Origin of the sequence: Stenotrophomonas sp. ZAC14A_NAIMI4_1, assembly GCF_003086915.1 — a bacterium.
GTDB lineage: Bacteria > Pseudomonadota > Gammaproteobacteria > Xanthomonadales > Xanthomonadaceae > Stenotrophomonas.
In genome coordinates this window covers 4,583,882-4,634,632 of the sequence record NZ_CP026002.1, presented here as the reverse complement: position 1 = coordinate 4,634,632, position 50,751 = coordinate 4,583,882, and the positions used below count along the sequence as shown (strand labels likewise).

At 68.7% G+C, this 50,751-nt stretch carries 40 protein-coding genes and 1 pseudogene; 17 read left to right on the top strand and 24 right to left on the bottom strand.

What is annotated here, in order from left to right; genetic code table 11:
- The coding region (locus C1926_RS21120; RefSeq protein WP_216822036.1) for a transposase at positions 1-622 on the top strand (622 nt) is incomplete at its 5' end.
- Between the two features lie 107 nt (positions 623-729).
- Here C1926_RS21120 and C1926_RS21115 read toward each other — a convergent pair.
- From C1926_RS21115 to nudE, 4 genes are read right to left on the bottom strand one after another with little or no spacing between them, the layout of a single operon-like run.
- Positions 730-1,056: a YnfA family protein gene (locus tag C1926_RS21115; protein ID WP_079222853.1), complete on the bottom strand. Its 327-nt coding sequence runs from the start codon at positions 1,054-1,056 to the stop codon at positions 730-732.
- On the bottom strand, positions 1,053-1,886 hold the full coding sequence (mazG, locus tag C1926_RS21110) for a nucleoside triphosphate pyrophosphohydrolase (RefSeq protein ID WP_108760553.1): 834 nt from the start codon (positions 1,884-1,886) through the stop codon (positions 1,053-1,055). Before mazG ends, C1926_RS21115 begins: the two co-directional genes overlap by 4 nt.
- 13 nt (positions 1,887-1,899) lie before the next feature.
- A complete protein-coding gene (cysQ, locus tag C1926_RS21105) occupies positions 1,900-2,703 on the bottom strand; it encodes a 3'(2'),5'-bisphosphate nucleotidase CysQ (protein WP_108747213.1) in 804 nt (267 codons plus the stop codon).
- A complete protein-coding gene (gene nudE, locus C1926_RS21100) occupies positions 2,700-3,263 on the bottom strand; it encodes an ADP compounds hydrolase NudE (RefSeq protein ID WP_108760552.1) in 564 nt (187 codons plus the stop codon). Before nudE ends, cysQ begins: the two co-directional genes overlap by 4 nt.
- Positions 3,264-3,340: 77 nt before the next feature.
- Here nudE and bioA point away from each other — a divergent pair, with 77 nt between their 5' ends.
- Positions 3,341-4,732 carry an adenosylmethionine--8-amino-7-oxononanoate transaminase gene (bioA, locus tag C1926_RS21095; protein WP_216822035.1) on the top strand — a complete coding sequence of 464 codons (1,392 nt, stop codon included), beginning with the start codon at positions 3,341-3,343 and terminating at the stop codon, positions 4,730-4,732.
- Positions 4,723-5,460 carry a 16S rRNA (uracil(1498)-N(3))-methyltransferase gene (locus C1926_RS21090; protein WP_079222858.1) on the top strand — a complete coding sequence of 246 codons (738 nt, stop codon included), beginning with the start codon at positions 4,723-4,725 and terminating at the stop codon, positions 5,458-5,460. The genes bioA and C1926_RS21090 overlap by 10 nt, the downstream gene beginning before the upstream one ends.
- A gap of 132 nt (positions 5,461-5,592) precedes the next feature.
- On the opposite strand, the gene C1926_RS21085 is transcribed toward C1926_RS21090, so the two are convergent.
- The 7 genes from C1926_RS21085 to pilG all read right to left on the bottom strand — a co-directional run bounded on the left by C1926_RS21085 (position 5,593) and on the right by pilG (position 17,465).
- Entirely contained in the window at positions 5,593-6,057 is a 465-nt protein-coding gene (locus C1926_RS21085; RefSeq protein WP_079222859.1) for a chemotaxis protein CheW, read from the bottom strand.
- Positions 6,054-7,388 (bottom strand): chemotaxis protein CheB, encoded by a 1,335-nt coding sequence (locus C1926_RS21080; protein ID WP_108760779.1) that lies wholly within the window; start codon positions 7,386-7,388, stop codon positions 6,054-6,056. Before C1926_RS21080 ends, C1926_RS21085 begins: the two co-directional genes overlap by 4 nt.
- Positions 7,375-13,974 carry an Hpt domain-containing protein gene (locus C1926_RS21075; RefSeq protein ID WP_108760550.1) on the bottom strand — a complete coding sequence of 2,200 codons (6,600 nt, stop codon included), beginning with the start codon at positions 13,972-13,974 and terminating at the stop codon, positions 7,375-7,377. Before C1926_RS21075 ends, C1926_RS21080 begins: the two co-directional genes overlap by 14 nt.
- 100 nt (positions 13,975-14,074) lie before the next feature.
- Positions 14,075-16,111, bottom strand: a complete 2,037-nt coding sequence (locus tag C1926_RS21070) for a methyl-accepting chemotaxis protein (protein WP_079222861.1) — start codon at positions 16,109-16,111, stop codon at positions 14,075-14,077.
- Between the two features lie 41 nt (positions 16,112-16,152).
- Positions 16,153-16,683, bottom strand: coding sequence for a chemotaxis protein CheW (locus tag C1926_RS21065; RefSeq protein ID WP_108760549.1), 531 nt, complete (start codon positions 16,681-16,683; stop codon positions 16,153-16,155).
- Complete coding sequence (locus C1926_RS21060; protein WP_079222863.1) at positions 16,683-17,045, bottom strand: response regulator; 363 nt, start codon at positions 17,043-17,045, stop codon at positions 16,683-16,685. The genes C1926_RS21065 and C1926_RS21060 overlap by 1 nt, the downstream gene beginning before the upstream one ends.
- An 18-nt stretch (positions 17,046-17,063) precedes the next feature.
- Positions 17,064-17,465: a twitching motility response regulator PilG gene (gene pilG / locus C1926_RS21055; RefSeq protein WP_005418455.1), complete on the bottom strand. Its 402-nt coding sequence runs from the start codon at positions 17,463-17,465 to the stop codon at positions 17,064-17,066.
- A gap of 240 nt (positions 17,466-17,705) precedes the next feature.
- Here pilG and gshB point away from each other — a divergent pair, with 240 nt between their 5' ends.
- Both gshB and C1926_RS21045 read left to right on the top strand, forming a co-directional pair.
- The gene (gene gshB / locus C1926_RS21050; protein WP_079222864.1) at positions 17,706-18,653 is read left to right on the top strand and encodes a glutathione synthase; all 948 of its coding nucleotides are present in this window, start codon (positions 17,706-17,708) and stop codon (positions 18,651-18,653) included.
- Positions 18,653-19,537 (top strand): energy transducer TonB, encoded by an 885-nt coding sequence (locus C1926_RS21045; protein WP_079222865.1) that lies wholly within the window; start codon positions 18,653-18,655, stop codon positions 19,535-19,537. Before gshB ends, C1926_RS21045 begins: the two co-directional genes overlap by 1 nt.
- Positions 19,538-20,117: 580 nt before the next feature.
- Here the strand turns inward: C1926_RS21045 and tsaB are convergent.
- The 7 genes from tsaB to C1926_RS21010 form a co-directional block, all read right to left on the bottom strand.
- Positions 20,118-20,831 carry a tRNA (adenosine(37)-N6)-threonylcarbamoyltransferase complex dimerization subunit type 1 TsaB gene (tsaB, locus tag C1926_RS21040; protein ID WP_108760548.1) on the bottom strand — a complete coding sequence of 238 codons (714 nt, stop codon included), beginning with the start codon at positions 20,829-20,831 and terminating at the stop codon, positions 20,118-20,120.
- A 24-nt stretch (positions 20,832-20,855) separates the two neighbouring features.
- Positions 20,856-22,910 carry an ATP-dependent DNA helicase gene (locus C1926_RS21035; protein ID WP_108760547.1) on the bottom strand — a complete coding sequence of 685 codons (2,055 nt, stop codon included), beginning with the start codon at positions 22,908-22,910 and terminating at the stop codon, positions 20,856-20,858.
- Positions 22,911-23,520: 610 nt separating this feature from the next.
- The gene (locus C1926_RS21030; protein WP_079222868.1) at positions 23,521-24,054 is read right to left on the bottom strand and encodes a hypothetical protein; all 534 of its coding nucleotides are present in this window, start codon (positions 24,052-24,054) and stop codon (positions 23,521-23,523) included.
- On the bottom strand, positions 24,054-26,489 hold the full coding sequence (gene mrcB, locus C1926_RS21025) for a penicillin-binding protein 1B (protein WP_079222869.1): 2,436 nt from the start codon (positions 26,487-26,489) through the stop codon (positions 24,054-24,056). Before mrcB ends, C1926_RS21030 begins: the two co-directional genes overlap by 1 nt.
- 74 nt (positions 26,490-26,563) lie before the next feature.
- Positions 26,564-27,508 carry a glycosyltransferase family 2 protein gene (locus tag C1926_RS21020; RefSeq protein WP_108760546.1) on the bottom strand — a complete coding sequence of 315 codons (945 nt, stop codon included), beginning with the start codon at positions 27,506-27,508 and terminating at the stop codon, positions 26,564-26,566.
- 125 nt (positions 27,509-27,633) lie between these two features.
- Complete coding sequence (locus C1926_RS21015) at positions 27,634-29,205, bottom strand: hypothetical protein (RefSeq protein WP_108760545.1); 1,572 nt, start codon at positions 29,203-29,205, stop codon at positions 27,634-27,636.
- A 30-nt stretch (positions 29,206-29,235) separates the two neighbouring features.
- Entirely contained in the window at positions 29,236-31,395 is a 2,160-nt protein-coding gene (locus C1926_RS21010; protein WP_174214139.1) for a bifunctional (p)ppGpp synthetase/guanosine-3',5'-bis(diphosphate) 3'-pyrophosphohydrolase, read from the bottom strand.
- 242 nt (positions 31,396-31,637) lie between these two features.
- Between C1926_RS21010 and pgaC the strand changes: the two are divergent.
- From pgaC to C1926_RS20995, 3 genes and pseudogenes are all read left to right on the top strand, one after another.
- Positions 31,638-32,894, top strand: a pseudogene (gene pgaC, locus C1926_RS21005) (poly-beta-1,6-N-acetyl-D-glucosamine synthase).
- On the top strand, positions 32,891-33,343 hold the full coding sequence (pgaD, locus tag C1926_RS21000; RefSeq protein ID WP_108760544.1) for a poly-beta-1,6-N-acetyl-D-glucosamine biosynthesis protein PgaD: 453 nt from the start codon (positions 32,891-32,893) through the stop codon (positions 33,341-33,343). Before pgaC ends, pgaD begins: the two are co-directional and overlap by 4 nt.
- A gap of 58 nt (positions 33,344-33,401) precedes the next feature.
- Positions 33,402-33,926: a hypothetical protein gene (locus C1926_RS20995; protein WP_108760543.1), complete on the top strand. Its 525-nt coding sequence runs from the start codon at positions 33,402-33,404 to the stop codon at positions 33,924-33,926.
- 94 nt (positions 33,927-34,020) lie between these two features.
- On the opposite strand, the gene hrpA is transcribed toward C1926_RS20995, so the two are convergent.
- Positions 34,021-38,103, bottom strand: a complete 4,083-nt coding sequence (gene hrpA, locus C1926_RS20990; RefSeq protein ID WP_108760542.1) for an ATP-dependent RNA helicase HrpA — start codon at positions 38,101-38,103, stop codon at positions 34,021-34,023.
- An 86-nt stretch (positions 38,104-38,189) separates the two neighbouring features.
- Between hrpA and C1926_RS20985 the strand changes: the two genes are divergently transcribed.
- The 6 genes from C1926_RS20985 (at position 38,190) to C1926_RS20960 (ending at position 45,112) form a co-directional block, all read left to right on the top strand.
- Positions 38,190-38,738, top strand: a complete 549-nt coding sequence (locus C1926_RS20985; protein WP_079222875.1) for a Dps family protein — start codon at positions 38,190-38,192, stop codon at positions 38,736-38,738.
- Between the two features lie 556 nt (positions 38,739-39,294).
- Positions 39,295-41,100, top strand: coding sequence for a DNA helicase RecQ (gene recQ / locus C1926_RS20980; RefSeq protein ID WP_079222876.1), 1,806 nt, complete (start codon positions 39,295-39,297; stop codon positions 41,098-41,100).
- 212 nt (positions 41,101-41,312) lie between these two features.
- Positions 41,313-41,693, top strand: a complete 381-nt coding sequence (locus C1926_RS20975) for a CopL family metal-binding regulatory protein (RefSeq protein WP_108760541.1) — start codon at positions 41,313-41,315, stop codon at positions 41,691-41,693.
- A 58-nt stretch (positions 41,694-41,751) separates the two neighbouring features.
- The gene (locus C1926_RS20970; RefSeq protein ID WP_108760540.1) at positions 41,752-43,569 is read left to right on the top strand and encodes a copper resistance system multicopper oxidase; all 1,818 of its coding nucleotides are present in this window, start codon (positions 41,752-41,754) and stop codon (positions 43,567-43,569) included.
- Positions 43,566-44,531, top strand: a complete 966-nt coding sequence (locus C1926_RS20965; protein ID WP_108760539.1) for a copper resistance protein B — start codon at positions 43,566-43,568, stop codon at positions 44,529-44,531. The genes C1926_RS20970 and C1926_RS20965 overlap by 4 nt, the downstream gene beginning before the upstream one ends.
- Before the next feature lie 68 nt (positions 44,532-44,599).
- Positions 44,600-45,112 (top strand): GNAT family N-acetyltransferase, encoded by a 513-nt coding sequence (locus C1926_RS20960; protein ID WP_108760538.1) that lies wholly within the window; start codon positions 44,600-44,602, stop codon positions 45,110-45,112.
- Positions 45,113-45,282: 170 nt separating this feature from the next.
- On the opposite strand, the gene C1926_RS20955 is transcribed toward C1926_RS20960, so the two are convergent.
- Positions 45,283-45,594, bottom strand: a complete 312-nt coding sequence (locus C1926_RS20955) for a zf-TFIIB domain-containing protein (RefSeq protein WP_108760537.1) — start codon at positions 45,592-45,594, stop codon at positions 45,283-45,285.
- Between the two features lie 232 nt (positions 45,595-45,826).
- On the opposite strand from C1926_RS20955, the gene C1926_RS20950 reads away from it, so the two are divergent.
- Positions 45,827-46,249 (top strand): response regulator, encoded by a 423-nt coding sequence (locus C1926_RS20950; RefSeq protein WP_108747225.1) that lies wholly within the window; start codon positions 45,827-45,829, stop codon positions 46,247-46,249.
- 223 nt (positions 46,250-46,472) lie between these two features.
- Here the strand turns inward: C1926_RS20950 and C1926_RS20945 are convergent, their stop codons facing one another.
- From C1926_RS20945 to C1926_RS20930, 4 genes are read right to left on the bottom strand one after another with little or no spacing between them, the layout of a single operon-like run.
- Entirely contained in the window at positions 46,473-46,826 is a 354-nt protein-coding gene (locus C1926_RS20945) for a DUF2750 domain-containing protein (RefSeq protein WP_216822034.1), read from the bottom strand.
- Complete coding sequence (locus C1926_RS20940) at positions 46,823-47,251, bottom strand: SMI1/KNR4 family protein (protein ID WP_108760776.1); 429 nt, start codon at positions 47,249-47,251, stop codon at positions 46,823-46,825. The genes C1926_RS20945 and C1926_RS20940 overlap by 4 nt, the downstream gene beginning before the upstream one ends.
- A 19-nt stretch (positions 47,252-47,270) precedes the next feature.
- Positions 47,271-48,215, bottom strand: coding sequence for an alpha/beta hydrolase-fold protein (locus C1926_RS20935; protein WP_108760536.1), 945 nt, complete (start codon positions 48,213-48,215; stop codon positions 47,271-47,273).
- Positions 48,216-48,244: 29 nt separating this feature from the next.
- Positions 48,245-49,096, bottom strand: a complete 852-nt coding sequence (locus tag C1926_RS20930) for an alpha/beta hydrolase-fold protein (RefSeq protein WP_108760535.1) — start codon at positions 49,094-49,096, stop codon at positions 48,245-48,247.
- A gap of 838 nt (positions 49,097-49,934) precedes the next feature.
- On the opposite strand from C1926_RS20930, the gene C1926_RS20925 reads away from it, so the two are divergent.
- Both C1926_RS20925 and C1926_RS20920 read left to right on the top strand, forming a co-directional pair.
- Positions 49,935-50,303, top strand: a complete 369-nt coding sequence (locus tag C1926_RS20925) for a hypothetical protein (protein WP_108760534.1) — start codon at positions 49,935-49,937, stop codon at positions 50,301-50,303.
- 78 nt (positions 50,304-50,381) lie between these two features.
- Entirely contained in the window at positions 50,382-50,699 is a 318-nt protein-coding gene (locus C1926_RS20920; protein ID WP_108760533.1) for a hypothetical protein, read from the top strand.
- Positions 50,700-50,751 lie beyond the last annotated feature (52 nt).

Below are 50,751 nucleotides of genomic sequence, written 5' to 3'. Positions count from 1 at the left end.
TTTGGCTCACATGGCCGACGCTCTCAAGCTGACCCGCTACGTCCCGCCAGCGGCCTGGCAGCGCCGTCTGGGTGAGCTCTGCCAGCGTCGGCGCCATCTGGTGCAGATGCGGGTGAGCGAGCATCAGCGCATGCGCGCGTTCAGCGAACCCAGCCTGATTTCCATGCTGAATCAGCATCTGCGCGAGATCCAGAGGAGCATCAAGCAGCTCGATTCCATCATCGCAGCGCTCTTGGCCGAGCAGGATGGATGGCGTGATTTTGCCAAGCTCAAAGGCGCTGGCCCGGTGCTGATGGCAACCCTGGCCTGCGAGCTGCCGGAGCTGGGAAGGCTCAGTGGGAAAGCCATCTCGGCGTTGGTAGGGGTTGCCCCCATGAGCCGCGAAAGCGGCACCTGGAAAGGACGACGGAGTATCACCGGTGGCCGTGCCGTTGTACGCGAAGCGCTCTACATGGCAGCGCTGACCGCCAAACGCTATGAGCCCCGGCTCAAGGAATTCTTTGAATCCCTCGTCAACCAAGGCAAGCCAGGCAAGGTGGCCCTGGTCGCGGTGATGCGCAAGATGCTGGTGATCCTCAACGCCCGCAAGCGGGACGCGGAGGCCCAGATGGCCTCCGCCTAACAAGACAGTTGCTACAGAAGATCGAAAGCAGCCGAGCATGGCTCGGCTCTACAGAAGATCGAAAGCAGTCGAGCAAGCTCGACTCTACGGAGAAGCAGGCGCCGCCATCACACCGGCTGGCGCGGCCCGAACATGATCACCGCCATGCCCGCCAGGCACAGTGCGGCGCCCAGCAGGTCCCAGCGGCTGGGGCGGATGCCATCGACCAGCCACAGCCAGAACAGCGCGGTGCCGATGTAGACGCCACCGTAGGCGGCATACACGCGGCCGCTGGCGGTGGGGTGCAGGGTCAGCAGCCAGGCGAACAGGGCCAGGCTGGCCGCGGCCGGCAGCAGCAGCCACACGCTGCCGCCCTTGCGCAGCCACAGCCACGGCAGGTAACAGCCGACGATCTCCGCCAGCGCGGTCAGCAGGAACAGGGCGAGGGTCTTCACGCCTTCTCCGCCGCCTTGGCGTGCTGCCACAACGCTTCCTGTGCATCCAGGTCCATCCCCGCCAACGCACCGCCCTGCACTTCTGCCTGCGCTTCCATTGCCCGGAAGCGCCGCTCGAACTTGTGGTTGGCACCGCGCAGGGCCGCGCCCAGGTCGAGGTCGGCATGGCGGGCCAGGTTGGCGCAGACGAACAGCAGGTCACCCAGCTCTTCCTGCAGCCGCGCCTTGTTGCCGGCGACGTCGCCGCGCTCAAATTCCTCGCGCAGTTCCTGCAGCTCCTCGGCAGCCTTGTCCAGCACCGGCAGCGGACCGGGCCAGTCGAAGCCGACCTTGGCCGCGCGCGACTGCAGCTTCACCGCACGCTGCCACTCGGGCAGCCCGCGCGAGATGCCGGCCAGCGCCGAGGTATCCTGGTCGCCCTTGGCGGCACGCTCGGCGCGCTTGATCGCGTCCCAGTTGCGCATCACGCCATCGGCATCGTCCACGCTGGCATCGGCGAACACGTGCGGATGGCGGCGCTGCATCTTGTCGCTGATCGCGCGCGCCACGTCGGCGAAGGCGAACGCGCCCTGCTCCTCGGCCATGCGCGCATGGAACACCACCTGCAGCAGCAGGTCGCCCAGTTCGTCGCAGAGGTCGTCCAGGTCGCCACGATCGATCGCATCGGCGACCTCGTAGGCTTCCTCGATGGTGTACGGGGCGATGGTGGCGAAGTCCTGCTCCAGGTCCCAGGGGCAACCGCCCTGCGGATCGCGCAGGCGCGCCATGATCGCCAGCAGGCGCTCCAGTTCGGTGCTGGCGGCACTGCCGGCGGTGGGGGTGTCGCTCATGCGGGCTCCAGGGTCAGTCGGACAGCCAGTCCCGCCACGGCAGGCTGGTGTCGCCAAGGGCGATGAAATCGCCGTTCAACAGGGTGCTGCGGCGGTTGTAGCGGAACGGCTTGCCGCTGCTGGCCGAGAGCACCGCACCCCCGGCAGCGTGCAGCACGCACTGGCCGGCGGCGGTGTCCCATTCGGAGGTCGGGCCCAGCCGCGGGTACACGTCCAGGCCGCCCTCGGCGATGCGGCAGAACTTCAGCGACGAGCCCTGCGCCACGGTTTCGATATCGCCCATGCGCTCGAGCAGCGCGATGGTTTCCGGCGAGCGGTGCGAGCGGCTGGCGGCCACCCGCAGCGGCGCGGTGGCCGGCGTGCGGGTGCGCAGCACGCTGTCGTGCAGGCCCTGGCGGCGGTAAGCCAGCTCGCCGCGCATGGCGTGCCAGACGATGCCGGTGACCGGCGCCTGGACCACGCCGAAGGCCGGCGCGCCCTGGTAGATCAGCGCGATGTTGACGCTGAATTCGCCGTTGCGCTTGACGAATTCGCGGGTGCCATCCAGCGGATCGACCAGCCAGTAGGCGCCCCAGTGCTGGCGCTGTTCCCACGGCACCATTGCCGATTCCTCGGACAGGATCGGCAGGTCCGGGGTCAGCTGGCGCAGGCCCTGCTGGATGACCCGGTCGGCGGCGAGATCGGCGGCGGTGACCGGGCTGTCGTCGGCCTTCAGGGTGACATCGAAGCCGTCGCTGTAGACCTGCATGATCGCCTGCCCCGCTTCCTGGGCAATGGCGATCGTGGTTTCGCGCAGCTCGGTGGTCAGCTTGATCATTGGCGCCCCTGCAGCCACTGGCGCGCGATGAACAGCGCGGCCAGCGAGCGCCCTTCGGAGAAGTCCTCGCGCAGCATCAGCTGGTCCAGGTCGGCCAGCTTCCACGGCACCACCTCCAGCTCTTCCGGCTCGTCGCCGGCCAGCTTTTCCGGGTAGAGATCGCGCGCCACCACCAGCCACGACTGGTGGCTCATGTAGGTCGGCGCCAGGGTCATCGCGCGCAGCACGTCGACGCGGCGGGCACCATAGCCGGCCTCTTCCTTCAGTTCGCGGTCGGCGGCCTGCTCGGGCGTTTCGCCGGCATCGATGCGGCCCTTGACCAGGCCCAGCTCGTAGCGGTGCACGCCGGCAGCGTATTCACGCACCAACAGGACGGTCTCCTCATCCAGCATCGGCACCACCACCACCGCGCCATGGCCACGGCTGACCAGGCGCTCGAAACGCCGGTGTTCACCGTTGGAGAACTCCAGGTCCAGGTGCTGGCGCTGGAAGGGGCCGTTCTCCTCGTCGGTGATCCGGTGGATGATCGGCAGGCGACGGCCGCTGCGGTCGTCGTTCATGCGGAATCTCCGCGGCAGCCGGCGCGTGCGCCGGGGCCGATAGAATGTGCAGGCAGCAACATGTTCATGAGCCCGAAATGCTAGCAGACCCAACCCCCTCCCCGCTGGCCCGGCAGTGGCAGCAACGCGACCTGCAGGTGCTGTGGCACCCGTGCACGCAGATGCGCGAGCATCCGGACACGCTGCCGCTGGTGCCGATCGCGCGTGGCCAGGGCGCCTGGCTGATCGACCACGACGGCAACCGCTACCTGGATGCGGTCAGCAGCTGGTGGACGAATCTGTTCGGTCATGCCGAACCGCGCATCGGCGCGGCCATCGCCGCCCAGGCCGGGCAGCTGGAACAGGTGATGCTGGCCGGGTTCAGCCATGAACCGGCGATCACCCTGGCCGAACGCCTGCTGGCGCTGGCGCCGCGCCAGCCCGGCCGCGCGCCGCTGGCCAAGGTCTTCTACGCCGACAACGGCTCGGCCGGGGTGGAAGTGGCGCTGAAGATGGCCTTCCAGTACTTCCAGAACCGCGGCGAGACCCGGCGCACACGCTTCATTGCGCTGGAAAACGGCTACCACGGCGAGACCCTGGGGGCGCTGGCGCTGGGCGACATCCCGCTGTACCGCCGCGTGTATGCGCCGCTGCTGGCCGAAGGCCTGTTCGCGCCCTCCCCCGATGCCTACCTGGCCGAACCGGGCCAGAGCGCGGCCGACCGTGCGCGACAGGCCGCCGACGGCCTGGCCACCCTGTTCGACCAGCACCCCGGCGAGATCTGCGCGGTGATCCTGGAGCCGCGCCTGCAATGCGCCGGCGGCATGCGCATGCACGACCCGGTCTACCTGCAGCGCGTGCGCGAACTGTGTGACGCGCACGGCGCATTCATGATCGCCGACGAGATCGCCACCGGCTTCGGCCGCACCGGCACGCTGTTCGCCTGTGAACAGGCCGGGGTGATGCCCGACCTGATGTGCCTGTCCAAGGGCCTGACCGGCGGCTTCCTGCCCCTGGCCGCGGTGCTGGCCACGCAGGCGCTGTATGACGCTTTCCTGGATGAGTCGCGCGAACGCGCCTTCCTGCATTCGCACAGCTACACCGGCAACCCGCTGGCCTGTGCGGCGGCACTGGCCACGCTGGATATCTTCCGCGACGAGGACGTGATCGCCCGCAACCGTGGCACCGCCGCGGTGATGGCCACGCTGGCCGCGCCCTTCGCCGACCACCCGCACGTGGCCGATGTGCGCCAGGCCGGCATGGTGGTGGCCTTCGAGCTGTCGCGCGACGGCAACCGGCGCACGCCGTTCAACCCGGCGCTGCGGCTTGGCCTGCACGCCTACAAGGCCGCGCTGAAGCGCGGCGTGGTACTGCGCCCGCTGGGCGACGTGCTGTACTGGATGCCACCTTACTGCGTGGATGACGAACAACTGGAGCTGCTGGCACATACCACGCTGGCAGCCATCGACGAGGCGATTGCATGCGCGTGACCCGCTGCCCCATCGACCTGGCGCTGCACAGCGGCCAGACCGTGACCCTGCCGGAAGAGACGGCCAACCACCTGGTGCGGGTGATGCGCCTGCGCGAAGGCGATGCCTGCGTGCTGTTCAACGGCGATGGCCACGATTACAGCGCCACCCTGACCGTGGCCGGCAAGCGCGAGGTGCAGGTACGCATCGACGCGGTGCAGGCCGTGGACAACGAATCGCCGCTGGTGATCACCCTGCTGCAGGGCATCGCCCGTGGCGAGAAAATGGACCTGATCCTGCAGAAGGCCACCGAGCTGGGCGTGGGCGCCATCGTGCCGGTGAATGCCGAGCGCACTGAGGTGAAGCTGGATGCGGCGCGTGCGGAAAAGCGCGTGGCGCACTGGAACAACGTGGTGACCTCGGCGTGCGGCCAGTCCGGGCGTGCGCGCATTCCGCAGGTGGGTCCGCCGCTGTCGCTGGCCCAGGCAGCGGCGGCGCTGCCGGCCGATACGCTGCGGCTGACGCTGGACCCGCAGGGCGCGCACCGGCTGTCGACGCTGCAGGCCGCGCCGTCCGGTGGCATCGTCATTGCGATCGGTCCGGAAGGTGGCTGGTCGCCGCGTGATCGCGACCAGCTGGCGGCGGCCGGTTTCCAGGGGCTGCAGCTGGGCCCGCGCATCCTGCGCACCGAAACCGCCGGCCTGGCTGCGATTGCAGCGCTGCAGGCACGGCTGGGGGATCTGGGGTAAGGCCAACGCCTGCGGCGTGCCGACCAAGGTCGGCATCTACCGAAGCGCGGGCAGCGCGGTAGTGCCGGCCGCTGGCCGGCATCCACGCAATGATGAGGTTGCCGGCCAGCGGCCGGCACTACCGTCTGGTGATCAGGCGGCCAGCGAATCCAGCGCGGATTCCAGCGCGTCCAGGTTCGGCAGCAGCGCGCTGCGTTCACCCAGCAGCACGCGCATGTGCACGATGTCCGGCAGGGTTTCTTCCGAAGCGTCGGCCAGCAGGCCGTCACGCGGCACGGCAATCAGCTGCGGGAAGTTCTGCGTCAGCAGCGCGTAGTACGGGCGCTGTGCGTTGCCGCTGAGGGCCTTCAGCACCACCACCTTGTTGTGGCCGCCCACTACTTCATCGCCCAGGCCGGACAGGCGGGCGAAGGACAGCAGCGGCACCTGCCAGCCGTGCCAGGCGATCTGCCCGACCAGCCAGCGCGGAGCGTCGGCCACCGGTTCGACCGGCACGCGCGACATCATTTCGGCCACCGTGGCATTGGGCAGCAGCACGCGTTCGCCACCGGACTGGATCAGGACGCCACGGATTTCATCGTTGCTTGCGTAGCTCATGGCGTCTCTCCGTTGTCCTCGTCCACGCCCCAGCGCGCGGCGATGGCCTGCGCCAGTTCCTGCGGTTCGCCGGCGACCATGCCGGCAGCCACCACGGCGGTCGCCGCGGCGGGGTCATAGCAGCCTTCACCCACCTGCCCGGCCACCCAGGCACCGGCGGCGGCCAGGTCCAGCGCCGGGCCGACATGGGCCAGGTCGGCACCACTGAGCAGGATCAGGGCGCTGTGTTCGGCCGGCAGGCCGGCAATCGATACACCCAGCGGATCGGTCTGGAAATGCAGGCCATCGGCGGCGGCACGCACACCAATGTCGTCGGACAGGATGTGGACTTCGCCCGGCGTTGCGCGCTGGCCGGCTTCGGCCAGCTGCACCGGCAGCGGTGAAACCCTCGCCATCTGCTTGACCAGGTTGCCGTAGCGGCCACCGTCCAGGCGCATGTGCACCAGCACCGGCACGGCCAGCCCGGTCGGCAGCGCGCCCAGCAGGCGGCGCAGCGCATCAGGACCGCCAATGCCGGCCAGCACCAGCAGCGAGCCGGCGCGCGCGCCGGCCGGCAGGCCGGCATCCAGGTCGACCAGGCTCAGGTGGCCGGTCTCGAAGGACGGCACTGCGGGCGGCTCGTTGCGCACGGGCGCGGCGGCGGGCGCATCGGCGGCCTCATCAACCAGCGACCAGGCGGTGTGATCGAAGGACACCGGCGGCGGCACGGGGGCGTCGGCAGCGGGTGCCTCGGCTGCATCAGCGGCCGGCTCCGGCGGCAGCGCCTGCAGGGCCGCCAGGTGCTGCTCCAGCGACACCGGCTCGAACGTGGGCGACGGCGTCGGCGGTGCGTACAGGCTGTCGGCGGGCACATCGCCGGCCCAGTCCTGGGCCTGTTCCATGTGCGCGTGCAGTACCTCGTCCTTTGGCGGCACCGGCGGCGGCGAAGGCCGGCCCGGTTCCAGCTGCAGGCTGGGCTCGTCTTCGGCGCCCGGCGGCAGCACCTGCTGGTGGCCGTGCAGCTTGGCCGACAGGTGGCGGCCCCAGCGCTGCGCTTCCCAGCCATCGCGGCGCGCGGCCAGTTCGGCCTCGTCGAACACCAGGGTCAGGCCCGGTGCCGACAATGCCGGCTCCAGGCGCTCCAGCGCGTCTTCGATGGCCGCTTCCAGGGCGATCACCACGAACTGCGGATGGGCATCGGCCAGCGCCTGCGGCTCCAGCGTGACCGGATCATCTTCCAGCACGATCTGCACATCGGCATGGGCCAGCGCTTCGCGCAGGCGCTCGCGTGCTGCGCCCGGGCGGGCCAGCAGGGCAACGGCCGGAACCGGATTGACGTCACTCACGGACACGGGCGATCCCCAGCAGGTCATACACGTTACGCATCAGGTCCAGCTCCTGGTACGGCTTGCCCAGGTAGCGCTGCACGCCGATCTCGAAGGCGCGCTGGCGATGCTTGTCGCCGCTGCGCGAGGTGATCATCACGATCGGCACGTCCTTGTAGCGCGGGTCGGCGCGCATCGCGGTGGCCAGCTCGTACCCGTCCATGCGCGGCATTTCGATGTCCAGCAGCATCAGGTCGGGCACGCGTTCTTCCAGCTGCTCCAGTGCTTCGACACCGTCGCGGGCGACGCTGACCTCAAAGTTGTGGCGCTCCAGGATGCGGCCGGTGACCTTGCGCATGGTCAGCGAATCGTCGACCACCATCACCAGCGGAACCTGGCGGTCCTGGCGCGGTGCGTTTTCCTGCACCGGCGCGATCGGGTTGGCAAGGTAACGGCGCACCAGCGGTGCCACGTCGAGGATGACCACCACGCGGCCATCGCCGGTGATGGTGGCACCGTAGATGCCGGGCACCGACGCGATCTGCAGGCCGACCGGCTTCACCACGATTTCGCGGTTGCCGAGCACCTGGTCGATCGCCACGGCGGCACGCAGGTCGCCGGCGCGGACCAGCAGCAGCGGCACCTGGTCCTGGCCGTCGGCGCGCGCCGGGGCCTGCCCGACCAGGCTGCCTAGGTCGTACAGCGGATAGTCTTCGCCGCTGTAGCGGTAGCTGCTGTCGGCGGCTTCGAACCGCTCGCGCGACAGGCGGCCGATACCACTGACCGACGCCACCGGCACGGCAAAGGTGGTTTCGCCGATCTGCACGAACACGGCCTGGGTGACGGCCAGCGTCTGCGGCAGGCGCAGGGTGAAGCGCACGCCCTGGCCACGCACCGACTGGATGTCGACCGAGCCGCCGAGCTGGCGCACTTCGTTGCGCACCACGTCCATGCCCACGCCACGGCCAGCCAGCTGGCTGACCTGGTCGGCGGTGGTGAAGCCGGAGGCAAAGATCAGGTTGTCCAGTTCCTGTTCGTTCGGCGCCGCATCGGCGGCCAGCAGGCCACGGTCGATGGCACGGCGGCGGATCGCCTCGCGGTCCAGGCCGGCACCGTCATCGGCCACTTCCAGCACGATTTCCGAGCCTTCGCGGTGCAGGCGGATGGCGATCTCGCCCTCTTCCGGCTTGCCGGCGGCGCGACGCTGTTCCGGTGCTTCCAGGCCATGGGCCACCGAGTTGCGCAGCATGTGTTCCAGCGGCGCGACCATGCGGTCCAGGACGTTACGGTCCAGTTCGCCGTGGGTACCTTCCAGGGTCAGGTGGACCTGCTTGCTGGTGTCCATGCCCGCCTGGCGGACGACACGGCGCAGGCGCGGCACCAGGCCGTCGAACGGCACCATGCGCGCACGCATCAGGCCGTCCTGCAGTTCCGAGCTGACGCGCGACTGCTGCTGCAGCAGGGAGTCGTACTGGCGCGACAGATCGTCCAGCACGCCCTGCAGGCCACCCAAGTCGGCTGCGGACTCGTTCAGCGCGCGGCTGAGCTGCTGCAGGGTGGAGAAGCGGTCCAGTTCCAGCGGATCGAACTTCTGGTCGGCCTGGTCCTGCTCGCGCTGGTAACGGGCGACGATCTGCGCTTCGGTTTCCAGATCGAGGCGGCGCAGCTGGTCGCGCAGTCGCGCATTGGTGCGCTCCAGTTCGCCCATGGCGCCACGGAAGGCACCCAGCTGCTGCTCCAGGCGCGAGCGGTAGATCGCCACTTCACCGGCATGGTTGACCAGGCGGTCGAGCAGGTCGGCGCGCACGCGCACCTGTTCCTGCTGCGGGCGGGCCAGCGGATCTTCGTCCGGCGTGCCTTCCACCGGCAGCGGTGCCGACAGCGGTGCGTCGGCCAGGGCCAGCGGCGCGGCGGCAACCGGTGCCTCGACGGCCTCCTCGGCGATGCCTGCGCTGGTGCTGGCGGCGACGGCGGCGTCGCTGCGGGTACGGGCCTCGAAGGCCTCCACCAGATCCTGCGCCGGCTCGACCACGCGGTGGTCGCCGGTGCGGGTGAGCAGCTGGTGCAGGCGGTCGAAGCCCCGCTCCAGCAGCTGCACGTCGCGGCGCTCGATCTCGGTGCGGCCGGCGGCCACGGCTTCCAGCAGCGATTCGATGCTGTGGCCGAGGTCGCCGATGGCGTTGATGCCGGCCATGCGCGCACCGCCCTTGAGCGTGTGCAGGTCGCGCTGCAGCCCGGCCACCACTTCGCGGTCCTGCGGTGCATCGCGCAGCTCGCTGATCAGCCCATCGCAGTGGTCGAGCAGGTCCTTGCCTTCCTCGACGAAGATGTCGACCAGCTCGCGGTCATAGATGCTGAAGTCGAGCTGTTCGGCGTCGGCTTCCACGGCTTCGACGGCTTCGACGGGCTCAGCTTCAACGGCGACCACTTCAGGCGCGTGCACTACGGCATCCTGGCTGTGACCCGGTGCCTCTTCCATCTCGAACAGGCGCACCGGCGCGGCGGCATCGGCCACGGCATCAGCCACGGCATCGGCCGACACCTCGTCATTCACCGTCGCCGGGGACGGCAGGTCGGCGCTCTCTCCTTCACCGACCGCCGCCTCCCCGCCGACGTCCGCATCCTCGGCAAAGGCTTCCGCCTCGCCCGGCGCGAGTTCGCTGGCCTGCAGGCCGAGCACCGGCCACTGGCCGTCCTCGTCCTGCGCCTGTTCTTCCTCGATCACGTGCAGGCCGGCGTCGAGCGCGGCTTCCAGCGAGACCGGTTCTGCGAAGCCCGGCACAGCCATTTCATCCTGAAGGCTGGATGCGTCGCTGTCGAGGGCCAGTGCCTCGATGTCTTCATCGGCATATTCGATGACCGGCGCCTGCATCGGAGCTTCCGAGGCAATTGCGTCATTCTCCGCCGCAACCTCGGCGTCTTCCGGATCCCGGTCGTCCACAGGCAGCGCGCTGGCGTCGAGGTAGGGCGACAGGTCGTCGACGGCGGTCAGACAGGCGGCGTCCACATCGATCGCAACCGGCGCGGCTTCAGCCGCGTCCTGCGCGGTTTCAGCGATTTCAGCAACGTCATCGGCTTCGATGGCTTCAACGGCAGCGTCGCCTTCGATCTCCGCCGGCAGCGTGGCAGCGGCCTCCGGCATCGACGGCCAACCGGCGTCGAAGTAGCGCGACAGATCTTCGCCACCGGTCAGTTCGGCAGCCTCAAGGCCGACGTCAGGCTCGGCTTCGGCCACCGGCACAGCGGCGTCGGCAGGCGCTTCAACGTCGGCCGCGACCTCCGCTTCAGCTTCCGCTTCGGCTTCGGCTTCGACTTCGTCGAAATCTTCGTCGTCCAGGTCCAGGCCGACCATCGGCCAGCGTGCTTCCGGCAGCTCAGCGGCCAGCGCCTGCAGGCGCTGCGCCAGCTCGGCCTGCGGTGCGATGCGCGGCTGTTCAGCCTGCAGCGCTTCCATGGTTGCGCTGATCGCCTGCGCGGTCGCCTGCAACGCACCCAGCGCCTCGGCGCCCGGCACTACCTCGGCGGCCAGCGCACGCTTGATGTAGGACTCGGCAGCGCCGGTGACGGCGGTGATCTCCGGCACTTCGGTCATCGCGAAGGCGCCGTTCATGGTGTGCACGGCGCGCAGCAGCGCATCGTTCACCGGCTGCTCGGCCTGCTGTGCCGACTGCAGCCACTGCTGCAGCGTCGCCAGGTGGACGTCCACCTCGGCTTCCAGGATCTCGCGCAGCACGCTGTCGATGTTGGCCGGGGTACCGACCGGCTCGGCCACGGGCTCGGCGACAAAGGCCTCGACTTCGGCCGGCACGGCCGGCTGCGGTGCAGCGGCAACCGGCAGCGGCACGTAGAAGGTTTCCTCACCTACGGCAACGCGATCGGCAATGGCCTGCATTGCCTGCAGATCGACGGTGACACGCTGGCCATCGCGCAGCGCGGCGTTCAGCTGCGGCAGCGCGGCGTTGGCGTGGTCGACCATCGCCAGCACGGCCGGGGTGGCTGCACGCTTGCCCTCGAGCACGCGGTTGAGCATGCCCTCGATCTTCCAGGCGAATTCGCCCAGGGTGCGGGCGCCGACCAGGCGGCCACTGCCCTTGAGGGTGTGGAAGACGCGACGGATCGGGCGCAGCCGGTCCATGTTGTCCGGCTGCGTGCGCCAGGCCGGCAGCAGCGAACCGAGATTGCCCATCTCGTCGTCGAACTCTTCCAGGAACACCTCGCGGATGTCCTGGTCGATGTTCTCGGCGTCATCGTCGAAACCGGCCTCGAAACCGGCCGCTTCGACGGCCTCGGCGGCGACGTCGGCAACCGGTGCGGCCGGTGCGGCCTGCGGGTCGAATTCGGCGGCCGCGGCGCTCAGTTCAGCGAAGAACTGCGCGTCGGCCTCGCTGAAATCGATCGGCGCAATGGTATCGACGTCGACCAGGGACACGGTCGCGGCAGGTGCCGCAACGGTCGCCAGGCCCTCGTCCGCGCCGGTCTCGGCGGCGGCCAGGGCTTCGATCATTTCGACCGGCGCAGCCTCGGCAGCGACGTCGGCCATGTCGATGTGCTCGACCGGCTCGATGGTCGCGGCAGGCGCCAGTGCTTCGACCGGCGCAGCCTCGACGGCGTCGGCGAACTCGACCACCGGCTGCGGCGCGTCCAGTTCCTCGTCCAGCGACAGCGTTTCCATCGCCTGCAGCGACAGCACGTCATCGGCGTTGTCCAGGGCGCTGTTGTCGAAGTGGAACACCACATCGTCCAGCATCGCCGGGGCGTCATGCTCGGCGGCCACCGGGTCGAACGCCGGGGCAGCGGAAAGCTCCAGCGAAGCGCCCGTGGCGGCTTCGTCCAGCGCGGCAAAGCTGAAGTCCTCGACGCTGTCTTCCAGCACCAGCGCGTCGCCTTCATCGGCCTGTGCATCGGCCACCTCGGACAGCGACCACTGCGGGGCCGCCTGCACGTGCTCGGCGCCCACCAGATCGAGGCTGACCGAGTCGAAGCTGACCGGATCGAAGCTGTTGAAGGTCGGCGCGCGCTCATCGGCGGCGGGCGCAGGCTCGTGGCTGCCCAGCTCCCACTGCGGCACGCTCGGTGCCGGCGCAGTGGAAGCGGCGAACAGCAACGACGCCGGTTCGGCCTGTTCCGGGGTGGCGGCAGTGTCCTGCCCGCCCAGCGCACCGAACATCAGGCTGTTGTCGGCCACCGGCGCAGCAGGCAGCGGATCGAAGGTGAAGTCCGGCAGCGACGGCGGGACCTCGCCCGGCGCCGGTGCGGCAGGCTGCACGTCGATCTCCACCGGATCCAGCTGCAGCGGCGCGGCGGCCACTGCCACGCCTTCGCGCACGATGGGCTGCACCGCGTCGGCCTCGGTGCTGGCGCTGGCGCGCTCGGGCAGCGGCCAGTAGCGCAGGGTTTCCAGGCTGCTGCGGGTGATGTCGAGAATGTCTTCGCGACCCGGGCGGCGGTCACGCAGCGCTTCCAGGTAGTACTCCAGGCTGGCCATGGCATCGGCCAGCGTGTCCAGCTGGCGGCCACTGGGCACGCGCTGGCGACCGATCAGTTCGGCCTCGATGTACTGCTGCACGCCACGCAGGTAGTCGGCGGCGGTGCCCAGGTCGAGCATGCGCAGCGCACCGGACACATCGCCCAGCAGGCGCGGCACGTCCTGCAGTTCGGCATGGTTCCAGCTGGTTTCGATGAACGCGACGAAATGCTCGCGGGCGGCGGCGAAATTGGCGATCGCCTCGTGCGCCAGCACTTCCACCGTGCGCCGGTTCTCCACCGCGCTCGGGTCATCCTCGCCACTGCCACCGGCGCCCAGATGGGCGACCTGGTCGTCCAGCGACGCGTCGACATAGAGCAGTGCGCCGGCGATATCCAGCAGCATGTCCTCGTCGATCTGCTGGCGGCCTTCGACCACGGCCAGCAACGCATCGCGCTGCTGCGCGACCACGCTGCGGGCAGCGCCCAGGCCCATCATGCCCAGCGTATCGCCGACGGCACCCAGCTTGGTCACCTGTTCCTGCAGCTGCTGCGGCGCACCGCCGGTGCGCAGGTGCAGGTCCAGGGCATCCTTGACCTGCAGCAGTTCTTCCTTGACCGCGCTGCCGACGGTGTCGAGCAGCTCGCGGTTGCGCCCGCTCAGGCTGCCACGGGCGTGGTCCAGCTCGGCTTCGGTGGCGCTGACGCTGTCCGGTGCAAAGGCGAACAGCACGCTGTCATTCACGCCTTCCTCGCCACGCGCGGCGCGGATCTCGTTCAGCAGCGGCATCAGCACGATGGGAATATCGCGGTGGCCGTTCTGCAGGCGTTCCAGGTAATCGGGCAGCAGCACGCTGCCGCGCATCAGCGTGGCGCAGGCCTCGTCGCGGTCGGCCACGCGGCCTTCGCCGACGGCCACGGCCAGCTGTTCCAGTTCCTCGGCCACCATCGCCGGGGCATACAGCTCGACCATGCGCAGGGTGCCCTGCACCTGGTGCAGGTAGCCGGCGCAGATGCGCATGCGGCTGCCGTCAGCCGGGTCCTCGGCGAAGTACTCGACCTCGTGGCGCACCTGGCGCAGGGTCTCGTCCAGCTCCGGCTTGACCCAGCCCAGCGCTGCATGGCTCATCGCATCGCGCAGGCTGCTCATGGACGCGCTCCGGTCGCCGCCGCGCGGAGGCCGCGCGCATTCTGGCGTGGGAAATGGAAATGCTTCATCGAATGATTCCTTGCTCGCCGCCCTGCCCGCGTCACGCCGGCAGCTTGAAGTCGGCGACCGAACGACGCAGGTCGGCCGCCAACTGCGCCAGGTGGCCGATCGACTCGGCGGTCTGACCGGCACCCTGCGAGGTCTGGCCGGTGATCTGGCGGATCACGCCCATCGTGCGGGTGATGTCCGAGGCCGCCGCGGACTGCTGCTGGGCGGCGATGGAGATGTTCTTGATGAGGGTATTGAGGGCGTTGGACACGCGCTCGATCTCGGTCAGTGCGGTGCCGGCGTCCTCGGCCAGGCGCGCGCCGGACACCACTTCGGCGGTGGTCTGTTCCATCGAGGTGACCGCTTCGTTGGTATCGGCCTGAATGGCCTGGACCAGGTTTTCGATGCGTCGGGTCGCACCCGAGGTACGTTCTGCCAGGCGCTGCACTTCGTCGGCCACGACCGCGAAACCGCGACCGGCTTCACCGGCCGATGCGGCCTGCACGGCGGCGTTCAACGCCAGGATGTTGGTCTGCTCGGAAATGTCGTTGATCAGTTCCACGATCGAGCCGATCTCCTGCGAGGACTCGCCCAGGCGCTTGATGCGCTTGGAGGTTTCCTGGATCTGGTCGCGGATCTGGTCCATGCCCTGGATGGTTTCGCGCACCACGCCGGCACCCTCGGCGGCGATGACCACCGAGCGCTGTGCCACGTCGGCCGACTCGGCCGAGTTGCGCGACACTTGTTCGATGCTCGCTGCGATTTCGCCGATGCGGTCCGAGGCCGAGGTGATCTGGTTGGCCTGGTGGCCGGCGGCCTCCGCCAGCTGCATCGCGGTGGCCTGGGTTTCCTGGGTGGACACGGCGACCTTGGCCGAGGTGTCGTTGATGGTGGTCACCAGGTGGCGCAGTTCGTCGACGGCGTAGTTGATCGCGTCTGCGATCGCGCCGGTCATGTCCTCGGTCACCGAGGCCTTCACCGTCAGGTCGCCCTCACCCAGCGAGGAGATTTCGTCCAGCAGCCGCATGATCGCCTGCTGGTTGCGGCTGTTGAATTCCACCTGGGTCTGGTAACGCAGTTCCTGCTCGCGCGAACGGCTGCGCACGCTGGTGGAGACGAAGCCGATGATCGCGATCAGCGACAGCGCACCGGACACCACGCCGATCCAGAAGTTCGGGAACAGGCGGGTATCGGACACCGAGCCGAACGAGGAGAACGCTTCGAACAGCTTGCGGCTGTCGTCCAGCATGCGCGCGGAGCCCTGGCCCAGCGCGTTGGCTGCCGACTGCGCGGCAAACAGCTGGCGCGAGCTGGCCAGGATCGCGTCGGCGTCCTGCTTCATCGCTTCCCACTTCTGCTGCGACTGTTCCAGCGCGGCCACGGCGCCGGCACCGCGCACAGCGGTGATGCCGAGGTCTTCGTTGCCGTTGCGCAGGCCATCGAGCACCTGCGAGAACACGGTGATGTCGCGGGCCAGCGCGTCGCCCGAAGCGGCCGCGGCGGTGCCGCCGGCGCGCATTTCGGTCACGCGGCGGGCCATCGAACCGGCCACCACGACCTGCTGCAGGGCGCTGTACACCTGCGATGCCGGGGCACCGGAGGCGGACATCGCGCGCACCAGCTCGTTCAGCTGGGCCTGCAGGCCCGGCACGGCGCCGGTGAAGTTGTTGGCGTTGCCGGCCAGCGCCAGCACCGCCGGCTCGCTGGCCACCAGCTGGCCGGCCTGCTTGCCCAGCGGCGTCCAGGTGTCGGACAGGCGGGTGATCGCCTTGGACACGCCCGGCTCGTTGCCGTAGCGGCCCTGCAGCGTGGACACGTTCTGCTCGATGGCGTTGCGGGTGGCCTTGAAGGCGGTGAACGACTGCGCGTTGCCGCCCACGGCGTCACGGCCCTGGTTGGCCAGCTGCTGCGAGAGCACCTGCAGGTCGGCCGCCTTGGAACCGGCGTCGGCCAGGCGGCTGCCCTGCCAGGTGGATACGCCGGTGTTCACACCGAACAGGATCATCGACAGGGCCAGCAGGGCCAGCCAGAGGTTGCTGCCGCCCAGCCGCAGCTTGCCGGTCTTGGGGGCGTCCGAAGCAGTACTCATCGTTCAACCTCGATCTTCAATGCAGGGGGCGTTGCCCGGCCTCAGGCCGCGGCTTGCCGGAATTCAGGGGTGCGCGACAGCAACGAGAGCGAGAACACGCCCCAGTCGTAGCCATCGGCATGGAAGGCGCGATCGACGAAGTGACCGTAGCGGCCTTCGGCCAGGGTGCCGGCCTGGACCTGCTGGCCCAGTTCGAAACTGCGCTGGCCAAACAGCTCGTCGATGGTCAGGGCGACGTCGCCGCCGGCCTGGCGCATGATCAGCACGCGCTGGCCTTCCTGCTGCACGGTGCGCGTGCCTTCCAGGAAATACTTCAGGTCGACCACCGGGAACAGGTTGCCGCGCAGGTTGCCCACGCCCAGCAGCCAGGGCTGCGCACAGGGCACCGGGGTCACCGGCGGCATCGGCACGATTTCCACCACTTCGCGGAAATCGGACACCAGCCGGCGCTGTCCCACGCGGAAACCGACGCCACGCCAGATGTCCTCGGCGAACTGCCGCCCGGGCAGCTGCACCGCATGGGACAGGCTGCGCCGTTCATAGGCTTCAAGAATGTCGAAGGGCGAACGCATCAGGCCACCAGTTCGTTGATGCGCGCGATCAGGTCTTCCTCGCGCGGCGGCTTGACGATGTAATCGGCCGCGCCCTGGCGCAGGCCCCACGCCTTGTCGGTCTCCATCGCCTTGGTGCTGACGATGATGACCGGGATGTGCTTGATCGCCGCGTCGCGGGCCATCGCACGGGTGGCCTGGAACCCGCTCATGCCGGGCAGGACCACGTCCATCAGCACCAGCTGCGGAACCTGGTCACGCACCAGCTGCAGGCCATCCTCGGCGTTGTCCGCTTCCAGCACCTCGTGGCCGGCACGGCGCAGCCACTGGGTGAACACCGCGCGGTCGGTCGGTGAATCCTCGATCAGGACGATACGAGCCATTGTGCCTTTCCCCCCTGGTCAGGCGTTGACGTATGTGCGGATGGCACCCAGCAGTTCTTCACGCGTGAAAGGCTTGGTCAGGTACTGTTCCGAGCCGACGATGCGCCCGCGGGCCTTGTCGAACAGGCCGTCCTTGGAGGACAGCATGATCACCGGCGTCGCCTTGAACAGCTGGTTGCCCTTGATCAGCGCGCAGGTCTGATACCCGTCGAGACGGGGCATCATGATGTCCACGAAGATGATCTGTGGCTGCTGGTCGGCGATCTTGGCCAGGGCCTCGAAGCCATCGGTCGCGGTCACTACTTCGCAGCCTTCGCGCTTCAGCAGTGTTTCCGCAGTCCTGCGGATGGTCTTCGAGTCATCGATGACCATCACCCGGAGTCCTGCGAGCTCCCCGCCCGCAGTCGTGTTTTCAGTCATTGCCTTTCCCCAAGCGCGCGACCCTTCTGTGCTGGGGGCCGCTACGAAGGCGTATCTATATCGCACTTCCGGCGCCCGCTTCAAGCCACGCCCACGGCGCTTGGGTCGGCGGCTGGCTGAACGTGACCCGTTTGGCAATGACTGCGCAGGCGGCAGGACGGACGCAGCGTTGCACTGCCCCGGGCAGGCACGCGGGGGGCGTTGCCGCTACCATCAACGCCTTGCCTGACAGGTGCACCCATGCCGTTGAACGTCATCGTGGTGATGGACCCCATCGCCCACATCAAGATCGCCAAGGACACCACGTTCGCCATGCTGCTGGAAGCTCAGCGCCGCGGCCACGCCCTGCACTACGTGCGGCCGGGCGGCCTGGCGCTGGAAGGCGGCGTGGCCGTGGCCCAGACCGCCCCGCTGCAGGTGCGCGACGACCCCGCCGGCTGGTATGAGCTTGGCGCATTCAGCCGCACCGTGTTCGGCCCCGGCCAGATCGTGCTGATGCGCAAGGACCCGCCGGTTGATGCCGAATACGTCTATGACACCCAGGTGCTGGACGTGGCCGCCGCTGCCGGCGCCTGCGTGGTCAACAACCCGCAGGGCTTGCGCGACTACAACGAGAAGCTGGCCGCCCTGCTGTTCCCGCAGTGCTGCCCGCCGACCCTGGTCAGCCGCGACGCCAAGGCGCTGAAGGCCTTCGCCCTGGAACACGGCCAGGCCGTGCTGAAGCCGCTGGACGGCATGGGCGGTCGCTCCATCTTCCGCAGCGGCCAGGGCGATCCGAACCTGAATGTGATCCTGGAAACCCTGACCGACGGCGGCCGCAAGCTGGCGCTGGCCCAGAAGTTCATCCCCGACATCACCGCCGGCGACAAGCGCATCCTGCTGGTCGACGGCGAACCGGTGGACTACTGCCTGGCGCGCATCCCGCAGGGTGACGAGTTCCGCGGCAACCTGGCCGCCGGTGGCCGCGGCGAAGGCCGCCCGCTCAGCGAGCGTGACCGCTGGATCGCCGCCCAGGTCGGGCCGGAGATGAAGCGCCGCGGCATGCGCTTCGTCGGCCTGGACGTGATCGGCGATTACCTGACCGAAGTGAACGTGACCAGCCCGACCTGCGTGCGCGAACTGGACGCGCAGTACGGCCTGAACATCGCCGGCACCCTGTTCGACGCGATCGAGGCCGGCCTGCGCTGATGGACGCCGCACCTGCTGTGCTGGCCCCGCCGCCGCGCGAAGCGCAGCGGCTGGGGGCCACCCTTGCCCTGTCGGTCATCGTCCACGCCCTGCTGATCCTGGGCGTGGGCTTTGCCGTCAAGGGCGAGGCGCCGCTGGTGCCGACGCTGGAAGTGATCTTCAGCCAGACGCGCACGGCGCTGACGCCGAAGCAGGCCGATTTCCTGGCGGCGGCCAGCCAGGAAGGCGGCGGCGAGCATGACCGTGCGCAGCGCCCGCGTGACAACCAGACCGGCATCGTGCCGCAGGCCCAGGCCGGACTGAGCCCGGTCCCGCAGCAACAGCAGTCGGCCGCGCCGGTGCCGCCACCGCAGGCGCGGGTGGTCAGCAGCCGCAATGGCGAGGACACCGTGGCGCAGGCGCAGGCCCGCCCCACCCCGCTGGAGCCCACCCCGGACGCGGCGCAGACCGCGCGCGAGCAGCGTGATGCGGAAATGGCCCGGCTCGCGGCCGAGGTGCACCTGCGCTCGGCGCAGTACGCCAAGCGCCCGAACCGCAAGTTCGTCTCGGCCAGCACGCGCGAGTACGCCTATGCCAATTACCTGCGCGCGTGGGTGGACCGCGCCGAGCAGGTGGGCAACCTGAACTACCCGGACGAAGCGCGCCAGCGCCGGCTGGGCGGCCAGGTGGTGATCAGCGTGGGGGTGCGCCGCGATGGCAGCGTGGAAAGCAGCCGCATCCTGAAATCCAGCGGCACGCCGTTGCTGGATGAGGCGGCCTTGCGGGTGATCAGGCTGGCGCAGCCGTTCCCGGCGCTGCCGAAGACGGATGATGGCGTGGATATCCTGCAGGTGACCCGGACGTGGGTGTTCCTGCCGGGTGGCGAACTGCGCGACGACCGGTAGGTTTTTTGTTGCCCGGGCCTGCGGCCCGGGACCCGCTGAACGTCAACTTCAACGTCAAGGTCAACGTCAAAAGCGGCGGTTGGGCTGTGGGTCTGGCGGGGCGGTGTGGGCTTGCAGGACACGCCGTAAACCCGTCCATGGGGGCTCGTAGGCGCCATCCATGGCGCCTGCGGTCCTGCAAGCCCACACCGCCCCGCCCCTGACAGATCGCGGCGCGTCCTCGCCTTTGGTAGGTGTCGACCTTGGTCGACACACATCCACGCAACGCGTGGATGTTTTTGACTTTGACTTTTCTTTTTTTGATTTTCCGTGGCGGACTCGCACGGAAACTGTCAGAGGTCGGGCGGGTGGGTTGCGCAGGGGCGCAGGCGCCATGGATGGCGCCTACGAGCTTACATGGGTGAGGCCGCTTTGCTCGCGAAGCACTGCTTCGCAAGCGCCCGAACGCCCAGCCGCCTGCGGCTGGGCCGGGCCCCGGAGGGGTACTTGCAGCGTCCCCTGCGCAGCCCACCCGCCCGACCAGGCGCGGTTGTTGCAGTCGACTAACAGTCGACTCTACCGATCTTCAGCCACGAGGGGCTCAGCCGTTGGCTTTCGCCTTCGCCTCGCGGGCGGCCTGCTGCTCGACCAGGGTCAGCGCGACGTTGTCACGCAGATAGGCCGGCTCGACCTTCTCCGCCGCCATGCCTTCGCCACGGGCGAACGCGGGCACCGCCAGCGCCAGCACGTCCGATGCGCGAGGCAACGCTGCTGCATCGAAGCCACGCAACCCAGCTCCCAGCTGCGCCACCAGCGCGCCCTCGGCCGCGCCGAAACCGGTGCCGACACCGTAGGCCCGCAGCCCGTCCGGCAGCGCCACCGCCGCCGGTGCGCAGACACGCTCGGCATCGCGCGCCACCGGCAGGCCATCCACCCGCTCGAAGCACGCAACGTACAACTCGCCCATCCGCGCATCGATCGCCGACAGGATCTGGTCTTCTTCCGCCGGCGCACGCAGCGCCAGCACCTGCAGCGTCGATACCGGCAGCAGCGGCCGGTCCAGCGCCAGCGCGATGCCCTGGGCGATCGCGATCGCCAGGCGCACGCCGGTGAACGCGCCGGGGCCCCGACTGAGCGCGATGCCATCCAGCTGGCGGCGGCTGATGCCGGCTTCAGCCAGCAGCGCCTCGGCCCACGGCAGGCTCAGTTCGGCATGGCGGCGCGGGGCGATCTCGAAGCGCTCCAGCACCTGCCCATCGACATGCAGGGCAACGGAACAGGCTTCGGTGGCGGTTTCAAAGGCGAGCAGTTTCATCGGATCGGATCAGGACGCATCGGGTCAGAACAGGGGGAACGTGGCACCGGGGGCCGGCTCCGGACCCGGCGCGGGGGCCGGGGCGGTCGGGGCGGCGGCGTCCTCGGCCACGGGGGACCATTGTGGCGCAAAGAAGGCCTGCACATCGGCCAGCGCGCGGGTGCGGCGGAACGGCGGCAGGGAATCGAGGAACACCCGGCCATAGCCGCGGTTGAGCAGGCGCGGGTCGCACAGCACCAGCACGCCGCGATCGGTCTCGCTGCGGATCAGCCGGCCCACGCCCTGCTTGAGGGCGATCACCGCCTGCGGCAACTGCTCGTCGCGGAACGGATTGCCGCCCTGGCTGCGGATCGCCTCCAGCCGTGCTTCATAGACCGGGTCATCCGGCGCGGCGAACGGCAGTTTGTCGATGACCACCACGCTCAACGCCTCGCCCACCACGTCCACGCCTTCGCGGAAGCTGGCCGAGCCGAGCAGCACGCCGTTACCGGAATCGCGGAAGCGCTGCAGCAACGTTGCGCGCGGCGCCTCGCCCTGCACGAACAACGGCCACGGCCCATCGCGCAGCGCCTCGGCCGCCTCGCGCAGCGCACGGTGCGAGGCAAACAGCAGGAATGCCCTGCCCTGCGAGGCCTGCAGCACCGGCCGCAGGGCCTGGATGAGCGCCGTGCCGAAGCCGCGCGCCGCCGGATCGGGCAGGCCTTCAGGCAGGTAGCACAGCGCCTGCTCGGGCCAGTTGAACGGACTCGGCTGGACCAGCGTGTGCGGATCATCCAGGCCCAGGCGGGTGGTGATGTGCTCGAAGCCCCCGCCCACGGTCAGCGTGGCCGAAGTGAAGATCCAGGCGGCGCGGCTGCGCTCGCGGTGCTCGCGCAGCGGCCCGGACACATCCATCGGCGTGCGCTGGCAGCGGAAACCGCGCGGCGTGAGTTCGTACCAGAGCACGTCGGCGGCGCTGGCCGCATCGGCCGGGTCGGTATCGAAATCCAGGGTGGGTTCGTCGTCGCCCAGCCAGCGCGCCAGCCGCGAAACCGCTTCGCGTGCACGCGCATGGCAGGCATCAAGGCCGGCGGCGGCTTCGCGCAGCGGCTGCAGCGCCTGTTCCAGCGCCACCAGGCAGCTCATGGCCATATCGAAGCCCTCGCGCACCTGCGGCATCGCCAGCGCACGCCACTGCGTGCCACGCGACGGCAGCCCTTCCATCGCCAGGCGCAGCGCCAGCAGCGCCTGCTGCAGCTGGTCGACGGGTTCCTGCAGCGCCGACTGCGCACCGCCCACGCCACGCGCCTCGGCCAGGCAATCGCGGCCCAGTTCCTGCCATGGGCGCATGCCGAAGCCTTCGCCGAAGAACTGCGCGGCCAGTTCGGGCAACTGGTGTGCCTCGTCGATGACAAAGGCCTGCGCACCCGGCAGCAGTTCGCCGAAGCCATCCTGTTTCAGGGCCAGGTCGGCCAGCAGCAGGTGGTGGTTGACCACCACCACGTCGGCCGCCTGCGCACGTTGCCGCGCGTGCACGACAAAGCAGTCGTCCCAGAACGGGCAGTCGGTGCCCAGGCAGTTGTCGACAGTGGAGGTCACCATGGGCAGCAGCGGCGAATCGTCGGCCAGTCCATCCAGCTCGGCGATGTCACCGAACTGGGAGCGACCGGACCAGGCGAGGATGCGCTGGAACTGCGCGGCCTGTTCGGGGCTGGAAAAGCGCGGTTCGCCCCGTGCCTGCTGCAACCGGTAGCGGCACAGGTAGTTGGCACGGCCCTTCAGCAGCGCGCTGCGCAGGCCGACGCCCAGCGCCTGGCGCACGCGCGGCAGGTCGCGATGGTAGAGCTGGTCCTGCAGCGCACGGGTGCCGGTGGAGATGATGGTGCGCAGGCCGGACAGCAGCACCGGCACCAGGTAGGCGAAGGTCTTGCCGGTACCGGTGCCGGCCTCGGCCAGCAGTAGATCGCGCTGCTGCAGCGCATCGGCGATGGCCTCGGTCAGGCGCAGCTGCGCGGGACGCGGGACGAAGGCATCCAGGTGCGAGGCGAGCGCGCCGCCTTCGCTGAGCGCTTCGCGGCTGGCATGGACGAGGTCGGACATCAGACAGGAAGGATACCCGGCCGGGCGCTGCCCGGCACCCGTTTCAAGCCAGGGCGTAGGCAAAGGCAACGGCAACGGCGGTGTTCATGGCTCTGGGTTGTACTGCGGGTTGGCAGGGGGCTGTGGGTTTGCGGGGACGCCGTAAACCCATCCATGGGGGCTTGGTCGCCGCATCCATGCGGCTCACACCCCGCAAACCCACAGCCCCCCGCCTTCGACAGTTTCCTGGTGACGGATGGACCTGCTTCGTAGAGTCGAGCTTGCTCGACTGGCATCTGGAAGCGGTGATGGAACGGAAACAAGAAGGGGTCGGATCCGTTTTCCTGCGGAAAACGGATCCGACCCCACGGCGAGTGCGTGCAGCGTGCGACCCGCTTTTGATTTGTTTTTTTCTTTTCCGTGGCTGGACGCACACGGAAACTGTCAGAGGCCGGGCGGGTGGGCTGCGCAGGGGCGTGAGCCGCATGGATGCGGCGACCGAGCTTACATGGACGTACTTGCAGCGTCCCCTGCGCAGCCCACCCGCCCGGCCCACCTCGCAAGGCCAGTCGACTAACAGTCGACTCTACCGACCCGCCAGCCACGAGGGGCTGCGCCGTTGCCTGGAAACTCAGTACCGCTTGATCCCCGGCACCGTGCACCCTTCAATCTGCGAATGCGCCGACACCGCATTCTCCTTCTCGCCGCGCGCCAGGCGCGACTGCTCGATCGTCGCCCAGTGCCGGCGGCACAGCGGGCCCGTCTTCGACCCCAGGTCCACCGCCTTGCGCGCGAAAGCCTCCGCCTCGGCCCACTGGCCCTGCAGCAGCGCGATCTCCGCGCGTTCCTGCAGCACCGCCGGGTCGCCGGCCACGATCTGCAAGGCCTGGTCCAGGCTGCCCGCGGCCGCTGCCAAGTCGTTGCCCTGGCGCTGGGCCAGCGCGGTCTGGCGCAGGTCTTCCACCTGCGAATCACGCAGCGGCTGCACCGACAGTTCCTTGTCGTCCGGGCCCGCTGCCGCTTCCACGGCGGCCAGGCGCTGCGCCGGCGTGGTCGTGGCCACCGGCTTGGCGGCCGGCGGCGGGCTGCTCACGCAGGCGGCCAGCGCCAGGCTCAGGCCGGTCACGGCCAGCAGCGGATACAGGGAACGAAGGGTCATCGGCATCACCGGCTGGGAGGAGGAGTGGCGGTGGCAGGCGCTGCCGCCGGCTCGGCCGGCGGTTCCTGCTTGCGGTCCAGGCCGAACCAGCTGCGCCAGCCGCCGCCTTCGCTCTCGCCTCCCTGCTCCTCCGGCAATGCGGCCGGGGCGCAGGGCGCGTAGGCCGGCGCGTAGCCGACCACGAACGGGAAACGACGAGCGTCGGGGCAGCCTTCATCGGTGCTGTTGGTGCCGGTGCCAGCCACCGACTGCCAGTCCAGGCCCTTGTTGCTGACCTTCAGCGGCGCACTCGGCAGGCGCTGGAAGATGCCCGACCAGACCCGCATCGAGCCGGTGGCGCCGTATAGGCCAGCCTGCTCGTTCTGGTCGTTGCCCATCCAGATCACCGCCAGGTGGTCGCCGGTGTAACCGGCATACCAGCTGTCGCGACCATCGTTGGTGGTACCGGTCTTGCCGGCCGGCTGCAGGCGGCCCAGGCCATCGGCGTTCAGGCGCTGCGCGGTGCCGCTGGCCACCACCTGCTGCAGGCCGATGCTGATCAGGTTGGCGGCAATCGAATCGCCTTCCTGGGCCGGTGCCGGGGTCTTGTCATAGCGCTTGAGCAGCTTGCCCTGCGGATCAAGCACGCCACGCACCGCATGCAGCGGCTGGATCTCGCCGCCGGAGGCCAGGAACTGGTACAGCTGGGCCATCGCATACGGGCTCTGGTCGGTCGAGCCGAGGATCACCGCCGGATTGGGATCGGCCTTGATGCCGGCCAGCACGTGGATCAGCTGGGTCACCCGCTCCGGACCCACATCCATGCCCACGCGCACCGTGGCCTGGTTGTAGGAATGGGCCAGCGCATCGATCAGGCGCACCGTGCCGTGGCTGCGGTTGTCCGCGTTGCCCGGGCTCCAGTTGCGGCCACGGCCGAGCTGCACCGTCACCGGCGAATCGTCCACCCAGCTGGCCAGCGAATAGCGGTTGGGCTGGGCCAGGGCCAGCAGGTACACGAACGGCTTCAGCAGCGAGCCCACCGGGCGCTGTGCCTCGATCGCGCGGTTGAAGCCGACTTCGGATACCTCGCGGCTGCCGATCACCGCCACCACGTCGCCATTGTGCACGTCGGTCATCACCAGGCCGGCCTGCAGCTCGGGGCGACGCTTGCTTTCCAGCGACTTGATGGTGCGGGTCACCGCGCCTTCCGCGTAGGCCTGCGCGGACGGCGACATACCGGACATCACGCTCAGGCCGGCGCCCTGCAGGGCCGATTCGGGGTAGTCATGGCCAAGCTGGCGCCGCACCAGGTCGACGTAGGCCGGGAAGCGGTTGGCCGCCACCAAGCCCGGGCTCTTGGGTACGCCCAGCGGTGCTTTCAGCGCACGCTGGTACTCGGCGTCGTCGATCAGCGTTGCTTCGTGCAGCTTGCCCAGCACGAAGTTGCGGCGGTCGGTCGCCCGTTCCGGGTTGCGTCGCGGGTCGTAGTAGGACGGGCCCTTGACCAGGCCGATCAGCAGCGCGATGTGCTCGGTATCCAGCGAGGACAGGTCGCGGCCGAACCAGAACTCGGCGCCGGAAGACATGCCGTGGATCGCCTGGCTGCCGCGCTGGCCCAGGTACACCTGGTTCAGGTACGCCTCGAAAATGGTGCGCTTGTCGTAGCGCGCTTCCATGATCAGCGCATACAGCACTTCATTGAACTTGCGGGTGAGGGTCTGCTCCTTGCCGATGCCGAGCAGGCCGCTGCGGGCAAGCTGCTGGGTCAGCGTGGATGCGCCCTGGCGGCTCTGGCCACCGGAACGGATGGTCACCCACACCGCGCGCGCGATGCCGGACAGGTCGATGCCGTGATGGCGGTTGAAGTCCTTGTCCTCCACCGCCTGCAGGCCGGTCACCAGCAGGTCCGGCGCTTCGTTCATGCGGATCAGGCGGCGCTCTTCCTGCTTCTGCCCGTACAGCGTGGCGATGCGGGCCGGATCGAGGCGGGCCGCTTTCAGCGCCTTGCGCGAATCAGCATCACGCAGCGAGGCGATGCTGCCGCCGGACAGCGACAGTTCCACCCGCTTGGCGGCGACGTGGCCATCGACATCGTTGTAGCCGCGGCTGGAGATGGTGAAGCGCCCGCCCTGCACCGCGTAGGTGGCCGGGTCCTTGCCCTGTCCATCATCACGGTAGGCCGAGGCGGCCAGTTCGGTCTTCAGCGTGGCCGCGTCCATGGCCTTGCCGGGCACCAGCACCAGCGGGCGCGCGTAGACGCGGGTCGGAATCTGCCAGCGCAGCTCGCCGAAACGCTGGGTGACCTGTTGATTCAGGTACAGCGTATAGGGGATCAGGAAACCCAGTCCCAGCGCGACTGCCGCCATGGTCCAGGTGATCAGCCGGCGGCGCCACAGCGGTCCGGAGTCCTGCAGGTCGTCGTCGGAATCGTCGATGTCGTCGGAATCGTAGCGTCGGGGCACGGGAATGCGGGAATGTAGGGTCAGGCGAGTCTACCCCAGCCCTTCCCGCAGGAAAGGTCTGCAATTGGGCCTGTTCAGCGACTGCCCGGTGGCAGCCCGCCCGTCACGCCCCGCACGCCGTCCCACAGGCCCTTCAACATGAACCGCAGTCGAACCCGGCGCGGGGCCAGGAACAGGCCATTGCCCACCAGTTTCAGCAGCAGCCGCGGAATGTCCTGGGCGATCCATACGCGCGGGGTGTAAGCGCGGGCGTACAGCAGCACCCGGTTGCGCATGATGAAGTACAGCCGGAACGGCTTGTGCACGATCACCCCGTCCGCCTTCGCGCGCGAAGGCAGCAGCTCCTCGCCGATGCTGTGGCTCATCTGCGCGTCGCAGATGCCATACAGCGCATAGCCGGCGCGCTTGGCGCGGAAACACCAGTCCATGTCGAGGTTGTCGATGAACAGCCCCTCGTCCATCGGGCCGATGGCCTGCAGCGCCTTGATCGGCACCAGCGAGCCGGAGGTGATGAGGAAGTCGCACGACACGCGCTGCCCCGGCCCACCGCGCAGCTTGTGGTTGAGCGGGAAGCCGAAACGCACGAACGGTGCCAGCACGCCACTGCGCGAATCGCGGAACTGCGGCCCGACCGCAGCCACCGGCCCGGCCTGCGCCAGCTCGACCAGCGCCGTCCACAACACATCGACCATGCCCGGCGCCAGCACACTGTCCTGGTCCATCAACAGCACGTGGTCGAAACCCAGTGCGTCGGCCGTTTCGTACGCGCGGTTCAGCGCGCAGCCGAGCCCCACGTTGCGGGGCGACGCCACCAGGGTGACGCCGGCCCTGTCGCCAAGGATCGCGGTGACATCGACATCGCCACTGCCATTGTCGAACACGACCAGATGGCCGACCTGCTGCAGCACGCTGTCGACCACGCGCTGCAACAGCACCGGGTCCGGTCCGTAAGTGACGATCACTGCACAGACGCGGGACGCGTCGGTGGCGGACAGGCTCGCGGGTGATTGCTGGATCATCGGGCCCACCGCATCGCCGGCACCATGCTCCAGCCGACAGTTGCTTCAGACGCTACGCGGGACATGGCCAGACGGGGGAAGTTGGAGCCGCTGGACTATACCCGACTCCCCTGCACGGCGCAGGGTCAACGCCGCCAGGATTCCGCGCCTACCTGCCGCAGGCGCTGCTCGAACGCGGCCAGTTCCGGCAGGTCCGGCTGCAGCTGGCGCACCTGGGCAACGGCGGCCTCGGCGAAGGCCACGTCGCCGCGGCCTAGGCGCTCGCTGCCGATGGCCAGCCAGCGCTGCGCCAGCCGCACCCGTGCCGACGGCAGGCCCGGTGCGGTCGGCGCCAGCGTCTGCCACGCCTGCAGGCAGGCGCCCGCGGCCTGTACCCGGTTCTGCCGCAGGTTGTCATCGAAACATTGCCGGCTGGCCGGCAACAGGCGCGCAGCGGCCGCCCTGACGCGGGCATCGCGCGGAGCCAGTGACTGCGCCTCGCGCAGTGCGTCGAACGCGCTGTGCCCCGGCGGGCTGATCCAGCGCCCTTCGCGTTCGGCGCGGTCGATCTGGCGCAGGCGGTCGCGCAGCTGCCGCTCGCGCTGGGCCGCGCTCAAGGTGGGTTGCTGCTGCGCCTGCCGGGCCTGCTGCGCACGCTGGATGCGCTGCGCGGCCTGCTGCACGGCCGCCTGCGATGCGCCCAGCGCAGCAGCCCGCGCACGGTCGGCCTCGGCCGCTTCGAGCTGGAAGTCGGCAGCGTGGCGCTGGCTGCGCGCCAGCAGCGCCTGCGCACTCTGCTCGCGGCCGCGCAGCGCATTGGGATCATCGGCCGCCACCGCAAGCACCGCCTCGAAGGCGTCGGCCGCGGCCTCCAGCTTCTGCTGTTTCAGCGCGCGCTGGCCCTGCCGCAGGCGCTGGTCCAGCGCTCGTGCCAGCGCTTCCTGGCTGGCCGGCAGATCGCTGTGCCCGGCATCAAACTGTCGCGCGCGCTGCAGCAGCGCCGCGGCCTGCGCCAGCTCGCCGCGTGCGGCCAGCGCCCGTCCACGCTGCAGCAGGTCACTCAGCGCGTCTTCGCGCCCTTCCAGCGCCTGCAGGTTGTCCGGCTGCAGGGCCAGGATGCGCTGGAACAACGGCAGTGCACTGGTGTCGCCGTCATCCAGGCGGCCGGCCGCGAAGGCATTGCGCGCCTGTGCCAGCAATGCGCCGATACCGGCACCTGCACTGCGCCGTGCCTGCAGCTGCTGCGCCACGGCATCGGCCTGGCCCTGCGGCACCTGCAGTTCGCGGGCCAGGGCGAGCGCCTTTGCACTGCCGTCCAGGTCATCGGCCTGCAGCCGCTCGCCGGCCTGCCGCAATGCCGCCGTCCCCGTGCGTGCCAGGCCCTGTCGCGCCTGCAGGCGGTCGCCATCGAGGGCCAGCGCGGCCTGGTAGCGTTCGCGGGCGCCGCTGCCGTCGTCGGCGCTCAAGCGCCCCGCAGCCAGCGCGCGGTCGCCCTCGGCCAGCAGCTGTTCGATCTGCGGTTCGTCCCAGAACCAGTCCGCCAGCGGCCTGCGCAGCAGCACCAGCGCCACGAACACCACCACCGCCGCCAGCAGTGCCCAGCGCCAGACCCGGCGCGCATGGCGCGCCTGCAGCCACCACCAGCGCCCCTCGCGGCGAACGCGGTCCAGCGCGGGGTGGTCGGCGCCGTGGCGGCGATGCAGGGGCTCGCGTTCCATGCGTGCAGGGTAGTCGGGGCAGCGTGAAGCTCAGCCCAGACGACGCGCCTCGCTCACGCCCGGCAGTGCATCCAGCTTGCCCAGCAGGTTCGACAGCTGGCCGTAATCGGTCACCTTCAGGCGCAGGCGCAGGTGCGCGCGGCCGCTGTTGCGCACGTTGTCGCTGTGGATGTCGAGCACGTACGCGTCTTCCTGTGCGATCAGGTTGGTGATGTCCTTCAGCAGCCAGCGGCGGTCGACCGCGCTGACCACCACGTCCACTTCGTAGCCGCCGCCGGCCTGGCCCCATTCCACTGGCAGGATGCGCTGCGGGCTGGCGGCGGCAAGCCGTGCCAGCGCCGCGCAGTCTGCACGATGCACGGTGACACCCCGGCTACGGGTCAGGTAGCCGACGATGGGCTCGCCCGCCACCGGCTGGCAGCAGCGCGCCAGCTGCACCAGCAGGTTGCCCACGCCCTGCACGGTGAACTTGGAATTGCCCAGGTTCTCGCGGCGCGCGGTCGGCCGCGGCAGGGTCGGCGCAGGCGCCGGCTGGCTGGCCGCACGCTCGGCTTCCAGCAGCGCACGGCTGACCTGGTTGGGGCCGGTATCGCCCAGCGCCACCTGGATGTACAGGTCGTCGATGCTGTCGGCGTGGAACTTCTTCGCTGCCGCTGCCAGGTCCGAATGCTGCAGGCCCAGCCGCTTCAGCTCGCGCTCCAGCAGCTCGCGGCCGGCCTGCACGTTGCGTGCGCGGTCAAGCTTGTGGAACCAGCTGCGCACCTTTTCGCGCGAGCGGTTGCTGGCCAGGAAGCCCAGTGCCGGCATCAGCCAGTCACGGCGGGGATCGGCCTCCTTGCCGGTCAGGATCTCCACGCGGTCGCCGCTGCGCAGGCGGTAGGTGAGCGGCACGATGCGGCCATTGACCTTGGCGCCCCGGCAGCGGTGGCCCACCATGGTGTGCACCTGGTAGGCGAAATCGAGCGGCGTGGCGCCCTGCGGCAGGTCCAGCACCTCATCCTTGGGGCTCAGCGCGTAGACCCGGTCTTCGGTCAGCTCGGCATCCAGCGCGCCGGCCAGTTCGTTGCCCTGCCCTTCCTGCGCCTGCTCCAGCAGCTGCCGCATCCAGGTGATCTTGCGATCAAAGGCTTTTTCCGCGCCCTTGCTGCCTTCCTTGTACTTCCAGTGCGCGGCCACGCCCAGCTCGGCCTGCGCGTGCATGTCATGGGTGCGGATCTGCACTTCAATGGTGCGCCCTTCCGGGCCGACCACGGCGGTATGCAGCGAACGGTAGTCGTTGGCCTTGGGGCGGGCGATGTAGTCGTCGAACTCGCTGGGCACCGGTGCCCACAGTGCGTGCACCACGCCCAGCGCGGCGTAGCAGGCGGCCACATCGTCCACCATCACCCGCACCGCACGGATGTCGTACAGCTGGTCGAAGGCCAGCCGCTTCTTCTGCATCTTCCGCCAGATGCTGTAGATGTGCTTGGGCCGCCCGCTCACTTCAGCGTGGATGCCCTGCGCGGCCAGTTCGCGCGACAGCGTCTTCTTGACGTGCTCGACGTAGCGTTCGCGGGCGATGCGCGTTTCGTCCACTTCGCGCGCGATGCGGCGGTAGGTGTCCGGCTCCAGGTGGCGGAACGCCAGGTCCTCCAGCTCCCACTTCAACTGCCAGATACCCAGGCGGTTGGCCAGCGGGGCATGGATGTCACGGGTCAGCTGGGCCAGCGCGCGGCGCTGCTCCTCATCCAGCTTGTCGGCCGCACGCATGCGCGCCAGCTGCCGGGCCAGCAGGATCGGCACCACCCGCAGGTCGTGGATGATGGCCAGCAGCAAGCGGCGCAGGCCTTCGCTGTTGCGCCCGGCTTCGCGGCCGGCATGCAGTGCCCAGACCGGATCGGCGGCGTCCTGGCCGTCCAGCAGCCCGGCCACCGCGGCCTTGTGGCTGCCCAGCGGCAGCGCGTCCAGGTGCGCGCGCAGGCCCGGCAGGTCGAACAGCAGGGCGGCCAGCACCGCGCCTTCGTCGGCCGACAGCAGGGCCAGTGCGTCCAGCGTATCGGCCAGGATCGACAGGCTGCTGCCACGCATCTCGTGCGAGGTATCGGCAGCGTCCCACCACTGCAGCAGGGCTTCGCGCAGCGGCGCGGGCAGCACCGCTGCCGAGGGACGGTTCAACAAGGCTTCCAGGCCGGGGGCAGACGCGCGGTTCACAGCATCGGACATCAAAGACAGAGGGCTCTACGGTAACGCTCCGCCCGTTCAGGAACAATCGCCAGCGCCTTCATCGACGCTCATGTGTTCATGCCGGCGCACGCCCGTGGCGGCGGGCGCGGCACCCTGCTTCCTGACTGGACGGTTCAGACAACCACGCCGGGTTTACAAACCGCTGGGCATGGTCGAGCCCGTTGCGGTGGTGTGCCGCAGCGTGCCTGCGGGGAGTGCCGATGTCGTGGATGGAAAACGTTTCACTCGTCACGCTGCTGTTCAACTTCGCCTTCTTCTATCCGGTCGTGATGGCCTTTTTCTGGATGGTCGGCGGCATCTACTACTACCTGCGCCGCGAACGCGGTGCGCCACGCCCTGACGCGCCCCCGCCACTGCGCAGCCAACCGCCGGTCAGCGTGCTGGTGCCCTGCTTCAACGAGGCGCGGCACATCGCAGACACGATCCACGCCATCGCTGCACAGGCCTACCCGCGGCTGGAAATCATCGCCATCAACGATGGCAGCAGCGATGACAGCGCCACCGTGCTGGAGAGCCTGCTGCCGCAGTACCCGAACCTGCGCGTGGTGCACCTGGAACAGAACCAGGGCAAGGCCAACGTACTGCGCATCGGTGCACTGGCCGCGCGTTAGGAATTCCTGGTCTGCGTGGATGCCGATGTGCTGCTGGACCCGCATGCCACGCGCTGGATGGTGGGCCACCTGATCGACGGCCCGCGCGTTGGCGCGGTCACCGGCAACCCGCGCGTACGCAACCACACCACCCTGCTGGCCCGCATGCAGGTGGGCGCGTTCTCGGCCATCATCGGCCTGATCAAGCGCGCCCAGCGCGTCTACGGCCGGCTGTTCACCCTGTCCGGTGCCATCTGCGCGTTCCGCCGCACCGCGCTGCATCGGGTGGGCTTCTGGAACGACCGCATGGTCACCGAAGACATCGACATCTCCTGGCGCCTGCAACTGGATGGCTGGGACATCCGCTACGAACCCAACGCGCTGTGCTGGGTGCTGATGCCTGAAACCCTGCGCGGCCTGTGGCGGCAGCGCCTGCGCTGGGCACGCGGCGGCGTGGAAGTCCTGCTGCAGCACGGGCGCAGGGTGCTGTCGTGGCGGCGGCGGCGGATGTGGGCCGTACTGCTGGAATACGCCCTGAGCCTGGCCTGGGCCTACACCATGCTGGTCATCGTGCTGCTGTGGCTGCTCGGCAAGGTGGTGCCCCTGCCCCGCGCGCTCTACGTGGATACGCTGCTGCCGCGCTGGCACGGCGTCGTGCTGGCGCTGGTGTGCCTGCTGCAGTTCGGCACCAGCCTGCTGATCGAACGCCGCTACGAACGCGGCCTGGCGCGCCAGTTCTACTGGGTCATCTGGTATCCGCTGGCCTTCTGGACCATCGGCATGGCCGCCGCCGTGGTGGCGCTGCCGCGCACCCTGCTGTCGTGGCGGAAGCAGCAGCGTGCGCGCTGGATCAGTCCGGACCGGGGGGTTTCATGACGCCGCCACCTGTCATCGTCCGGCCCGAGCGGCTGGCGCGCCAGAAGCGCTTCCTGCAGCGCGCAGCCACCCTGCTGGCCTGGTCGGCCTACGCCTGGCTGTGGGTGCCGCTGGCCACGCTGGTCGCCTGGGTCCTGGGCCTGCAGGCGGGCTGGGACCGGCTGTACCTGCAGCGCAACGCGGTCGACCCCTTCATTCTCGCCGCGCTGCCGATCATCGCGCTGCTGTGCGGGCTGCTGCTGATCGGCTGGGCCGAGTACAACCGTACACGATTTGCCGACGCCGACCGCCGCCTGCGCCGCCCGGACGTGGCCGACGCGGCAGTGCGGGAGCGGCTGCAGGCCCCCGCCCAGGTGATGCATACCCTGCGCCGGCACCGGGTGGTGACCGTGCGCATGGACGAGCAGGCGCGGCCGGTGAAAGCCTGGCGGAAGCCGCGCGGGCCGTAGGGCAGGTGCCGCTTGGCGTGGCCTGCTCTACACTCGGGCCACCTCCAGGAGAAACGCCATGTCCCTGCGCCTGCTGCGCCCGCTCTGCGTCGCCCTTGTTCTGTGTACTGCCGCGATGCCGGCCCTGGCCCAACGGGTTGTCGAAGGCGACCTGCAGGCCCAGATGACCCAGGCCGAGTTCAAGGCCGCCGGCCTGGACAAGCTCAGTGCCGCCGAACTGGCCACGCTCAACCGCTGGCTGCAGGGCAAGGTCGAAGCGGCCACCACCCAGGCCGTGGCCGCCGTGCGCGAAGAAGCACGCGAAGAGGGCCGCCAGGAAGTGATCGTCAAGAACCGCGGGTTCTTCGATTTCGGCAGCAGTGAACCGGTGACCGGCGTGCTGCAGGGCGAGTTCCGCGGCTTCGGCAAGGGCCGCGTCTACACCCTGGACAACGGCCAGGTGTGGGAACAGACCGACGCCACCAGCCTCAGCGGCGTGCGCCGCACGTCGCCCAAGGTCAGCATCTCGCCCGGCATGATGGGCGTGTGGTACATGAAGGTGGAAGGCGTGAACACCCAGGCCAAGGTGCGCCGCACCAAGTAACGCCGTGGCCTTGCTGTAGAGCCGAGCCCACGCTCGGCTGCTTGCAATGCATCGAAAGGCAGCCGAGCGTGGGCTCGGCTCTACAGGACTGGATTCACGCCTGGCGCAGCGCGGTCACCCGCTGTGCCAGTTTCTTGGCCGAGATGCCGGTGCGCGCACCCAGTTCCTGCGCGAACAGCGATACCCGCAGCTCTTCCAGGTCCCAGCGCAGCGCCTGCCATTGCGGGCGCTCACGCAGGCCCTGCTCATCACCGGCACGCAGCGCGTCCAGGAACGGATGCAGTTCCAGCATGCGCGCCTGGTCGCGTGGCGGATCGCGCTTGGCGCGTTCAGTGCGCAGAATCATCGCCTTCAGGTAGCGCGGGTACTGCGCCAACGCGTCGGCCGGCGTATCGCGCAGGAAGCCGGGATGGATCAGGCCCACCAGCTGCGCTTCCATGTCATCCAGGTTGCCACGCGCCCAGCCCATCAGCGGTGCTTCCAGCAGCGGCTTCAGTTCCGCCACCAGCGCCAGGATCGTCTCGGCCAGTTTCAGCCGCGACATCGCCTCGCCGAACAGCGCCTTGGCCGCGTGGTCGCGACGCTGCTCGAACGCCGCCGCATCGCGGATGTCCTCCAGCCCTTCGGCCAGCACGGCGTTCATCGCCGCATCGACCAGATCCCCACGCAGGCGTTCCTGCGATTCGATGGCCGCATACAGCAGGCCGGTCTTGGGCGCGACCGGCAGCTGCTTGCGCGCCTGCTTCACTTTCTCCGCCAGGGCGATCTCCAGCAGACGGCGCACGCCCAGCGGATGGGCCTCCTGTGCCTGCTGGCGGTCGGCGAAGATGCGCAGCGCCACGCTGTCACCCTCGTCCAGCAGCGCCGGATAGGCCGGCACGCCGGCTTCGCCCGGTACCTGCAGCGGAATCGGCGTGGCCGGGAACGTGCGCAGCCCATCGGCCGCCATCTCGCGGCCAGCCCGCGCAGCGAAGGCATCACCGGCACGGCCACCGAACGTCGCACGCAGCGCATCGAGGTCACGCGAGGTGGCCAGCACCTTGCCGTGCTCATCGCGCAGGCGCAGGTTCATGTGCAGGTGCGGCTCGATCGAACCGGGCTCGAAATCAAGCGCGCTCACCGTCGCGCCGGTCGCACGTGACAGGAAGCGCGCCAGTTCACCGCTGATGGCATCGGCGCTGGGCTGCGGGAACGCCTCGAAGAAGGCGCGGCCGAAGTCCGGTGCCGGCACGTAGTTGCGGCGCATCGCCTTGGGCAGGCTGCGGATCAGCGCCGAGGCCTTGTCGGCCACGAAGCCCGGCGCCAGCCAGCCCAGCTGCACCGGGTCCAGCGCATTGAGCAGGTGCAACGGCACGTCCAGGGTCACGCCGTCGTCGTCGGCGCCCGGCTCGAAGCGGTAATGCAGCGGCAGGCGCGCCTGTCCCAGCGGCAAGTACTTGGGGTAGCGCTCCTGCTCGCTGCCTTCGCCGGGCAGCAGGTCGACCAGCGACCAGTGCAGCGTCCTGCGCTGTTCCGGCGGCAGTGCTTTCCACCAGGTATCCAGGCCAGCGGCCGAATGGATCTGCGGCGGCACCCGGTCCAGGTACCAGCGCGCCTGCCAGTCCTCGTCGGCGACGATGCCGGCACGGCGCAGCTTGGCCTCTTCCTCGCGGGCCAGTTCCAGCACCTTCTGGTTGTCGGCCACGAAGCTGGCGCGGGTGTTGATCTCGCCGGTCACCAGCGCCTGCCGCACGAAGATGTCATGCGCCTCGCCGGGCTCGATGCGGCCGTAGTGCACCGGCTTCTTCGGTGCCAGCACCAGGCCGAACAGGCTGATCTGCTCGGACGCCAGCACCTGGCCCTGCGCGCGCGACCAGTGCGGGTCGAAGTGCTTGCGCAGCAGCAGGTGCGGCAGCTCGGCGATCACCCAGTCCGGCTCGATCGCAGCCAGGGTCATGCCCCAGACCTTCTGTGTATCCAGCAGGTTGGCCACCAGCAGCCACGGCGGCGGGCGCTTGGACAGCGTCGAGCCCGGGAACGGCAGGAAGCGGCGCTGCCGCGGGGCCTGGAAATCGCCCTTTTCGGTGCGATGGCCGATCTGCGTCGGCAGGCCTGCCACCAGTGCGCGGTGCAGGGTCTGGTAGGCGGCCGCACGTACGCGTTCGCTGAAACCGCCCCCGGCGGGGGCCTGTTCCTTCTGTGCGCGCACGGCCACCGGGGCCGGCGCGGCTTCGGCCTTGCCTTCGCGGGCCAGGCGCGCGGCGCGGTGCAACTGGCCACGGGTGGCCTTCACCGCCGCCGCATCGTCACGCGCCGGCGCTGGCGCACTGCTGCCAGCCAGCAACGGTGCCATCGAGGCATCGCTGGTTTCTTCCTTCCAGCCCAGTTCTTCGCAGAGCAGGCGCAGCTGGCGGTGCAGCTCGCGCCATTCGCGCATGCGCAGGAAACCGAGGAAGTGGCGCCCGCACCAGTCGCGCAGCTTGGATTGGGTCAGGTCTTCGTGGGCCTGCCGGTAGGCATCCCACAGCCGCAGCACGCCGACGAATTCAGAGCGGCCATCGGCGAACTGCGCATGCGCGCTGTCGGCCGCACCGCGGGCTTCGGGCGGGCGCTCGCGCGGGTCCTGGATGCCCAGGAACGAGGCGATCACCAGCATCGACCGCAGGCAGCCGGCGGCCTGCGCGGCCACCAGCATGCGCGCCAGCTTCACGTCCACCGGCAGGCGTGCCATCTGCTTGCCGATGGTGGTCATGCGCCGCTCGGCATCGATCGCGCCCAGCTCGGTCAGCTGCTGCCAACCGTCGGCCACCGCACGTTCGTCCGGCGCTTCCAGGAACGGGAAATCCTCGATGCGGCCCAAACCCAGCTGCAGCATGCGCAGGATCACCCCGGACAGGCTGGAGCGGCGGATTTCCGGATCGGTGAACTCCGGCCGCGCCTGGAAATCAGCCTCGGCGTACAGGCGGTAGCAGATGCCTTCGGCGATACGCCCGCAGCGGCCCTTGCGCTGGTTGGCGCTGGCCTGCGAGATCGGCTCGATGTGCAGGCGGTCCAGCTTGTTGCGCGGGCTGTAGCGCTTGACGCGGGCAAAACCCGGATCGACCACGTAGCGGATGCGCGGCACCGTCAGCGAGGTTTCCGCCACATTCGTGGCCAGCACGATGCGCCGGTTCGGGCCGGGGTTGAACACCCGGTCCTGGTCCTGGTTGGACAACCGCGCGTACAGCGGCAGCACCTCGGTGTTGCGGTACTTGCGCCGTTCCAGCGACTGGTGCGCGTCGCGGATCTCGCGTTCGCCGGGCAGGAAGATCAGCACGTCGCCGCGCGAATCCAGGCGGGTGATCTCGTCGATGGCCGACACGATGGCATCGTTGACGGTGCGCTCGCCCTGGTCTTCGCCCTCGCCTTCCAGCGCGCGGTAGCGCACTTCCACCGGGAAGGTGCGGCCTTCCACGCTGATCACCGGTGCATTGTCGAAATGCTGGGCGAAGCGTTCGGTGTCGATGGTGGCCGAGGTGACGATCAGCTTCAGGTCCGGGCGCTTGCGCAGCAGCTGCTTCAGGTAGCCCAGCAGGAAGTCGATGTTGAGGCTGCGTTCGTGCGCCTCGTCGACAATGATCGTGTCGTAGTTCGACAGCCAGCGGTCGCTGGCGATCTCCGCCAGCAGGATGCCGTCGGTCATGAACTTGATGCGGCTGTCTTCGCTGACCTTGTCGTTGAAGCGCACCTGGTAGCCGACCAGCTGGCCCAGCTCGCTCTGCAGTTCCTGTGCCACGCGGCTGGCCACCGCACGTGCGGCAATCCGTCGCGGCTGGGTGCAGCCGATCATGCCGGCCTGGCCCCGGCCCGCGGCCAGGCACAGCTTGGGCAGCTGAGTGGTCTTGCCCGAGCCGGTTTCGCCGGCAATCACCACCACCTGGTGGTCGCGGATCAGGCCGATGATCGCCTCGGCTTCACGCGCAATCGGCAGCTGCGGGTCCAGAGTAATGGCCGGCTGCTGTTGCGCCCGTACCTGCCGGCGCTGCACCGACGCCTGCAAGGCCTGCTCAAAGCTGGTCGCCAGAGCGGCATCGTCTGGCTTGGCCTGGCAACGCGAGAGCATTCCCAGCAAACGGCCCCGGTCGCGGCTCATGGCGCCGTCAATGGCGGCGCGCTGTTGGCGCAGGCGGGGCGGCGGATTTTTATCGATAGCGTTCATCAATCGGTTCGTTCAAAACTTTGAAAGCGACCAGTCATCGAGACTGATTTACTGTGAAGGCCAACGATTCCACAAGGAGGAACCCCATGGCGAAGACCAAGAGCACGACCAAGCCCAAGACCGGCAAGCAGAAGCTTGCAGCGGCGGCACCGTCGGCACCCAACATCGATATCGGGATCACCCAGGGCGACCGCAAGAAGATCGCCGACGGTCTGTCGCGGTTCCAGGCTGACGCGTTCACGCTCTACCTGAAGACCCACAACTTCCACTGGAACGTGACCGGTTCGATGTTCAACTCGCTGCACACGATGTTCGAGACGCAGTACACCGAGCAGTGGGCGGCGCTGGACGACGTGGCCGAGCGTATCCGTGCGCTGGGTTTCAATGCCCCGGGCTCCTACCGGGAATTTGCTGCGCTGACCTCGATCGCCGAGGAGCCGGGCCTGACCGACAGTGCGGACTGGCGGGAAATGGTACGCCAGTTGGTGGTCGCCAACGAAGCGGTCTGCCGTACGGCGCGTGAAGTGCTGGATGTGGCGGACGACGCCGACGACGCCCCGACCGAGGATCTGATGACCCAGCGCCTGCAGACCCACGAGAAGTACGCCTGGATGCTGCGCTCGCTGTTGCAGTAAGGGTTGAGGGGGTTTGGCAGGGCTTGCAGCCCTGCACCTGCAGAGGCCTTGAATCCAAGGCCAGAGCCAGAGCAAAGCGGGTTTCCTGAAAGTTGGCGGGGTGGGTCCGGTTGAGGGGGACGCCGTAAACCCGTCCATGGGGGCTTGGTCGCGGCATCCATGCCGCTCACACCCCCTCAACCGGACCCACCCCGCCTTCGACAGTTTTCCGCGATCTGCCAGCAAACCCTGGGGTCGGATCCCGTTGCTACGCAACGGGCTCTGACCCCATTTTGTTTGTCGATATCTGACAGATTTCATCCACGCATGGCGTGGATGGACCCACCGTCACCGGGAAACTGTCGGGGGTGGGGCGGTGTGGGCTTGCAGGACCGTTGGCGCCATGGATGGCGCCTACGAGCCCCCATGGATGGGTTTACGGCGTGTCCTGCAAGCCCACACCGCCCCGCCCAACCAGCAGACACCCCAGAGCCGGCTGTTGCCTTTGACGTTGCTCTGGCTGCCAGCAGGTGCAGGGCGCAGCCCTGCCGCCGCCTCCGGGAGGTAAACTAGCCGGATGGCTTCCCGTCCCGCGCACGAACTGCTCCAACGCGTCTTTGGTTACGACGATTTCCGTGGTCCCCAGCAGGACATCGTGGAGCACGTGGCTGCCGGTCATGACGCCCTGGTCCTCATGCCCACCGGCGGCGGCAAGTCGCTGTGCTACCAGGTCCCGGCCCTGCTGCGCGATGGCGTCGGCATCGTCATCTCCCCGCTCATCGCCCTCATGCAGGACCAGGTCGAAGCCCTGCGCCAGCTCGGCGTGCGCGCCGAATACCTGAACTCGACCCTGGATGGCGAAACCGCCGCCCGCGTCGAGCGCGAGCTGCTGGCCGGCGAACTGGACATGCTCTATGTCGCCCCCGAGCGCCTGCTGACCGGCCGCTTCCTGTCCCTGCTCTCGCGCAGCCACATCGCCCTGTTCGCCATCGACGAGGCGCACTGCGTGTCGCAGTGGGGCCACGATTTCCGCCCCGAATACCGCCAGCTGACCGTCCTGCACGAGCGCTGGCCGGATATTCCGCGCATCGCCCTCACCGCCACCGCCGACCCGCCCACCCAGCGCGAGATCGCCGAGCGCCTGGACCTGGCCGAGGCACGGCACTTCGTCAGCTCCTTCGACCGCCCCAACATCCGCTACACCGTGGTGCAGAAGGACAACGCCCGCAAGCAGCTGACCGATTTCCTGCGCGGCCACCGCAGCGAGGCCGGCATCGTCTACTGCATGTCGCGGCGCAAGGTCGAGGAGACTGCTGAATTCCTCTGCGGCCAGGGTTTCAATGCCCTGCCCTACCACGCCGGCCTGCCGCCGGAGGTGCGGGCCAACAACCAGCGCCGCTTCCTGCGCGAGGACGGCATCGTCATGTGCGCCACCATCGCCTTCGGCATGGGCATCGACAAGCCGGACGTGCGCTTCGTGGCGCACACCGACCTGCCCAAGTCGATGGAAGGCTATTACCAGGAAACCGGCCGCGCCGGCCGCGATGGCGAGGCCGCCGAGGCCTGGCTGTGCTACGGCCTGGGCGATGTGGTGCTGCTCAAGCAGATGATCGAGCAGTCCGAGGCCAGCGAGGAACGCAAGCAACTGGAGCGGTCCAAGCTGGACCACCTGCTGGGCTACTGCGAATCCATGCAGTGCCGACGCCAGGTGCTGCTGGCCGGCTTCGGCGAAACCTACCCGCAGCCCTGCGGCAACTGCGACAACTGCCTGACCCCGCCGGCCGCCTGGGATGCCACCGTTCCCGCGCAGAAAGCACTGAGCTGCGTCTACCGCAGCGGCCAGCGCTTCGGCGTCGGCCACCTGATCGACATCCTGCGCGGCAGCGAGAACGAGAAGATCAAGCAGCAGGGCCACGACAAGCTGAGCACCTATGCCATCGGCCGCGACCTGGATGCGCGCACGTGGCGCAGCGTGTTCCGCCAGCTGGTGGCGGCCAGCATGCTGGAAGTGGACAGCGAGGGCCATGGCGGGCTGCGCCTGACCGACGCCAGCCGTGACGTGCTGACCGGCCGCCGCCAGGTCAGCATGCGCCGCGATGCCGCCAGCACCAGCGGCGGCCGCGAGCGCAGCGCGCAGCGCACCGGCCTGTCGGTGCTGCCGCAGGACCTGGCCCTGTTCAACGCCCTGCGCAGCCTGCGGGGCGAGCTGGCGCGCGAACAGAACGTCCCGGCCTTCGTGATCTTCCACGACAGCACCCTGCGCAACATCGCCGAGCAGCGGCCGACCAGCCTGGACGAACTGGCCCGGGTCGGCGGCATCGGCGGCACCAAGCTGAGCCGCTACGGCCCGCGTCTGGTGGAGATCGTGCGCGAGGAAGGGTGACCGTTCTGCCGTGCCGCGCTGCGCGCTCGCCGGGCGTGGCCCGGCGCTACCGCATGCGGTGTATGCCGTTGTAGAGCCGAGCCCATGCTCGGCTGCCGTCGCCGCAGAAGCAGCCGAGCATGGGCTCGGCTCTACATTGGCGCTGCTCCAACCTTGAACACGCCATTCAGCAAGAAGTGCATCGCGCGCCGCTTGCCGCTAGATTGACGCCCATGTCCCTCGCCTCGACCCTGCTCCGCGTCGTGCTCATGCTCAGCCTGTTGCTCAACGGGCTGAACGCGGCCATGGCCAGCGGGCACGAGCAGATGGGCCAGATGACGCACGCCATGGCCGCCGCAGACGCGGCCGAGGGCGATTGCCATCACCACGCTGGCATGAAGGCCGAGCCCGCGCCCCAGGCCGAAGCACCGGCCCACGACGCCCACTGCCAGATCAAGGACTGCGTGCGCAGCTGCGCCCAGCACCCGTTGCTGGCCGTGCAGCCGCAGCCGTTCCTGGCCGGCCCGGCCTTGTCGCTGGCCCCGCAGCCGATGCCCGGCGCTGGCCGCCCGGCACCGCCGCTGCCGCCCATCTCACGCCCTCCCATCGGCTGATTCCACGCGTACCGCTGCCGGCTTCCTGCCGGCGCCTTCCCGTGTCTGGAGTCACCCCATGAATACCCGCATTCCCCCCGGCCCGGGCGGCCTGCCCATGCCGTCGCGCCGCCTGTTCGTACAGGGCCTGGCTGCTGGCGGCGTAGTGGCCGGCGCCACCGCCATCGGCGTGCCGCAGCGCGCGCTTGCCGCGGCCAGTGCCACCCCGCGCCTGGCCGGCGCGCCCGCCGTGCTGACCGATACCCGCATCGAACTGGCCATCGGCGAGTCGCTGGCCAACTTCACCGGCCGCACCCGCCCGGCCATCACCGTCAACGGCTCGCTGCCCGCGCCCATCCTGCGCTGGCGCGAAGGCCAGACCGTAGACCTGTTCGTGCGCAACACGCTCGACCGCCACCCCACCTCCATCCACTGGCACGGCATCCTGCTGCCGGCCAACATGGACGGCGTGCCCGGCCTCAGCTTCAACGGCATCGGCCCCGGCGAGACCTACCACTACCACTTCCAGCTGAGGCAGTCGGGCACCTACTGGTACCACAGCCATTCGATGTTCCAGGAGCAGGCCGGCCTGTACGGCGCGCTCATCATCGACCCGGCCGAACCGGCGCCGTACCACCACGACCGCGAGCACGTGATCCTGCTCTCGGACTGGACCGACATGGATCCGGGCGCGCTGTTCCGGCGCATGAAGAAGCTGGCCGAGCACGACAACTACTACAAGCGCACCCTGTCCGACTTCGTGCGCGACGTGCGCCGCGATGGCTGGTCGGCCGCCCTGGCCGACCGTGGCATGTGGGGCCGCATGCGGATGACGCCCACCGACATCTCCGACGTCAACGCCCACACTTACACCTACCTGATGAACGGCACCGCCCCGGCCGGCAACTGGACCGGCTTGTTCCGCAGCGGCGAGAAGGTGCTGCTGCGCTTCATCAACGGCGCCTCGATGACCTACTTCGACGTGCGCATCCCTGGACTGAAGATGACCGTGGTCGCCGCCGACGGCCAGTACATCCACCCGGTCAGCATCGATGAATTCCGCATCGCCCCGGCCGAGACCTATGACGTGCTGGTGGAACCGACCGGGCAGGACGCCTTCACCATTTTCTGCCAGGACATGGGCCGCACCGGCTTCGCCGCCGGCACCCTGGCCGTGCGCCATGGCCTGCAGGCGCCGGTGCCGCAGCGCGACCCGCGCCCGCTGCTGACGATGTCCGACATGGGGCATGACATGGGTGACCACGACATGGGCGGCCACGGTGGCCACGACATGGCCGCGATGAAGAGCATCGAAGGCGGCTGCGGTGCCAGCATGGGCCACGGCGCGCATGGCAGCGGCAGCACCAGCAAGGCACCGCAGCACCCGGCCAGCGAACGAAACAACCCGCTGGTGGACATGCAGAGTTCGGCCAGCGAACCCAAGCTGGATGATCCCGGCATCGGCCTGCGCGACAACGGCCGCCAGGTGCTCACCTACGGCGCCATGCACAGCCTGTTCGAAGACCCGGATGGCCGCGAGCCGAGCCGCGAGATCGAGCTGCACCTGACCGGGCACATGGAAAAATTCGCCTGGTCGTTCGACGGCATTCCCTTCGCCAGCGCCGAACCGCTGCGGTTGAACTACGGCGAGCGCATGCGCATCGTGCTGGTCAACGACACCATGATGCAGCACCCCATCCACCTGCACGGCGTGTGGAGCGACGTGGAAAACGCACAGGGTGAATTCCAGGTGCGCAAGCACACCGTGGACATGCCGCCGGGCACGCGCCGCAGCTACCGCGTGCGCGCCGATGCACTCGGCCGCTGGGCGTACCACTGCCACCTGCTGTACCACATGGAAGCAGGCATGATGCGCGAAGTGAGGATCGAAGAATGAGCCGTCACCTCTCCCGCAGCCTGCTGGCCCTGGGCCTGGCCGCCGCCCTGCCCGCGTTCGCGCAGTCGCATGACGCGCATGCCGGCCATGACATGGCCACGCCCGCAAAGGCGCCTGTCGACCATTCGAAGATGGATCATTCCAAGATGGATCATTCGAAGATGGACCACGGCGCGATGGACCACTCGCAGATGGATCATTCGCAGATGGATCATTCGGCAATGGGCCACGACATGCCCATGACCGCGCCGAGTGAACCGCGCGAACCCATTCCGGTGCCCACCGACGCCGACCGCGCTGCCGCCTTCCCGCCCATCGACCATGGCGCCATGGAACACGCCCCGGACATCAACAGCCTGCTGCTGATCGATCGCCTGGAACACTGGGACGGCAGGAACGGTGACGGCCAGGCCTGGGAAGCCACCGGCTGGATCGGCGGCAACATCAACCGCCTGTGGCTGCGCAGCGATGGCGAGCGCAGTGGTGGCCGCACCGCGTCTTCGTCACTGGAAGCGCTGTACGGCCGCAGCGTGTCGCCGTGGTGGGACGTGCTGGTGGGCGTGCGCCAGGATTTCCGCCCGGCCGATTCGCGCACCTGGGCCGCCATCGGCATCCAGGGCCTGGCGCCGTACAAGTTCGAAAGCTCGGCCACGCTTTACCTGGGCTCCGGCGGGCAGGTGCTGGCCAAGGCTGAAGTGGAGTACGAGGTGCTGCTGACCAACCGGCTGATCCTGCAGCCGCTGGTGGAAGCGACGCTGGCAGCCAAGGACGAACCGGAACATGGCATCGGCCGCGGCCTGAACAAGGTCGAGACCGGCCTGCGCTTGCGTTACGAGTTCAGCCGCCGCTTCGCGCCCTACATCGGCATCAGCCACGAGCGCAGTTTCGGCGATGCTGCCGACCAGGCCGGTGACCACGCGCGCGACACACGCTGGGTGGCCGGTTTGCGCATGTGGTTCTGAAGCACGACAGGGCCCCGGCAACTGCCGGGGCCAGCTACACTGCGCCGCGTTCCATCCTACACACCACCATGTCCCTGCAGATCCGCCGCGCCACCCTGGCCGATGCCGAAGCGCTTTCGGCCATCGCCATTGCCACCTACACCGAAACCTGGGGTGATTCGTACCCGCCGCAGGAGCTGGACGTGTTCCTGCAGGACCACTACGGCATCGCGCCGCAGCGCGAGGAACTGTCCGACCCGCGCAGCGCGGTCTGGCTGCTGCTGGAGGATGCGGACGTGGTCGGCTACCTGGCCGCCGGTGCCAACACCCTGCCGCATGCCGATGCACGCGAGGGCGACATCGAACTGAAGCGGCTGTACATCCTCGCCGCCCACCAGAACGGCGGGCATGGCGCGCGCCTGATGGATGCGTTCATCGCTTGGCTGGACCAGCCCCGGCACCGCACCCTGTGGGTGGGGGTGTGGGAGGAGAACTTCGCCGCGCAGCGCTTCTACGCGCGCTATGGCTGCGAGAAGGCCGGCGAGTACGACTTCATCGTCGGCAGCACGCTGGACCGCGAGTTCATCCTGCGCCGGCGGTAGAGTCGAGCTTGCTCGACTGCTGCCGGCAACAGCCAGTCGAGCACGGCTCGACTCTACAGAGAGCGAAGCAGTCGAGCACGGCTCGACTCTACAGAGAGCGAAGCAGTCGAGCTCGGCTCGACTCTACAAAGAGCGAAGCAGTCGAGCACGGCTCGACTCTACAAACAGCGTCAGAAGTCGAACAGCTCCGACAGGAAGCTCTCTTTCTTCTTTTTCTTGTAACCGTGGCCGTACTGCCCACGGTGCTCATCCTGGCGCTGGCCAAGATGGCGGGTATCGCGATGCATCACCGGCGGCGGCGCGACCTGCGGCGCGGCCTGCACCGGGGCCGGCGGCGGCACTGCAGCGCCGGCACGCTCGATGATCTTGTCCAGCTCGCCACGATCCAGCCACACGCCACGGCAGCCCGGGCAATAGTCGATCTCGATGCCATGGCGCTCGGCCATCTGCAGGGTCTGGGTGGTACACACGGGGCACTGCATGGGCGTCGCTCCTGTTGGTCAGCCCTCGACTCTACCTGTGCATCGATGACTGCCCGGCAACATGACCCTCGGCACAGGGCCGTCGCCCTGCCCGCCATTGTCGTATTAAGCCTGCAACTGCGCCCAAAGCGTGCTGTAACGCCGTATTAGCCAACCCTGCACGCCGGGATCACCCCACGGTCGAGCATACTTGCGCGCCTTTTCACCAAACGCTGTCCGGAGTTGTCGCGTCATGTTGCTGTCCAAGCGCCACGTAGAGCCCCGCGTCCTGCTGATCGAGGACGCCGAGGAAACCCGCGAGCTGAGCCGCATGGCGCTGGAGAGCCAGGCGTGCCACGTGGTGGGCGTGAGCTCGGCCGAAGCCGCGCTGGGCCTGCTGGCCGCCGGCGAGCGCTTCGACCTGCTGTTCACCGACGTCAACCTGGGCCTGGTCAGCGGCATCGAGGCCGCCAACCACGTGCGCGGCCTGTACCCGCAGCTGCCGATCCTGGTCACCTCGGGCATGGACCAGCACGCGGTGCTGCCGCAGCTGCGCGATGGCATCCACTTCCTGCCCAAGCCGTACAACATGAGCGAGCTGCTCGACGCCATCCGGCTGTGCTTCCGCCACGCCGATGCCGGCGTGCTGACCGGCCCGGACGCGCAGGCCGCCTGAAGCCCTGATCCACGCGTGGCGTGGATCTACTGGACACTGAAGTAGATCCACGCCATGCGTGGATGACCGTCGACCAGCCCCAACGCGCAGGCCGCCTGAAGCCTTGATCCACGCGTGGCGTGGATCTACTGACACTGAAGTAGATCCACGCCATGCGTGGATGACCGTCGACCGGCCCCGACGCGCAGGCCGCCTGAAGCCCGGATCCACGCGTGGCGTGGATCTACCGCAGCGCTTCCAGCAGGACCTCAGGGCGGAGTTCCAGGCCCGCCAGATCAGCATTGAAATTGACACCGGCCAGGGCACCGTCGCGCTGCATGCCCGGCAGCCAGCGCTGCATGAAGGCCTCCAGCGCAATGACGGTAGGCACGTAATCCGCCCACTCGTCCACCGCATGCCGTGCGGCATACGCCCGGTCGGACCAGAACACCAGCACGTCCTCGTCACCGTCATTGGAGGGGCAGTACGCCCACCCGCGCGCCTCGCTGCGCAGGCCCCACACCTCGCCATGCTCGCGCACGCGGCGGATGAAGCGCTCTTTCAGCAGTTCCATGTCGGCCGCCAGGTGCAGGCTCATGGCAGCCACGCGTTCATCATGTCGTACAGCGAGGGGAAGAGCATCTCCACCTCCCCCTCATCGTGCAGGTAAAGCATGATTTCACCTCGGGCAGATATCAGAACAGGATTACCGGCACCATCATCGGAAATAGCGAGCGCAGTGCGCAGGTGATCCGACACGTCGTCGCCGTAACGCTCACGGAACCCCAGGGTCAGCTCGGTCACCGTCTCACGCCCGATCAACGATCCGTTCGCGAACGCGTGAATATCCACGCCGCCGAACGAACCGCCGAAGTGCTTGATGAAGGCCACGTACTGCGGCGCAAACACGGTCCCGAGTATCTGCTGGGCCGCTTCGATCTCGGCGTCCGTTGCCGGTTGCCCGCGCAGGCTGGGATGCTCGGCCAGCAGAGCTTCCACCCTGGCAACCAGTTCGGGCGGCATCGGCGTGCCGCTACGATCCTCAGCCACCGGTGTACGGTCCCACACCCGGCATCACCTCCAGCAGCGCACGGGTGATCTCCCGCGGGTAGACCGTCAGGTGGTCCTCACCATCGATCACCACGTTGTCCACCTGCAGCTTGCGGCCACCACGCTGCAGCTGGGCAGTGAAATCTCCGGCCTGCCGCAGCATGTCGTTGCCGGTGGAATAGCGCGGCCCCGGCTTGACCGTTTCGTAGCTGCCCACCGACAGCAGCACGCGTGTCGGCTGTGCCGGAACCACGGCGTTGTCCTGCATGCGCGGCAGCAGCAGTTCGTCGAACCACAGCGAAGGACTCGACAGGATGTAGGTGCTGAACAGGTCCGGCTGGGTGGTGAGCACATAAGCGCCAAACAACGCGCCATAGGAATGGCCGGCAAACGCGCGTCGCGCCGGATCGGTGCGGTAGCGCGCGTCGATCATCGGCAGCACCTCTGCGGCCAGGAAGTCGCGGTAATGCTCGGCACCGCCGTAGGTCACGTCATCACTGTAGTAACCGTCAGCCCTCCGCACGGGATTGCTGGGCGTGTAATCACGCGAGCGGCTCTGCTTGGAGGTCAGGCCTTCCTGCGGCGGCAGCCCGACCAGGATGAAGTTCTCGATGTTCACGCCCTGCTGCCCCACCAGGTTGCGCACGCTGCGCACCAGCGGAAAGCTGTACAGCGCATCGGTCACGTACAGCACCGGATAGCGCTTTTCAGGGTGTGCGGCGTAGTCGGCCGGCAGGGCAACCCAGATCGGGTAGTCGCGGCCGACCGGGTCGTGCACGCGCAGCGCTTCGGTATCGGGCAGCACCACGCCAGGCGTGGCGGTGGCTGCTGCCGGATCTTGCTTTGGTGTGTCCTGCGCCGCCGGTGGTGTCACCGACATCGCGCACCCGGCCAGTGCCAGGCACATCACCGCACTCCATCCACGTCTGTGCTTCATCACCGTTTCTCCTGTAGCCGCCAGCGCCATCAAGGCTGCGCCGGCGGGTGCGCCGGGAACAGCGTGCGCAGCGCCTGCAGCGCCGCCGGGTGGTAGACCGTGCCGTGGGTTTCCTGCGGGAACGGCTGATAGTCGACCTGCAGCGAGGGCGAGGCGCCCTGCAGCAGCGTGCTTAGTTGCTGCGTGGTCTGCGCCAGCTCCGGCTGCCCGCTGCTGGCCAGGAACACGCGCGGCGTGGCCTTGGCCACCGCCGGCAGCAGCTTCGGTGTCGAGGCCAGCAACGCGCCCTTGTTCCACCACAGGCTGGGGTCCAACGCGATGTAGCTGTTGAACAGGGTCGGCTCCTGCAGCAGCGTTTCCACCACGAACAGGCCGGCCAGCGATTCGCCGATCAGCGCGCGCTCGTCGGTGGTCGGGTAACGCTGGCGCACCTGCGGCATCAGTTCGTCACGCAGGAAGGTGCGATAGGCCGCCGAGCCGCCGATGCGCGGTGCGATCTTCCTGTCTTCCGGGTCGCTGCTGGGGCCGGTCATGTCGCGGCGGCGCTCGGTGTTCTCGATGCCCACCAGCAGGAACGGGCGCATGCTGTCGTTGCCGGTCAGCACCTGCACCAGGCCGGCCACGTGCAGGAAGTCCTCGCCAATGCCACCATCAGGCATGTACAGCACCGGCAGCGGTGTCTTCGGGTCCAGGCCCCAGGGCTGCGGGCGGTACACGTTGATGCGGCGGGTTTCGCCCAGCGCCTTCGATTCGAGGGTGAAGGTTTCACCGATCACCAGCGGCGTGGCCGGCGCTGCCTGTGCAGCCGGTGCCGGTTCGGCAGCCCACAGCGGCGTCGCAGCGACGGCGGACAACAACAGCGACAGCACGATCAAGCGCATGGAGCAACCCGTCCTGGGAAAGATGCCGAGCATAACGCGCTCTTGGCAGCGATGGCGCTGTGCGATGCTACCCTGCATCGTTTCCTACAAGGAGTTGGAACATGGGTGCATTCAGCATCTGGCATTGGCTCATCCTTCTGGCGGTCATCCTGATCCCGCTCGGCATCGCCGGCGTGATCGCAGCGATTGTTCTCAACCGACGCAAGTAGATCCACGCCATGCGTGGATGCCCCACCACGCGACATTCCCCGGTAGAACCGAGCCCACGCTCGGCTGCCGTTGGCGCAGCAACAATCGCCGCACCCCTGTCGCATCTGCACTGAAAATCAGCCGCCAGACGCGCTCGCCCGACCGCCTTCGAAAGAAATATTGAAGCCAGCCATACACGAGCAGCTTCACACCGAATGGCGCGCACACTGCGATTTACGCCATTTCTCAGCGCGATCCGCCACGCGTTCCAGTAGATGCGTCGCGTCCTGTCGTTTGCTGCGCCAAACGCGCCTGCGACAATAGTTGTAAGCGCCTGCACTCGGCGGAGTTTCAGAAAACTCCGATTGAAATCCAGGCGCGGGCGTAACCAACATGCTGCGCCACCGACAACGGGTGGCACCGGGCCTGCAAGCCCGGGGAGACATCAAGCATGTTGTTTGCGCTCACCCGTCGGCACTGTCTCCGGACCGTGCCGGCGGGTGATCCGTCGGCCTTTATGGCGGGCGGTGCGTGGGGGTCTTCGGACCCGCCGGTTAATTGCTTGATGTCTTCCGGGCTTGCAGCCACGTACCGTCCGCCACCCGCATCCGCGCGGTGGCGTTTCCGCCCTAGTGCCGAGGAAAACGAGATGAACCCGCGTCCGCCCCAAGCGTCCCGCTCCATCCACACCGTCGTCAACCAGGCCGCCAACGACGGCAACCCCGCGCCCGATCTGAGCACTTTCTGGGGATGCCTCAAACGCATCCGCGATGGAGACGCCGCCGACGGCCTGTGCTGGCCGGAACCCAAGCTGCTGCCGGGACGCGCGCAGGACCTCGCGCGTGTCGAGCGCGCCGCCGTCGGCATGCTCACCGTGGCGGAAATGCTGCACGCCGCCGAACGTTGCCGCGTGCTGGCAACGCCCGATCAGCACCTGGATGAAGGCGTGGTGGACGGCATGTCGCTGGCCTGGCGCGGCCTGGCCGAACTGGTGTGCCGGGATATCCGGCCGCAGTAGCTGCATCGCCATCGCACGCCGGCCCCTGCGCGGGCCGGACCGATGTACAGTCAAGTCGTCAATTACAAGGAGGTTCGCATGTTGAATGCACTGATCATCGCCGCACTGGCCGCAGGCCCCGCCTCATCCTCGCCGTACGCCGATTGCGTGCTGGCCAACATCCAGCCCGGCCTGAGTGACCGTGCCGTGCTGTTGGTGCAGCATGCGTGTGCCGCGAAGTACCCAGCCAGTTACGCCGACGCGATTGAGCTTGAGCGCCGACACAGTTCCCAGCGACAGGCACAGTTCGATGCGGATCATGCTGCAGCGGTGCGGTCTGCCAATGCGGCGGCTACTGCCGCGCAGGCGGCGGCAGATCGCAGTGCGGCGCAAACCAAGGGTGCCGACCCGAAGTAGGCCACGTTGCATCGGTGGTCAATCAGGCCGGATGGGTCCGCGCTGACGCACG

Excerpts from the sequence above, each read along its gene's own strand:
- mazG (WP_108760553.1), bottom strand. The coding sequence starts at position 1,886 with ATGAGCGACACCCCCACCGCCGGCAGTGCCGCCAGCACCGAACTGGAG.
- cysQ (WP_108747213.1), bottom strand. The coding sequence starts at position 2,703 with ATGATCAAGCTGACCACCGAGCTGCGCGAAACCACGATCGCCATTGCC.
- nudE (WP_108760552.1), bottom strand. The coding sequence starts at position 3,263 with ATGAACGACGACCGCAGCGGCCGTCGCCTGCCGATCATCCACCGGATC.
- bioA (WP_216822035.1), top strand. The coding sequence starts at position 3,341 with ATGCTAGCAGACCCAACCCCCTCCCCGCTGGCCCGGCAGTGGCAGCAA.
- C1926_RS21090 (WP_079222858.1), top strand. The coding sequence starts at position 4,723 with ATGCGCGTGACCCGCTGCCCCATCGACCTGGCGCTGCACAGCGGCCAG.
- C1926_RS21085 (WP_079222859.1), bottom strand. The coding sequence starts at position 6,057 with ATGAGCTACGCAAGCAACGATGAAATCCGTGGCGTCCTGATCCAGTCC.
- C1926_RS21075 (WP_108760550.1), bottom strand. The coding sequence starts at position 13,974 with ATGAGCAGCCTGCGCGATGCGATGAGCCATGCAGCGCTGGGCTGGGTC.
- C1926_RS21070 (WP_079222861.1), bottom strand. The coding sequence starts at position 16,111 with ATGAGTACTGCTTCGGACGCCCCCAAGACCGGCAAGCTGCGGCTGGGC.
- C1926_RS21065 (WP_108760549.1), bottom strand. The coding sequence starts at position 16,683 with ATGCGTTCGCCCTTCGACATTCTTGAAGCCTATGAACGGCGCAGCCTG.
- C1926_RS21060 (WP_079222863.1), bottom strand. The coding sequence starts at position 17,045 with ATGGCTCGTATCGTCCTGATCGAGGATTCACCGACCGACCGCGCGGTG.
- pilG (WP_005418455.1), bottom strand. The coding sequence starts at position 17,465 with ATGACTGAAAACACGACTGCGGGCGGGGAGCTCGCAGGACTCCGGGTG.
- gshB (WP_079222864.1), top strand. The coding sequence starts at position 17,706 with ATGCCGTTGAACGTCATCGTGGTGATGGACCCCATCGCCCACATCAAG.
- C1926_RS21045 (WP_079222865.1), top strand. The coding sequence starts at position 18,653 with ATGGACGCCGCACCTGCTGTGCTGGCCCCGCCGCCGCGCGAAGCGCAG.
- tsaB (WP_108760548.1), bottom strand. The coding sequence starts at position 20,831 with ATGAAACTGCTCGCCTTTGAAACCGCCACCGAAGCCTGTTCCGTTGCC.
- C1926_RS21035 (WP_108760547.1), bottom strand. The coding sequence starts at position 22,910 with ATGTCCGACCTCGTCCATGCCAGCCGCGAAGCGCTCAGCGAAGGCGGC.
- C1926_RS21030 (WP_079222868.1), bottom strand. The coding sequence starts at position 24,054 with ATGCCGATGACCCTTCGTTCCCTGTATCCGCTGCTGGCCGTGACCGGC.
- C1926_RS21020 (WP_108760546.1), bottom strand. The coding sequence starts at position 27,508 with ATGATCCAGCAATCACCCGCGAGCCTGTCCGCCACCGACGCGTCCCGC.
- C1926_RS21015 (WP_108760545.1), bottom strand. The coding sequence starts at position 29,205 with ATGGAACGCGAGCCCCTGCATCGCCGCCACGGCGCCGACCACCCCGCG.
- pgaD (WP_108760544.1), top strand. The coding sequence starts at position 32,891 with ATGACGCCGCCACCTGTCATCGTCCGGCCCGAGCGGCTGGCGCGCCAG.
- C1926_RS20995 (WP_108760543.1), top strand. The coding sequence starts at position 33,402 with ATGTCCCTGCGCCTGCTGCGCCCGCTCTGCGTCGCCCTTGTTCTGTGT.
- hrpA (WP_108760542.1), bottom strand. The coding sequence starts at position 38,103 with ATGAACGCTATCGATAAAAATCCGCCGCCCCGCCTGCGCCAACAGCGC.
- C1926_RS20985 (WP_079222875.1), top strand. The coding sequence starts at position 38,190 with ATGGCGAAGACCAAGAGCACGACCAAGCCCAAGACCGGCAAGCAGAAG.
- recQ (WP_079222876.1), top strand. The coding sequence starts at position 39,295 with ATGGCTTCCCGTCCCGCGCACGAACTGCTCCAACGCGTCTTTGGTTAC.
- C1926_RS20975 (WP_108760541.1), top strand. The coding sequence starts at position 41,313 with ATGTCCCTCGCCTCGACCCTGCTCCGCGTCGTGCTCATGCTCAGCCTG.
- C1926_RS20970 (WP_108760540.1), top strand. The coding sequence starts at position 41,752 with ATGAATACCCGCATTCCCCCCGGCCCGGGCGGCCTGCCCATGCCGTCG.
- C1926_RS20965 (WP_108760539.1), top strand. The coding sequence starts at position 43,566 with ATGAGCCGTCACCTCTCCCGCAGCCTGCTGGCCCTGGGCCTGGCCGCC.
- C1926_RS20960 (WP_108760538.1), top strand. The coding sequence starts at position 44,600 with ATGTCCCTGCAGATCCGCCGCGCCACCCTGGCCGATGCCGAAGCGCTT.
- C1926_RS20955 (WP_108760537.1), bottom strand. The coding sequence starts at position 45,594 with ATGCAGTGCCCCGTGTGTACCACCCAGACCCTGCAGATGGCCGAGCGC.
- C1926_RS20950 (WP_108747225.1), top strand. The coding sequence starts at position 45,827 with ATGTTGCTGTCCAAGCGCCACGTAGAGCCCCGCGTCCTGCTGATCGAG.
- C1926_RS20945 (WP_216822034.1), bottom strand. The coding sequence starts at position 46,826 with ATGAGCCTGCACCTGGCGGCCGACATGGAACTGCTGAAAGAGCGCTTC.
- C1926_RS20940 (WP_108760776.1), bottom strand. The coding sequence starts at position 47,251 with ATGCCGCCCGAACTGGTTGCCAGGGTGGAAGCTCTGCTGGCCGAGCAT.
- C1926_RS20935 (WP_108760536.1), bottom strand. The coding sequence starts at position 48,215 with ATGAAGCACAGACGTGGATGGAGTGCGGTGATGTGCCTGGCACTGGCC.
- C1926_RS20930 (WP_108760535.1), bottom strand. The coding sequence starts at position 49,096 with ATGCGCTTGATCGTGCTGTCGCTGTTGTTGTCCGCCGTCGCTGCGACG.
- C1926_RS20925 (WP_108760534.1), top strand. The coding sequence starts at position 49,935 with ATGAACCCGCGTCCGCCCCAAGCGTCCCGCTCCATCCACACCGTCGTC.
- C1926_RS20920 (WP_108760533.1), top strand. The coding sequence starts at position 50,382 with ATGTTGAATGCACTGATCATCGCCGCACTGGCCGCAGGCCCCGCCTCA.